General features: G+C 39.6%; 59 protein-coding genes. 37 read left to right on the top strand and 22 right to left on the bottom strand.

Annotation, left to right across the window (positions count from 1 at the left end; genetic code table 11):
- The first annotated feature begins 271 nt into the window (after positions 1-271).
- From hxlB to B2O97_RS02680, 8 genes are all read left to right on the top strand, one after another.
- The gene (gene hxlB, locus B2O97_RS02715) at positions 272-835 is read left to right on the top strand and encodes a 6-phospho-3-hexuloisomerase (protein ID WP_070564632.1); all 564 of its coding nucleotides are present in this window, start codon (positions 272-274) and stop codon (positions 833-835) included.
- 30 nt (positions 836-865) lie between these two features.
- Positions 866-1,495 (top strand): 3-hexulose-6-phosphate synthase, encoded by a 630-nt coding sequence (hxlA, locus tag B2O97_RS02710; protein ID WP_027374807.1) that lies wholly within the window; start codon positions 866-868, stop codon positions 1,493-1,495.
- Between the two features lie 131 nt (positions 1,496-1,626).
- The gene (gene gndA / locus B2O97_RS02705; protein ID WP_286766913.1) at positions 1,627-3,024 is read left to right on the top strand and encodes an NADP-dependent phosphogluconate dehydrogenase; all 1,398 of its coding nucleotides are present in this window, start codon (positions 1,627-1,629) and stop codon (positions 3,022-3,024) included.
- Between the two features lie 11 nt (positions 3,025-3,035).
- Entirely contained in the window at positions 3,036-4,556 is a 1,521-nt protein-coding gene (gene zwf, locus B2O97_RS02700) for a glucose-6-phosphate dehydrogenase (RefSeq protein WP_286766912.1), read from the top strand.
- Positions 4,549-5,277 carry a 6-phosphogluconolactonase gene (pgl, locus tag B2O97_RS02695; protein WP_070564622.1) on the top strand — a complete coding sequence of 243 codons (729 nt, stop codon included), beginning with the start codon at positions 4,549-4,551 and terminating at the stop codon, positions 5,275-5,277. The genes zwf and pgl overlap by 8 nt, the downstream gene beginning before the upstream one ends.
- 14 nt (positions 5,278-5,291) lie before the next feature.
- Positions 5,292-6,167 carry an AraC family transcriptional regulator gene (locus B2O97_RS02690; RefSeq protein WP_286766911.1) on the top strand — a complete coding sequence of 292 codons (876 nt, stop codon included), beginning with the start codon at positions 5,292-5,294 and terminating at the stop codon, positions 6,165-6,167.
- 63 nt (positions 6,168-6,230) lie between these two features.
- The gene (pgi, locus tag B2O97_RS02685; RefSeq protein ID WP_286766910.1) at positions 6,231-7,877 is read left to right on the top strand and encodes a glucose-6-phosphate isomerase; all 1,647 of its coding nucleotides are present in this window, start codon (positions 6,231-6,233) and stop codon (positions 7,875-7,877) included.
- A 290-nt stretch (positions 7,878-8,167) separates the two neighbouring features.
- Positions 8,168-9,319 carry an iron-containing alcohol dehydrogenase gene (locus tag B2O97_RS02680; protein ID WP_286766909.1) on the top strand — a complete coding sequence of 384 codons (1,152 nt, stop codon included), beginning with the start codon at positions 8,168-8,170 and terminating at the stop codon, positions 9,317-9,319.
- 201 nt (positions 9,320-9,520) lie between these two features.
- Here the strand turns inward: B2O97_RS02680 and B2O97_RS02675 are convergent, their stop codons facing one another.
- A complete protein-coding gene (locus B2O97_RS02675; RefSeq protein WP_286766908.1) occupies positions 9,521-10,198 on the bottom strand; it encodes an IS4 family transposase in 678 nt (225 codons plus the stop codon).
- Complete coding sequence (locus B2O97_RS02670; RefSeq protein WP_286766907.1) at positions 10,120-10,695, bottom strand: DUF4372 domain-containing protein; 576 nt, start codon at positions 10,693-10,695, stop codon at positions 10,120-10,122. The genes B2O97_RS02675 and B2O97_RS02670 overlap by 79 nt, the downstream gene beginning before the upstream one ends.
- Before the next feature lie 129 nt (positions 10,696-10,824).
- On the opposite strand from B2O97_RS02670, the gene B2O97_RS02665 reads away from it, so the two are divergent.
- From B2O97_RS02665 to B2O97_RS25210, 5 genes are read left to right on the top strand one after another with little or no spacing between them, the layout of a single operon-like run.
- The gene (locus B2O97_RS02665) at positions 10,825-11,718 is read left to right on the top strand and encodes a bestrophin family protein (protein WP_286766906.1); all 894 of its coding nucleotides are present in this window, start codon (positions 10,825-10,827) and stop codon (positions 11,716-11,718) included.
- A gap of 17 nt (positions 11,719-11,735) precedes the next feature.
- Positions 11,736-14,300 (top strand): excinuclease ABC subunit UvrA, encoded by a 2,565-nt coding sequence (uvrA, locus tag B2O97_RS02660; protein WP_286766905.1) that lies wholly within the window; start codon positions 11,736-11,738, stop codon positions 14,298-14,300.
- Between the two features lie 53 nt (positions 14,301-14,353).
- Positions 14,354-14,683 carry a SemiSWEET transporter gene (locus B2O97_RS02655; RefSeq protein ID WP_115049907.1) on the top strand — a complete coding sequence of 110 codons (330 nt, stop codon included), beginning with the start codon at positions 14,354-14,356 and terminating at the stop codon, positions 14,681-14,683.
- A 39-nt stretch (positions 14,684-14,722) separates the two neighbouring features.
- Positions 14,723-15,565, top strand: coding sequence for an AraC family transcriptional regulator N-terminal domain-containing protein (locus B2O97_RS02650; protein ID WP_286766904.1), 843 nt, complete (start codon positions 14,723-14,725; stop codon positions 15,563-15,565).
- Entirely contained in the window at positions 15,562-15,627 is a 66-nt protein-coding gene (locus B2O97_RS25210; protein WP_369012024.1) for a hypothetical protein, read from the top strand. Before B2O97_RS02650 ends, B2O97_RS25210 begins: the two co-directional genes overlap by 4 nt.
- A 115-nt stretch (positions 15,628-15,742) precedes the next feature.
- Here the strand turns inward: B2O97_RS25210 and B2O97_RS02645 are convergent, their stop codons facing one another.
- The 5 genes from B2O97_RS02645 to B2O97_RS02625 all read right to left on the bottom strand — a co-directional run bounded on the left by B2O97_RS02645 (position 15,743) and on the right by B2O97_RS02625 (position 18,832).
- The gene (locus B2O97_RS02645; protein ID WP_286766903.1) at positions 15,743-16,396 is read right to left on the bottom strand and encodes a zinc-binding dehydrogenase; all 654 of its coding nucleotides are present in this window, start codon (positions 16,394-16,396) and stop codon (positions 15,743-15,745) included.
- Positions 16,397-16,542: 146 nt separating this feature from the next.
- The gene (locus B2O97_RS02640; RefSeq protein ID WP_047096321.1) at positions 16,543-16,836 is read right to left on the bottom strand and encodes a putative quinol monooxygenase; all 294 of its coding nucleotides are present in this window, start codon (positions 16,834-16,836) and stop codon (positions 16,543-16,545) included.
- Between the two features lie 100 nt (positions 16,837-16,936).
- Positions 16,937-17,797: a helix-turn-helix domain-containing protein gene (locus tag B2O97_RS02635; RefSeq protein WP_201639602.1), complete on the bottom strand. Its 861-nt coding sequence runs from the start codon at positions 17,795-17,797 to the stop codon at positions 16,937-16,939.
- 21 nt (positions 17,798-17,818) lie between these two features.
- The gene (locus B2O97_RS02630) at positions 17,819-18,385 is read right to left on the bottom strand and encodes a hypothetical protein (RefSeq protein ID WP_286766902.1); all 567 of its coding nucleotides are present in this window, start codon (positions 18,383-18,385) and stop codon (positions 17,819-17,821) included.
- Between the two features lie 174 nt (positions 18,386-18,559).
- Positions 18,560-18,832: a hypothetical protein gene (locus B2O97_RS02625; RefSeq protein WP_201639600.1), complete on the bottom strand. Its 273-nt coding sequence runs from the start codon at positions 18,830-18,832 to the stop codon at positions 18,560-18,562.
- Positions 18,833-18,847: 15 nt separating this feature from the next.
- Between B2O97_RS02625 and B2O97_RS02620 the strand changes: the two genes are divergently transcribed.
- Positions 18,848-19,294, top strand: a complete 447-nt coding sequence (locus B2O97_RS02620) for a nuclear transport factor 2 family protein (RefSeq protein ID WP_115049917.1) — start codon at positions 18,848-18,850, stop codon at positions 19,292-19,294.
- A 108-nt stretch (positions 19,295-19,402) separates the two neighbouring features.
- Here the strand turns inward: B2O97_RS02620 and B2O97_RS02615 are convergent, their stop codons facing one another.
- Together B2O97_RS02615 and B2O97_RS02610 are read right to left on the bottom strand one after the other, a co-directional pair.
- Positions 19,403-20,638: a hypothetical protein gene (locus B2O97_RS02615; protein WP_201639599.1), complete on the bottom strand. Its 1,236-nt coding sequence runs from the start codon at positions 20,636-20,638 to the stop codon at positions 19,403-19,405.
- A gap of 44 nt (positions 20,639-20,682) precedes the next feature.
- Positions 20,683-21,294 carry a Crp/Fnr family transcriptional regulator gene (locus B2O97_RS02610; protein WP_286766901.1) on the bottom strand — a complete coding sequence of 204 codons (612 nt, stop codon included), beginning with the start codon at positions 21,292-21,294 and terminating at the stop codon, positions 20,683-20,685.
- 262 nt (positions 21,295-21,556) lie between these two features.
- On the opposite strand from B2O97_RS02610, the gene B2O97_RS02605 reads away from it, so the two are divergent.
- From B2O97_RS02605 to B2O97_RS02540, 14 genes are all read left to right on the top strand, one after another.
- Positions 21,557-22,033, top strand: coding sequence for a c-type cytochrome (locus B2O97_RS02605; RefSeq protein ID WP_070565751.1), 477 nt, complete (start codon positions 21,557-21,559; stop codon positions 22,031-22,033).
- 59 nt (positions 22,034-22,092) lie between these two features.
- On the top strand, positions 22,093-24,081 hold the full coding sequence (gene nosZ, locus B2O97_RS02600; RefSeq protein WP_286766900.1) for a Sec-dependent nitrous-oxide reductase: 1,989 nt from the start codon (positions 22,093-22,095) through the stop codon (positions 24,079-24,081).
- An 11-nt stretch (positions 24,082-24,092) separates the two neighbouring features.
- A complete protein-coding gene (locus tag B2O97_RS02595; protein ID WP_198386050.1) occupies positions 24,093-24,707 on the top strand; it encodes a hypothetical protein in 615 nt (204 codons plus the stop codon).
- Positions 24,694-25,143: a nitrous oxide reductase accessory protein NosL gene (locus tag B2O97_RS02590; RefSeq protein ID WP_083295915.1), complete on the top strand. Its 450-nt coding sequence runs from the start codon at positions 24,694-24,696 to the stop codon at positions 25,141-25,143. The genes B2O97_RS02595 and B2O97_RS02590 overlap by 14 nt, the downstream gene beginning before the upstream one ends.
- A 10-nt stretch (positions 25,144-25,153) precedes the next feature.
- Positions 25,154-26,404 (top strand): nitrous oxide reductase family maturation protein NosD, encoded by a 1,251-nt coding sequence (locus B2O97_RS02585; protein WP_201303484.1) that lies wholly within the window; start codon positions 25,154-25,156, stop codon positions 26,402-26,404.
- Positions 26,401-27,114 carry an ABC transporter ATP-binding protein gene (locus B2O97_RS02580; RefSeq protein ID WP_115049926.1) on the top strand — a complete coding sequence of 238 codons (714 nt, stop codon included), beginning with the start codon at positions 26,401-26,403 and terminating at the stop codon, positions 27,112-27,114. The genes B2O97_RS02585 and B2O97_RS02580 overlap by 4 nt, the downstream gene beginning before the upstream one ends.
- Positions 27,115-27,121: 7 nt before the next feature.
- Positions 27,122-27,889, top strand: coding sequence for an ABC transporter permease subunit (locus B2O97_RS02575; protein ID WP_070565740.1), 768 nt, complete (start codon positions 27,122-27,124; stop codon positions 27,887-27,889).
- 29 nt (positions 27,890-27,918) lie between these two features.
- Complete coding sequence (gene ric / locus B2O97_RS02570; RefSeq protein WP_070565738.1) at positions 27,919-28,845, top strand: iron-sulfur cluster repair di-iron protein; 927 nt, start codon at positions 27,919-27,921, stop codon at positions 28,843-28,845.
- 14 nt (positions 28,846-28,859) lie between these two features.
- Entirely contained in the window at positions 28,860-29,687 is an 828-nt protein-coding gene (locus B2O97_RS02565; protein WP_286766899.1) for a DUF2249 domain-containing protein, read from the top strand.
- Position 29,688: 1 nt separating this feature from the next.
- The gene (locus B2O97_RS02560; RefSeq protein WP_153846625.1) at positions 29,689-30,951 is read left to right on the top strand and encodes a hypothetical protein; all 1,263 of its coding nucleotides are present in this window, start codon (positions 29,689-29,691) and stop codon (positions 30,949-30,951) included.
- Positions 30,952-30,988: 37 nt separating this feature from the next.
- On the top strand, positions 30,989-31,318 hold the full coding sequence (locus B2O97_RS02555; RefSeq protein WP_070565732.1) for a metal-sulfur cluster assembly factor: 330 nt from the start codon (positions 30,989-30,991) through the stop codon (positions 31,316-31,318).
- A gap of 151 nt (positions 31,319-31,469) precedes the next feature.
- Positions 31,470-31,916 carry a nuclear transport factor 2 family protein gene (locus tag B2O97_RS02550; RefSeq protein ID WP_286766898.1) on the top strand — a complete coding sequence of 149 codons (447 nt, stop codon included), beginning with the start codon at positions 31,470-31,472 and terminating at the stop codon, positions 31,914-31,916.
- A gap of 414 nt (positions 31,917-32,330) precedes the next feature.
- A complete protein-coding gene (locus tag B2O97_RS02545) occupies positions 32,331-32,591 on the top strand; it encodes a hypothetical protein (protein WP_286766897.1) in 261 nt (86 codons plus the stop codon).
- A gap of 256 nt (positions 32,592-32,847) precedes the next feature.
- On the top strand, positions 32,848-33,294 hold the full coding sequence (locus B2O97_RS02540) for a nuclear transport factor 2 family protein (protein ID WP_286766896.1): 447 nt from the start codon (positions 32,848-32,850) through the stop codon (positions 33,292-33,294).
- Positions 33,295-33,436: 142 nt separating this feature from the next.
- On the opposite strand, the gene B2O97_RS02535 is transcribed toward B2O97_RS02540, so the two are convergent.
- Together B2O97_RS02535 and B2O97_RS02530 are read right to left on the bottom strand one after the other, a co-directional pair.
- On the bottom strand, positions 33,437-34,387 hold the full coding sequence (locus B2O97_RS02535; RefSeq protein WP_286766895.1) for a hypothetical protein: 951 nt from the start codon (positions 34,385-34,387) through the stop codon (positions 33,437-33,439).
- Positions 34,388-34,490: 103 nt separating this feature from the next.
- Entirely contained in the window at positions 34,491-35,351 is an 861-nt protein-coding gene (locus B2O97_RS02530; RefSeq protein WP_286766894.1) for a hypothetical protein, read from the bottom strand.
- 360 nt (positions 35,352-35,711) lie between these two features.
- Between B2O97_RS02530 and B2O97_RS02525 the strand changes: the two genes are divergently transcribed.
- The 5 genes from B2O97_RS02525 to B2O97_RS02505 all read left to right on the top strand — a co-directional run bounded on the left by B2O97_RS02525 (position 35,712) and on the right by B2O97_RS02505 (position 38,389).
- On the top strand, positions 35,712-36,158 hold the full coding sequence (locus B2O97_RS02525) for a nuclear transport factor 2 family protein (RefSeq protein WP_286766893.1): 447 nt from the start codon (positions 35,712-35,714) through the stop codon (positions 36,156-36,158).
- An 881-nt stretch (positions 36,159-37,039) separates the two neighbouring features.
- Complete coding sequence (locus B2O97_RS02520) at positions 37,040-37,486, top strand: nuclear transport factor 2 family protein (protein ID WP_286766892.1); 447 nt, start codon at positions 37,040-37,042, stop codon at positions 37,484-37,486.
- Between the two features lie 385 nt (positions 37,487-37,871).
- Positions 37,872-38,024 (top strand): hypothetical protein, encoded by a 153-nt coding sequence (locus tag B2O97_RS02515; RefSeq protein WP_286766891.1) that lies wholly within the window; start codon positions 37,872-37,874, stop codon positions 38,022-38,024.
- A gap of 38 nt (positions 38,025-38,062) precedes the next feature.
- On the top strand, positions 38,063-38,218 hold the full coding sequence (locus B2O97_RS02510) for a hypothetical protein (protein ID WP_286766890.1): 156 nt from the start codon (positions 38,063-38,065) through the stop codon (positions 38,216-38,218).
- A gap of 21 nt (positions 38,219-38,239) precedes the next feature.
- On the top strand, positions 38,240-38,389 hold the full coding sequence (locus B2O97_RS02505; RefSeq protein WP_286766889.1) for a hypothetical protein: 150 nt from the start codon (positions 38,240-38,242) through the stop codon (positions 38,387-38,389).
- Positions 38,390-38,442: 53 nt separating this feature from the next.
- Here the strand turns inward: B2O97_RS02505 and B2O97_RS02500 are convergent, their stop codons facing one another.
- Positions 38,443-39,426 carry a nucleotidyl transferase AbiEii/AbiGii toxin family protein gene (locus tag B2O97_RS02500; RefSeq protein ID WP_286766888.1) on the bottom strand — a complete coding sequence of 328 codons (984 nt, stop codon included), beginning with the start codon at positions 39,424-39,426 and terminating at the stop codon, positions 38,443-38,445.
- A gap of 207 nt (positions 39,427-39,633) precedes the next feature.
- Between B2O97_RS02500 and B2O97_RS02495 the strand changes: the two genes are divergently transcribed.
- From B2O97_RS02495 to B2O97_RS02480, 4 genes are all read left to right on the top strand, one after another.
- Entirely contained in the window at positions 39,634-40,080 is a 447-nt protein-coding gene (locus tag B2O97_RS02495; RefSeq protein WP_286766887.1) for a nuclear transport factor 2 family protein, read from the top strand.
- Positions 40,081-40,577: 497 nt separating this feature from the next.
- Entirely contained in the window at positions 40,578-41,426 is an 849-nt protein-coding gene (locus B2O97_RS02490; RefSeq protein WP_286766886.1) for a DUF5655 domain-containing protein, read from the top strand.
- Between the two features lie 33 nt (positions 41,427-41,459).
- Complete coding sequence (locus tag B2O97_RS02485) at positions 41,460-43,418, top strand: AAA family ATPase (protein ID WP_200845618.1); 1,959 nt, start codon at positions 41,460-41,462, stop codon at positions 43,416-43,418.
- A 5-nt stretch (positions 43,419-43,423) separates the two neighbouring features.
- Positions 43,424-44,863 (top strand): 5-methylcytosine restriction system specificity protein McrC, encoded by a 1,440-nt coding sequence (locus B2O97_RS02480; protein ID WP_286766885.1) that lies wholly within the window; start codon positions 43,424-43,426, stop codon positions 44,861-44,863.
- Between the two features lie 23 nt (positions 44,864-44,886).
- Here the strand turns inward: B2O97_RS02480 and B2O97_RS02475 are convergent, their stop codons facing one another.
- The 10 genes from B2O97_RS02475 to B2O97_RS25195 form a co-directional block, all read right to left on the bottom strand.
- Complete coding sequence (locus tag B2O97_RS02475; protein ID WP_159729505.1) at positions 44,887-45,540, bottom strand: DUF4391 domain-containing protein; 654 nt, start codon at positions 45,538-45,540, stop codon at positions 44,887-44,889.
- Complete coding sequence (locus B2O97_RS02470) at positions 45,540-48,773, bottom strand: helicase-related protein (protein ID WP_159729503.1); 3,234 nt, start codon at positions 48,771-48,773, stop codon at positions 45,540-45,542. The genes B2O97_RS02475 and B2O97_RS02470 overlap by 1 nt, the downstream gene beginning before the upstream one ends.
- A 3-nt stretch (positions 48,774-48,776) precedes the next feature.
- Entirely contained in the window at positions 48,777-51,911 is a 3,135-nt protein-coding gene (locus B2O97_RS02465) for a type III restriction-modification system endonuclease (RefSeq protein WP_286766884.1), read from the bottom strand.
- Positions 51,912-51,919: 8 nt separating this feature from the next.
- The gene (locus B2O97_RS02460; RefSeq protein ID WP_286766883.1) at positions 51,920-53,833 is read right to left on the bottom strand and encodes an ATP-binding protein; all 1,914 of its coding nucleotides are present in this window, start codon (positions 53,831-53,833) and stop codon (positions 51,920-51,922) included.
- The gene (locus B2O97_RS02455; RefSeq protein WP_286766882.1) at positions 53,833-55,689 is read right to left on the bottom strand and encodes a site-specific DNA-methyltransferase; all 1,857 of its coding nucleotides are present in this window, start codon (positions 55,687-55,689) and stop codon (positions 53,833-53,835) included. The genes B2O97_RS02460 and B2O97_RS02455 overlap by 1 nt, the downstream gene beginning before the upstream one ends.
- Before the next feature lie 18 nt (positions 55,690-55,707).
- Entirely contained in the window at positions 55,708-55,983 is a 276-nt protein-coding gene (locus tag B2O97_RS02450) for a helix-turn-helix domain-containing protein (RefSeq protein WP_286766881.1), read from the bottom strand.
- 131 nt (positions 55,984-56,114) lie between these two features.
- Positions 56,115-56,837 carry a hypothetical protein gene (locus B2O97_RS02445; RefSeq protein WP_286766880.1) on the bottom strand — a complete coding sequence of 241 codons (723 nt, stop codon included), beginning with the start codon at positions 56,835-56,837 and terminating at the stop codon, positions 56,115-56,117.
- Between the two features lie 107 nt (positions 56,838-56,944).
- Positions 56,945-57,088 (bottom strand): integrase core domain-containing protein, encoded by a 144-nt coding sequence (locus B2O97_RS25205; RefSeq protein ID WP_369012022.1) that lies wholly within the window; start codon positions 57,086-57,088, stop codon positions 56,945-56,947.
- A gap of 1 nt (position 57,089) precedes the next feature.
- Positions 57,090-57,188 (bottom strand): integrase core domain-containing protein, encoded by a 99-nt coding sequence (locus B2O97_RS25200; protein ID WP_369012023.1) that lies wholly within the window; start codon positions 57,186-57,188, stop codon positions 57,090-57,092.
- Positions 57,189-57,216: 28 nt separating this feature from the next.
- On the bottom strand, positions 57,217-57,504 hold the full coding sequence (locus B2O97_RS25195) for a DDE-type integrase/transposase/recombinase (protein WP_369012021.1): 288 nt from the start codon (positions 57,502-57,504) through the stop codon (positions 57,217-57,219).
- Positions 57,505-57,671 lie beyond the last annotated feature (167 nt).

Genomic DNA, 57,671 nt, shown 5'->3' with positions numbered 1-57,671 from the left:
TTTGACTACTAGACATAAAATAGTTTGGTAAGACCATAATGTGCGTCGGACTGTTATTGATCAGGCACAGTTATCTTTTTTCTGAGTTCAGCGACACCACTCCCTATACAATACAGTATTATTAAAATATAACCCGCTCTTTTACAGTGGTCAAGAAGGTCGCAAATGTATATTATATAATGTTATATGTATAATATCATGCGTCTCAGGCAACATACCTTTGTATTATCAAATCAGAAGATCTGATGATAAAATATCCTTACTACAGAAAATGGAAGAGAATAGTTCAATAAATAATTTAAATATAATCCTGGATGAAATTAAAGCGATTTCATCAGTGCTGAATCCGGTATCGCTACAGACACTGGAGGACAATTTAAAGAAAGCGGACCGTATATTTTTTGCAGGTGCCGGACGTACAGGCTTAGCACTGAAGATGGCTGCCATGAGATTTATGCATCTAGGCTTAAATGTATATGTTGTGGGTGAAACAACTACGCCCGCAATCTTAGAGAACGATCTTCTGCTGGTAGGCTCCGGTTCTGGAAGCACGCCGACACTTGTAATCGCCGCTGAAAAGGCAAAAAAACAACATGCAACTGTAATAGGCATTACAGCGGATTCGAATAGCAAAATTGCTAGCCTTTCAGACCATGTGGTGCTTGTTAATGCGGCGGTGAAGACGGACTTTGGAGAATCAGCGTCCCGTCAGTATGCTGGAAGTCTCTTTGAACAGTCTGTCCTTTGGGTCCTTGATGCTGTATTTATGACACTGTGGAGAGATTCAGGCCTGACAAAAGAGGAGCTCTGGCCGAAACATGCCAATCTTGAATAACGAGAAATACAAATATTAAAATTTTATATTATGACTAAGTTACAAGTAGCGATTGACTTATTGACTACAGAAGCAGCCCTTGATTTGGCTGCAAAAGTATCACCTTATGTGGATATCATCGAGCTGGGAACACCTTTAATCAAAGCTGAAGGTCTAAAAGTGATCACCGCAATGAAATCCGCGCATCCTGATAAATTGGTCTTTGCGGATCTGAAAACAGCTGATACAGGTGCATTAGAAGCAGAAATGGCATTCAATGCAGGTGCGGATCTGGTAACCGTAATGGGTGCTGTTGATGATTCCACGATCAAAGGTGCAGTAGAAGCTGCAAAAAAAGCCGGTAAACAAGTAGTAGTTGATACGATCGGCGTAAAAGACCGTGTACAACGTGCCAAAGAAGTTACAGCCTTTGGTGTGGCATTTGTTGAGTTGCATGCCGGCCTTGATGAACAGGCTCAGCCGGGTTATAATGTGCAAAAACTTATCGGTGAGGGCCGTGAGGCACAGGTTCCTTTTTCGATTGCCGGTGGTGTAAATCTTGACACGATTAAAGATGTCGTGGCTGCTGGTGCAGCAGTAGCTGTTGCCGGAGGAGCCATCTATGGTGCCCAGGATCCAGCTGCAGCAGCTAAAGCCCTGAAAGAAGCCATCACAGCATAAATCAGAAAGTCGGACTATCCTTCGAAGTCTTCTCTGTACTAACAGGGAAGACTTTATACTGCAAATCTAATCTGCTCAATTTTTAACTGTAGTGAAGAATGATATAAATAGAATATTTAAAGATTTAGAAAATGAAGACATATAATTTTGGTATAGTAGGCCTGGGTGTGATGGGCCGAAATTTATTGCTCAATATGGCGGATCATGGATTTGCTGTGGCCGGGCTGGATATGGATCAGGAGAAGGCCGGTTCATTGCAGAATGAAGCACAGAAAGACCATCAGATTTTTGCAACCGTTGATCCGGAATCCTTTGTTAAATCTCTGGAAAGCCCGAGAGCAATAATGCTCCTTGTTCCTGCGGGTTCTTCTGTTGACGGGGCAATAGGAACTTTACTTCCCTTGCTGGATGAGGGCGATATAATAATCGATGGGGGCAATACCTATTTTTCTGATACCGACAGGAGGTATCAGGAGCTTTCGTCAAAGGGAATCCACTTTTTTGGTATGGGAATCTCAGGTGGTGAGAGCGGGGCCAGAAGGGGGCCGAGTATGATGCCCGGAGGTGATAAGGTAGCTTATGAGCGATTACGCCCCATTTTTGAAGCAATTGCTGCAAAAGTTGATGATGCACCATGCGTTGAATTTTTGGGTAACGGCTCAGCGGGCAACTATGTGAAGATGGTTCATAACGGTATAGAATATGGAATTATGCAGCTTATTGCAGAGACCTATGATATAATGAAGAATGTCTATCATCTGGAGCATGAAGTGATACAGGAATCATTTGAACAGTGGAATAGGGAAGAACTGAATTCCTTTCTCATTGAAATTACCGGAGCTATTCTAAAGCGAAAAGAAGAGAATACTTTCCTGGTGGATCTGATTTCAGACTGGGCTAAATCCAAAGGGACAGGTAAATGGACATCTCAAAATGCAATGGATCTTCAGGTACCCGTGCCTGTGATCGACGCTGCTGTCAATATGCGGGACATGTCTAAATATAAATTGGAAAGGATTAAGGCATCGAAACTGCTGACCTGGCAAAATGCGTCAAAAGTTGATCCTGTTGATCTAGAACATCTGAAGGCCGGTCTTTATTTCGCCATTATTAGCACATACGCACAGGGGCTTGCCCAGCTTAGGATGGCATCTGATACCTATGGTTATGGACTGAATCTGGAGACCGTGTGTAAAATCTGGCGCGGGGGCTGTATCATCCGTGCGACACTTCTGGAAGACTTCCGAAAGGCGTTCGCTTTACAGCCGGATCTTGCAAATATTCTGCTTGACAGGGAGATTGCTGCCAAGTTAAATGCATCACAGGCAGGTATCCGGTCCATCATTCGGGATGCCATTCAGAATGGTACACCTGTTTCGGCATGGATGAATGCACTGTCATATTTCGATGCTTACCGTGCAGAAAATTTGCCTACGAACCTTATTCAGGCACAACGGGATTTTTTTGGAGCGCATACTTATGAAAGAACTGATAAGGAAGGCGTATACCATACCCATTGGGAATCTTAAAATTAAATAAAATGAAAAATAATGATAAAAAGCCAACCTCTATCGTAGTTTTTGGGGCAACAGGAGATTTGGCGAAAAGAAAATTATTTCCTGCATTTTTCAATCTGTTCCTGGAGGGTTGGTTTCCCGAGGAATTTGAAGTTCTTTCACTGGGAAGAACGGAACAGACACAGGAAGAATTCAGGAATTATATCCTTGAAAATATCAGGACATTTTCAAGAATCCAAAAATTCTCCCAGGAACAATGGAATAATTTCAGTGAGAAAATTAAATTTATCAGATTTGATATAACACAGGAGGAATCTTTTATCCGGTTGAAAAATGAACTTGATACCATTGATGTAAACTTGGGGATCAGATCCAACCGTCTGTTTTACCTTTCGGTAGCACCCAGTTTTATTGAAACGGTATCGAATAGCTTAAAAAATGCAGGTCTGACCGAGAATGTTGATCAGGACAGGATGATCATTGAAAAACCTTTTGGCTATGATAAGGCTTCGGCCGTAGCACTCAATAAGCTCCTTTCGCAGACTTTTAAGGAAGTGCAGATCTACCGAATCGATCATTACCTTGGAAAGGAGAATGTACAGAATATCCTGGCTTTCCGTTTTGGAAATACCATTTTTGAACCATTGTGGAATAATAATTATATCGATTCTGTACAGATTACCGTTGCGGAGACTGTCGGCGTTGAAGACCGGGGCGGATACTATGATGGGTCGGGTGCTCTCCGTGATATGATCCAGAACCATTTGATGCAGATTCTCTGCATGATTGCCATGGAAGCTCCCGCTGCATTTGAATCGTCAGAGATCAGGGACCGTAAAGTAGATGTGCTCAAAAGTGTCAGAAGGATGAATCTTGAGGATATCGGACATTATACGGTAAGAGCACAGTATATCGAGGGAGAGATTGACGGTAAAAAGAAACCTGGCTATTTGGAAGAACCCGGAGTGAATCCAAACTCAAATACCGAAACATATGTTGCGATGAAGTTTTACATTGACAATGAACGCTGGCGCGGGGTACCGTTCTATATGCGGACGGGCAAGCGCATGCAGGAAAAAAAATCTTCCATCGTGATCAGTTTCAAAGACGTCCCGTGCACGACATTTCGAGATGATCTGAATATTCTGTTCCCCAATAAACTGGTGATCAATATCCAGCCAGAAATGGACGTCAGGCTGTCGTTCATGACCAAAAAACCAGGTCTGGACATGAAGCTGAAACCGGCTGAAATGGTATTCGACTATTTTGAATGTTCATCGGAAACTCCTGAAGCTTATGAAACCTTACTCTTGGATGCTCTTGACGGGGATTCTACTCTTTTTATGCGTTCGGATCAGGTGGAGGAGGCCTGGGATGTTATCTCTAATATTCAGGCCGCCTGGGAAAGCGGAAATTCGTCAAAGATGGACACGTATGCTGCTGGAAGTGCGGGGCCTGCAGCTGCGGATGATTTATTGAAGAGACAGGGGCATCACTGGTTATCTACTTCTGCCGAAAAATTTAAAAAGGAACAAGATGCTTAACATATTTGCGACCACAGAAGAAATTTTCAAAGAAGCTGCAGCGGTTTTTATCAGTTCTGCAAATGAAGCGATTAGGCAGAAAGGATATTTTGCTGTTGCACTGACGGGCGGATCTTCACCGGAAGGCCTGTATAGGTTATTATCGGAAGATCAGTATAAAAACCAGATCGACTGGACCAAAGTACTGATCTTCTGGGGAGATGAAAGGTGGGTGCCACTTGACAATGACCTGAGCAATGCCAGGATGTCCTATGAGCAGCTCTTGGACAGAGTGCCTGTTCGGCCGGTCAATGTCTTTCCCATGTACCGGGACGGTATAACAGCAGAGGATTTTGCTGCTGTATATAATGTATTATTAAAAGAAATGCTGGGAAGTGATGGCAGAATGGATCTCATCCTTCTTGGAATGGGACAAGATGGGCATACTGCCTCGTTGTTTCCGGGAACCGAGGCGCTAGATGAAACAGAAAATTGGGTCACTGCGTATTATCTGGAACAGCAGCAGATGTACAGGATTACACTGACGGCCCCTTTTCTTAACAGGGCACGAAAACTACTCGTGATCTCTTTTGGAGAAACGAAGGCGGAAGCTCTCAAAGAGGTTATCGAGGGACCTTATAACCCCAGAATATACCCGGCACAATTGCTTGCGCCATCTCAGGGAGAATTATTATTTTTGGTAGACAAAAAAGCAGCAAAATATTTGCACGGCAATATTTAATATAAAAAATAAATATGATCACACATCATCTGAAAGATATTCAGCATAATTCTGAAAGGGCAATCACGCCCTTTCATATTTTTGAATTGGACAGGAATGCACTGGAGGAATATAGGGAACCGCATACAAAAGACCATTTTTGTCTATTATTTGTTAAAAAAGGCAAAATGAAAATGCAGGTAGAGGACCGTCGGTACGATGTGACGAAAAATAACATCTGTGTTATATTTCCTGGACAGCTATCATCAAAAGAACAGATCAGCAGCAACTTTGAGGGCAAGATGATCCTGTTTGATGAAGTGCTGTTCTGTTCGGATATCCTTAAAAATGAGCTGAGTATTTACAATCACAACATTTCTGTCAAACTCAATCATATTGAACTGCCCGTAGCGGAGACCAAGGAAGTAGAGTTGCTGTTGGATCAGATAGAAAAACTATACCATGACCTAACATCGGTAAAGAAAGAACAGGCACGGTTTTACATCAAGATAACGTTACTTAAGCTGGTCGAGTTTGTCCACACGAAGTGGGACAAGAATAAACTGACCAATGAAAATACAAAACTCTATGGGAAATTTTTAGAATTACTGGAGCGGTATTACAAGACAGAACGTACAGTAAGCTGGTATGCGGAAAAATTGCTGATTTCACCCAAAAAATTAAATGAGATCACCAAGAAAACCGCGGGGCTGACCTCGATCGAAACCATCCACGCAAGGATCATGAATGAGATCAAGCAGCTGTTGCTGCTCTCCAGCTATTCCCATAAAGAAATTGCTTTCGAACTTGGCTTCAACTCACCCGCTGCACTTAATAAGTTTGTTAAGGCTAAGCTTGATGAAACACCCACGGACCTGCAGCAGCAATTGGCGCAAATGTATAAGACATAGGTATAAGTTGGTTGCGTGACCGCCGGAGAATTGAACTAGGTTTGTAACATAAATCTTAAACATATGTTACCAACGGTTAATTTAAAAGATACAGCGGCTTTTCAGAAGCTTACGGCACATTTCCAGATGATAAAAGATGTGCAGATCCGCAATTTGTTTATAGAAGATCCCCATCGCTTCTCCACGTTTTCAGTGCAATGGGGCGATGTACTGTTTGATTATTCAAAAAACAGAATTACTGGAGAGACGCTGAACCTTTTGCTGGAGCTGGCAAAAGAGGTGAAACTAGACCAGGCGATTGATAAAATGTTCGCTGGAGACAAGATCAATGCAACGGAGGGCAGGCCTGTTCTGCATACAGCACTGCGCCAGCCAAAAAATGCGGTAATTACTGTTGATGGAGTGAATATCATACCCCAGGTTCATGAAGTACTGGACCAGATGAAAAATTTCACACAGGATGTACTTTCGGGAAGCTGGACCGGATATACGGGAAAGGCGATAACTGATGTTGTCAATATCGGGATCGGTGGGTCAGATCTCGGCCCCGTCATGGTAACGGAGGCTTTAAAAGCATATAAAACGCCTCTGAATCTGCATTTTGTATCGAATGTCGATGGTACGCACATTTCTGAGGTCTTTAAGCATGTTAAGGCTGAAACTACACTTTTTCTTATTGCTTCCAAAACATTTACCACCCAGGAAACCATGGCCAATGCCCATAGTGCGCGTTCTTGGCTGCTTGAGGCGGGGGCTGAAATAAAAGATATCGAAAAACATTTTGTTGCGCTGAGTACGAATGAAGCTGAGGTGGAAAAGTTCGGAATCAATACGCGTAATATGTTTGTGTTCTGGGACTGGGTAGGGGGCAGATATTCATTATGGTCCTCAATAGGACTATCCATCAGTCTTGGAATAGGATATGATAATTTCCAGGCGTTATTGGAGGGTGCCCATGAGGCCGACGAGCATTTTCAGCATGTTCCCTTTGAAAAGAACATTCCGGTAATCATGGCTCTTTTGGGGATCTGGTATATCAATTTTTATGGTGCTGAGACCTTGGGTATTTTTGCGTATGATCAATACCTGCACCGTTTTGCGGCCTATTTTCAACAGGGGGATATGGAGAGCAATGGTAAATATATCGACCGTAACGGTCATGTAGTTGATTATCAGACAGGACCTATAGTCTGGGGCGAACCTGGTACCAATGGACAACATGCGTTTTATCAGTTACTTTATCAGGGGACTAAGCTGATACCTTCGGATTTCATCGCGCCTGCTCAGAGTTTAAATCCGCTGGGAGAACATCATAAAATACTATTGTCCAATTTTTTTGCGCAGACCGAAGCACTGATGAACGGAAAGTCAGCGGAGGAAGTGATAACCGAATTGCAGGGATCAGGAAAATCGGCTGATGAAATCGAGCAGCAGCGTAAATACAAGGTATTTCAGGGAAACCGTCCGACAAATTCATTTTTGCTGAAAAAGATAACGCCAAAATCATTGGGTAAACTGATCGCTCTTTATGAACATAAAATTTTTGTGCAAGGGGTCATCTGGAACATTTTCAGCTTTGATCAATGGGGTGTTGAACTTGGTAAACAATTAGCTAATGCTATCTTACCTGAACTTCAGGAGGATCACCAGGTTCAGGGCCACGACTCATCTACCAATGGGTTGATCAATCAATATAAGTCCTGGCGCTGATTCAGGATAGGTTTTACTCCGAGTATAAAAAGCAGAAGTAATAAACTTCTGCTTTTTATACTTAATACAGTACGCTATATGCTGTATGTCAGTGATTAAATGTATAAAAATGAATGTTGTGCTCAGTGTAAAGTATTTGATTTTGAATAGAATAATGGTTGTTTTCTGCCTTTTTGTTTTAATTTCAGTTGTTTATTCATAAGGGAGCAAATGTATATCATATAATATTCAATGTATAACATCAGCGTCTGTCATTGCAGTACTTTTGTATAAGAAATTTAAAATAAAATATGAGCAAGTTATTTGTTGCCAGCGAAGTATTTCACGGAGCTGGAAGTTTATCAGAATTAAAGAACCTTTCAGGAAAGAAAGCGATCATTGTAACTGGTGGACAATCAATGAAAAGAAGTGGGACCTTAGATAGAGCACTTTCCTATTTAAACGAAGCAGGACTTGAAACTGCTGTTTTTGACGGTGTTGAAGAAGATCCGTCTTCGGAAACAAGTCTTAAGGGAGCTGCAGTGATGCGTGATTTTGAACCGGACTGGATTGTTGGTCTTGGGGGCTGTTCTGCAATCGATGCGGCAAAAATGATGTGGGTCTTCTATGAATATCCCGATGCCGATTTTGAGGCAATGACAAAACCTTTCACTGTTCCGACATTACGCCAGAAGGCTAAATTTGTAGCGATCCCTTCTACAAGTGGTACCGGAACAGAAACAACAGGTCTGGCGGTTATCACTGATAGAAAAAAAGGGGTGAAGTATCCGATCGTTTCTTACGAGCTAACTCCGGATATTGCAATTGTAGATGGAGAAATATGTGCTTCAATGCCGGCTCACATCACATCAAATACGGGGCTGGATGCTTTGACACATTGTGTGGAAGCCTATGTGTCGAATATTGAAGACAACTATGCAGATGTACTGGCAAAAGGAGGTCTGGAAATTGTTTTTCAGAATCTGGAAGAAGCGGTGAATAATCCGGGCAATATCAAGGCTCGTCAAAACATGCACGATGCTTCATTTATGGGAGGTTTAGCTTTTAATAATGCATGGTTGGGTATTGTACACTCATTATCGCATCAAGTTGGTGCCCTTTATGGTATTCCCCATGGTGCAGCCAACGCGATATTCCTTCCAAATGTGATCCGTTACAATCAGACAGCAACAAACAGATACCCTGATCTGGCCAAAATTGTTGGCAAGACATCAGCAGAGGAGCTGGCTCAGGAAATTGAGAAACTTAGAGCGTCCGTCAACAACATAGGTTCACTTAAAGCATTCGGTATTTCCCGTGAAGACTGGGAGAAAAATCTGGATTTCATCAGCAAAAATGCTTTAGAAGATCCATGTACAGGTTTCAATCCGCGTAAACCTACTTTACAGGACCTAAAAGATCTTTACAATGCTTCTTTTGAAGGCAATATCTATCAGAATTAGACCAGTTTGATGAAGAAAGTGGTTTACCCTTTAATGTAGGGTGGATCACTTTCTTCCGTTTGGTATTTTGGAACTATATTTATTAAAATGGAATCGGAAATTCTTATTTTGAATTCACATGTGTCCTAAATAAATTTTAGGATTGGATTTCTGTGGTACAAGCATAGCTTTTTTCATCATTTCGATATTGACCCCTATTTTTCAATCTGCGAAGATCTTTAGCTGTCCCTTTTTTCCTTTTATAGGCGGCCTGAGAAAGGGATCATCTATCCATTGCCAGATGTTTATTTTCACGAAGATATTCATTCTGATGAATGCGACCAGATTGGACAGGTTCCAGTCATATTTGGCCTTTTTTTGTAAGTATTTTAACAGTAATATGCCAATGAGTGAAGTCCAGATCTGGATCATCACTGCATTTTCAGAAGTTCCTATGAATGTCGATACTTTTAAGCGCTGCTTTAGATGCTTGAAGAAGACTTCGATATGCCAGCGTTGTTTGTAGATGTTTGCAAGCAAAGAAGCCTTCCACTTCGTATTATTGGTCAAAAAGTGGTACTCATTACCAGTGGTGCTGTACCAAAAGTGGACCAGGCGTAGCGGTTTAGAATTGTATTTATTGCAGGCAGCACCGGAAAGCTCAATGATCTCATCTTTAATGATTCCCCTTTCAAGGAGTGCTTCACTCTGATAGGACTTGATAACCTTGTAATTCATGTTGGTTTTACTCCTGGTAACGAAATAACAGCCCCTGCTGTCCAAATCCCCAAGCCAGCTGTAATCCACGTAGCCACGGTCCACTACCACCACGCTTCCCTTAGAAAAACTGTAACTACCGGCTCGCTGGCTCTCATGTACTTTTCCATCGGTAATCTGCATAAAACAGGCAGGCAGCCATCATAATCCAGAACCGTGTGCAGTTTTACCGCACCTTTGGTGCTCCTGAATTTAGCCCAGTCAAATACAGATAGACATAAGGGGATGATGCTTGCATCCATCAGATATACTTTACGCTTTAGCTGACCAAGATCTTTGCGAAAATGGGTGTCCTTTTGCCAAAGCCTATCCAAAACAGAATAGTAAAGATCTTTGAAAAGTTCATGGGTACGGTGTGTGTTGATATAGGATATATTAGACTTACTTGGAGCTCTTACTACACCTAAGTGGTTCAGATTACCAGTGGTACTGCGTAGACCGTTACTAATATCACGAACCGAATCTGCCGAGGAAAAATGACAGAAAAGCATACTGACTAGATGCGTCCAGCTGTTGATCCCTTTCTGATGTTTGTCACTTTTGTGCTTTGAAACCAAATCTTTGAATAATTCGCGGTCGATAAGAGATAAAATCTGACTAAAAACATTTAAATTTATCATGGCGGTGTGTTATAATTTTGCGATTTAAATATAGCAACTTTGCTATATCCAAACACCGCCACTTTTTAAACGTTTAGGACGCAAGTGTTTTGAATTGTATAGTAATAATAATGTTAAATAGAAAGTCCCATGATAATAAACCGCAGAGTTCCATTTAAATTTCTATTAAATGAAATTAAGGTACAATTGTTTACAGTTGCCCTTTTGGGGGTTACTTTTGGTCTATTACCATATTATTTACCAGATTATGCGCCGGATATTTCCATTCACATAGCGACAACATTGGGTATTGCGATCTCGATTCTGTTATCGTATAAAATCAACCAGTCCTATAACCGGTGGTGGGAAGCCCATACCATCTGGGGAGCAATCGTAAATGACAGCCGTTCTCTGATCCTGCAGCTCCAGCTTTATGTGAAAACTGAAAACGTAGATGTGGCTAAAATTTCCCATTATCAGATTGGCTGGTGTAGAGCTTTAGAAAGAGCATTGAGGCGGCAGGATATTTGGCCTGTTCTAGAAGATTTGCTCAGCGGAGAGGAAATGAAAAAGCTCCGAGAACATTCAAATGTCCCCTTTGCGATCAGTCAATTACAGAATGGATGCTTGAAAAAACTTTATGATGAAAACCTGCTGAATGAATTTGCTCTGCTTCAGATTGAAAAAACATTAAATGATCTTGTAGCATCGATGGGAAGAGCAGAGCGGATTAAAAATACCGTTTTTTCACCGACATTTGGTCAGATATTGCATGCCGCCATCTATTTGTTTGCGGTTTTTCTAAGTCTGTCATCCTCGTTCCACTTAAACATTGTGCTGCAGGTTGTCATTCTTATTTCGGTTTCGATGATGTTTTTTTTCTTGGAAATGCTAGCGCATAGGCTTCAGGATCCTTTCAGCAACAGCCCTACGGATACGCTTATGACCGCACTTTCACGAACGATAGAGATCAATATCCGTCAACTATTCAATGAGAAGGAAATCCCAGATCCAATTGAGCCGCAGGGATTTTATCTTATGTAACCTTAAAGCATTGTTTTATGAAAATTTTTGGTAAAAATACAGAAGGCTCTAAAAAGAGAGACCTTTCAGATCAAAGTCCAAGCGAACAGAATTCCGAAGGTTTTGTACGTGTCAGGGGAGCCAAGGAACACAATCTCAAAGATGTTGATGTCGATATTCCCAGAAATAAGCTTGTCGTATTTACGGGGATATCGGGTTCGGGTAAATCTTCTCTTGCATTTGGTACGATCTATGCGGAAGCACAGCGAAGATACCTGGAGTCAGTGTCACCCTATGCAAGACGTTTATTTAATCAAATGAATGTTCCTGAGGTCAGTGCCATTCATGGACTGCCCCCGGCTGTTGCCCTGCAACAGAGCAGGGGAGGTACTACCGTCCGCTCTACAGTGGGAAGTGTAACGACTATTTCCAATTTATTGAGGATGTTATATTCCCGGGCAGGGGATTATCCGCCCAAACAGTCTATCATCTATGCAGAAGGATTTTCTCCCAATACGCCCGAAGGAGCATGTCCTGTATGCCATGGTATCGGACGCATTTACGATGTCACAGAAAAATCGATGGTACCGGATGATTCCCTGACAATACGTGAACGGGCAGTAGCTGCCTGGCCATCGGCTTGGCAAGGGCAAAATCTCCGGGAAATTTTGATGACTTTAGGATTTGATGTCGATAAGCCGTGGAAGGATCTGCCGAAAAAAGACCGGGACTGGATCCTGTTTACCGATGAAACACCTACAGTACCCGTATATTCGGGGCTGTCTGCAGCGGAGGTACAGCGGGCGGTGAAAATGAAATTGCCGCCAAGTTATATGGGAACTTTTACCGGTGCCAAACGTTATGTTCTGCAAACATTTGCAAATACCAACAGTCCGATGATGAAGAGGCGGGTATCACAGTATATGCTGAATACGGAATGTTCGGAATGTCACGGAAAGAGATTAAAAAAAGAATCTTTGGCTGTAAAATTTGAGGGATTCGACATCGCTGATCTTTCCAATCAGTCGTTATCTCAGCTGATGGCCATTTTTACCCCATATGCAGAGGGTAGATTTTTATCTAATGATAAAGATAAACATCCAGAGAAAGCTATCGTTGCCCAAAATATTGCGATCGATCTCCTTGCACGGCTAAAAATCATGATTGATCTCGGTCTGGGGTATCTTTCGCTGGAGCGGAGCACGCCAAGTATTTCTCCCGGCGAATTACAACGGTTAAGGCTGGCGACACAGGTACACTCTAATCTATTTGGGGTAATTTACGTTCTGGATGAACCGTCAGCGGGTCTTCATCCTGCAGATACAGAAGCCTTGTTGGCTGTTTTGATAAAATTGAAAGATGCGGGTAATTCAATGTTTATCGTAGAGCATGAGGTTGATATTATCCGACATTGTGACTGGGTTGTGGATGTTGGGCCACAGGCGGGAGCCAATGGCGGGGAAATATTATATAGCGGTCACCTGGAAGGACTACAATCTGTAGAACGGTCGGTAACCCGTCATTATATTGATCCGGTTCCTGTTACCAAAGAGGTTGTCAGGACAGCTGAGCACTGGCTGCGAGCCAGTAATATCACCAGAAATAATATCCAAAACCTGGATGTGTCAATTCCCTTGGGCGTTCTCACCAGTATTACAGGTACTTCAGGGTCAGGTAAAAGCAGTCTGGTAAGTCAGGCGCTGGTAGACTTGATATCGGATTATTTGGGACAGGATATGGAGGAAAGCAGCGATGAACAGCCTGAACTATCACAGGAAACCAATATTCAGACTTCAGGTGTTATCACAAACGGCATGGAACACATCAAGCGGCTGGTAAGAGTTGACCAAAAGCCAATCGGCAGAACACCACGTTCAAATCTGGCAACCTATACGGGGCTGTTTGACAGGGTAAGGCAATTATTTGCTGAAACTGAGCTAGCTAAAAAAAGGAAATATGATGTGGGACGTTTTTCTTTTAATGTAGCCAAGGGACGATGTGCACACTGCAAAGGAGAAGGGTTTGTTATGGTAGAACTGTTATTCCTTCCCAGTGTTTATACACCATGTCCGACCTGTAAGGGAACCCGATATAATGACAAAACATTGGAAGTAAAGTATGACGATAAAAATATTGCCGAAGTTTTGGACATGACTGTGGATCAGGCCTGGGATTTTTTCAGCAGCGACAGGTCTTTAAGGCAAAGTCTTGAAGTCCTCAGACAGGTCGGTTTGGGTTATATACGTCTTGGACAGCCGGCCACAGAATTATCTGGGGGAGAAGCACAGCGTATCAAATTGGCATCGGAACTGCAGCGTACGCAAAAAGGGAAAACTTTATACGTTTTGGACGAACCGACGACAGGACTGCATCCGTCTGATGTGGAAAAGTTGATAGGTCAGCTGAATTTTTTGGTTGATGCCGGAAATACCGTGATTACGGTTGAACATGATATGCATGTTGTGGCCTCCAGTGACTGGGTGATAGATCTGGGACCCGGTGCGGGTAAAGATGGCGGAAAGATAATTGCTGAAGGAGCTCCCGCGGAAGTAGCTAAGAATAAGCAAAGCAAAACAGCTAAATATTTGGCTGCCTATGTTTAAAAAATGAAAATTAAAGGACGCGATGTCCGCTATTAACAAAATAAATATGTCGTATGAATACAGACTTAATTGGACTCATTGCAGGTGTCTTAACTTCATTTGCAATGATGCCCCAATTGATAAAGGTAATAAGAACCAGAAATGCGGATGACATTTCAATCTTAATACTTATTGTTTTACTTTCAGGTCTTTCCCTCTGGGTCTGGTATGGAATCATGAAAGAGGATTGGCAGATCATCCTATCGAATTCCTTTGCCGTTCTGGTCAATTTATCCCTCCTGGCTTACTGTATTATTTCCAGAAAGGGATTTAACAGGTGCAGATCCGAAATGTATGGCATCCTGCTATCAAATCTGGCGGCTGCGAAAATTGGGATTAAGTAAATTTTATTTGGTCAATAGTAAATATATAAAGACTTAAGTATGAAATCTTATCGGATAAATCACGTAAATTTAAGTGACAGTTCTAAATTGGATTCCAGACTGGAGCACCGGAGGACTTTTAATCTTCCGAACTGTGAGCTCAACATATTTGAAACATTTCATAAAAGTGACAATGTAATACTTTCATATAGTGGTGCATTGGTAGTTTCAAGTATGATGAGAGGAGAAAAAGTGATGTCCGAGGATGGTCAGGAGGCATTTGACTTTCTGCCCGGTCAAAGTGTGATCCTTCCTGACGGACTAACCATGAATGTAGGTTTTCCAGACGCAGATGAAAATCGTCCCGTTCAATGTATCACTCTTACACTGGACTGGGATACTGTTCACAAAAATCTTGACTATCTAAATGAGAGATATTCAAATCGTCAGGCACCTTTTGAATGGAAACTTGATTTTTCGCATCAGCATTTCGAGAATAGCATGGAGTTTGTAACAAGTCTCAATAAACTTGTTAACCTTAGTATGGAGGAAGGTTTTGCAAAAGAGGCAATTGCGGACCTCTCTCTTAAAGTACTTCTATTAAGGCTTCTTCAGACCCAGAACCGTTTGTCAGTGAACAGCAATCAACCAATGTATGACAATAGAATTCAACCGGCGATCAATTACGTGCATAAGCACCTTACGGAAAAAATAACTGTTGAAAAATTGGCAAGAGAATGCTGTTTGAGCCAATCATCTTTTTATCAATATTTTAAAAATATACTGGACATAACTCCTTTGGAATTTGTTCTGCGTACGCGCATAGACCATGCAAAAAAAATAATGGCTGACAGTTCCGTTACTGTGACTGAAGCCTGTAACGCATCAGGTTTAATAATGTGAATCATTTCATTAAAATTTTTAAAAGGCTTGAGGGGCTTTCTCCGGGCCAATATAGACACTGATTAACGCAAAGTGCGCGTTAAATAGGTATGTAATTGGTTAAGCTGAGAAATTTAAAAAAGGTGGGACATTTATTCGATGTCCCACCTTTACTTTTTATTTTCGCTCTACGTGAGTTTACGAACGGTTTTTTATCATGCCATGTGGATCGATAATAAACTTTTTGCTTGAACCATCCGAAAAGTCTTTATAGGCTTGTGGTGCTTCGTCAAGGCTGATAACCTGCGGGTTCATGATCGTTTTCATGGAGATACGGCCCCTTAGAATGGCCTGCATAATTTGATAATTGTAACGTCCAATTGGAGCCATTCCCGTTTGAATATGAAATGACTTAAGCCAACCTTTTCCCCAGTCGACAGTCGGTTTACCGTGCTTAGCATTCTCATCACGTCCTCCTGGATCAGAAGGAGTGTAGATACCTGGAATCCCTATACCTCCGCTTACGCGAACAACATCGAAAAGATCATTGATAACTGCGTTGGGATTTTCTTTTTTGTAGTCTTCATCACCATGTCCATGTGCCTCATAACCTACGGCATCCACACCGGCATCCACTTCTGGTACTCCGAGAATCTGTTCGATCTGTTCTGCTACACTGGCATCAAGGGTAAGATCAACAGTTTCCATTCCCGCCTGTTTGACAAGTTCCAACCGCTCCTTGTTTATATCTCCTACAATAACGCAGGAAGCTCCAAGAAGCTTTGCTGATTCTGCGGCGCAGCGTCCCACAGGTCCAGCACCAGCAATATAAACGGTTGATCCTGTTGTCACACCAGCAGCGTGACGTAAGCTTTTTTGGGTTGATTTTTTAGATATCTAAAAAATTGAGGGAGAGAAGATTTTTTCTGAACAATTAAGGGAGGATTTTGCTGATTTTTTGCAAAATCCTCCCTTAAATATAATGGTATTATCTTAGGCTATTTGGCAGCTAAAATGTCCAATTTTTCAATAGACGGAGGTGTTGCCAATAGGTCTGGTGCATTTTCCATTAATGCTTTTGCGATCTTACCGCCAAGGTGTGCCTCTCTACCTTCTTCGTTTGAAAAAGTATCGTAAATACCGAAGGTAGAAGCATCAATACGGAATGCATACCACGTAACGGTACCGGCTTCTTCAAGAGCAAGCGGTAATGCTCCTGTAATAAAATCTTCAACGTTTTTTTCTTGGCCGGCCTTTGCTTCCAACCGAACTAACAATCCTAATTTTTTCATTTTTTTTATTCTTTAGTTAAACAATTCTTTCATCAGACCAAATTAGAAAAACCAGCGCTGCTTCGTTTATTGGTTTGGTTCAATAAGTTATGAAAAGAGGTCAATTTGAGTGGATGTGGTTGGGGCTATACCCAAATTCATTTTTAAAGGCTGCACTAAAATTTGACAAGCTGCCATAGCCAAAGTCGATAAAAATTTCGGAAGGTGTGACTTGATTATTATGTAACAATTCTTTGGCCTTGTTAAGCCGTTTTTGCCGAAACCATTTCCCTGGAGATTCCTGGTATATACTTATAAATTTTCTCTTAAAAGTAGAGGCACTCATATTGCACAGAAAGGCTATTTCGTCAATATTCAAGTTCGTATAAAGGTTCTTTTCAATTACCATTTTAAATGATAATTCTCTTTCATTGATTAGTAAATAATGTAAGTAATCTAAAAATACCGTCCCATATTTATCCGCCAGATAAAGCATTATTTCTTCAAATTTCAGTTCCAAAATCTTTTGAGAGATAGATTGTTGCAAACCAAAAATTTGTTGGAGCGAATGAATATAATGGATGATAAAATTGTCTTTCTCTAAAAGGAAATAAGGTATATCCGTTATCTTTTTATCTGAGGCATTCTGACTGAAAGAATGGGAATGTTTCAATAAAAAATCGGTGATGTTTTTGTGAGAAAAGAAGAAGAGTAAACAACGGTATGAACTTACACCTACCAGTTCGGTAACCAAAACATTATTAGATGTGATAAGTAGCGATTGTGTTTCATTGATTGAAATGATATCATTAGAAAAGTGAATGTTTTTTTGACCATCCAATAAGAAACTGAATACATTTTTATCCAGGCCAATCTTGTTTCTAGAACCGTTCTTATACACTTCGTAATTGAAAATTTGCAAATCCGAAGTATGAGTTTCGTTATGTTCCCATAGATCTTCGGGAAGGTTTGTAATGTCCATCGTCAAAATTAAATTGATTTTTTACGGAGTGTTCTTTGGTTGTGTCATTAAGAAATTCGTTCCAAAAGCGATTTTAGCCATTTGAGTTTTTCTTGCTGTAAGGAGGGTACTTGATAACGCCTTACTACCTGACGAATAGATAAGCTCAAAAAGCTGTTGCTTTTTTTCATCCATCTTTTTCGGGAATATTTCCAAAAGTTTTTCCGAAACCTTTTCTGCAAAGCTATCTAAGCTTGTAAGGTCTTCTTTAGAAATATCCCAAAGATCTGCGGGAAGCCGAATCTCATCTGTTCCAAAATCTGTCCCGTTGTATCCGAGCCGGTATTCGGCACCGAGCAGGATAAGACATACCATAAAAAGCTTTGTTTGCGTTTTGAAAATATACCGGCTTGCTTTTTTATCCAGATTAAATAATTCGGCTACCAATGGTTCCTGATCTGTACAACTAAACATAATGTCCACTCTTCCATCGGGAAAAATAATGACTCCTTTATCTTCATCGGTATGATTGGCACATAGCAGGAAACTCTCCACAAAACCGGAGAGCCGTTCGTCAGGAACAATTTTTATGTACTCAAAATCTTGCATCGTTTTTATGTGCATCTGACCTGGGAAGAAATATTGGATATTCTTAATCAATCTGTCAGATGAATTATATATGCAAAACTAACAAAAAAAAACAGTCTAAAATACACCACCACACCCGGCAAATGCTGAGTGTGGTGGTGTAAGATTTTACCATTAATGAGGTCGTATGGGCTGTTACAACTTATAGATTTCTTTTAATGCTTCTTTCAATGCCAAAGGTTTTCTTCCCAAAAGGTTTTCCAGATCGTTTGTTACCTCTTCAAACTGGTGGTTTTTCTGATCTTCGGCAAAACCGGCGGTTAGTAAAATGGCAAATTCGGGAACGCCAAACTGCTTTAGTTTTTCGGTAAACTCTGTTGGGTCGGCATTGGTGTAAGAAACCGATTTGCCTGATAATTCCGAAAGAGCCTGAGCTACATCGGTGTAAGAATACAACAGAACTAACACTATAAAAAAGACATTATGAAAACGCTAGTAAAAACATTCGCAGCAGCAGCCCTAATCGCAGTATCTACATTCGCTATGGCAGCTGAAGGGCCAGGAGCAAAAGCAACAAAAACAAACGTTAACCTTTCTACAGCAGATTTCGCTTTAGAGCACTATGTCGCGGTAACTACCGAAGGAGAATCTGCAGGTGTAGAACAATTGTTCTCCGAGGATTTCAACCAAAAAATCCAAGCTTCCAATGCACAGAATCACAGCCGTAACGCTATTGTTAAATCCTTGAAAAAACAAAAAGGCGAGAAGCTGAACTGTGCGGTAAGCACCGAAATCCTTGAGGAGTCGGCGGATTATATGGTAGCCAAAGTGACGTTGACGTTTGAAAACTTTACCAAAACAGACCTAGTGACTCTTGTACGTGAAGGTAATGACTGGAAAGTATCTAAATCGATCAATTCGTATAAATAAGAGCCATCTCAAATAAATATATAAATGTTGTAGAGCCATGTCGAGAGATGTGGCTTATTTTCTAGCTATTTCATAATCGATCATCTCTCATGGCTTATGCTAATAGCATCATTTGCGTAATTGGGTTTGCGTTATCCTGTAGAGGCTGACAACAATAATAGCTGCAGCGACCGTCAGCACATGATGTGTTCCCCTGATAGAATAATGTATAAATCCACCGAGCCCCTGCAACATTAACACAAATTCATTCAAAAAGATTCCAACAAGTAAGCCATAAACGCCATAGTGAATGCCTTTTTCGATTTTTAACATACAAATCTGAAAAGCATACCCAATTAAAAAGAGTGATATTACCACCAAAAGGACGAGGTGAAGATAAGCAATAACAATTGGTCGAAATCCATAAGCTTGTTGGCTCAGAGCAGGTATGACCGATATGCCTTGCAATATCAGTTTGAGAAAAATGGCAAACAGGACACATAACCAAATTTTAGATGTATCGGGGCTTAAGCGGAGTGAAATATTGCTTCGGACCAGTCGGACGACTCGTTGTGCTAATGTTCCCCACAGGACAAATTGCAATCCGACTGTAATGACTATAATAATATATAGCCACAGGGGTAAACCCTTCCACCATAGAACAGATAAGAAATAGGTTGGTATAACAGTCATGACATACACGAGCGAAAAACGCGGACTTATTGGTATTTTACCAGTACGTTTATACAGCCAACTGGCAAACAGAGCAATACAGCCAAAGAAAAACCAGCCATTATACTGAAAATGAAGATAAAAATAGACTGATGCAAGCTGTTTTAATGGATCCAGTTGGTGGCTCACTTTGAGATATGCCAGAAAATAGGTCCCTAGTGAACTAAATATATTGAAAAATAGTGCCGACTTAATTAAGATCGAAATGGCCGGAGGAAGCGTCGATGATTTAAGATCCCGCACTAATTGAAAGCAGAACCAATAAGAGACAAGTATCGATAAAAAGGATAATATAATCGAACATAGGCTATAGCCAGCAACTGAAAAGGAAATAAGCATGCCTATCGAAACCGTCCAATTAGCCCATAGGATATGCTGATATTTCCTGCACAAAATCTGATTGGTTTTTATTCCCAGAACGGTCATTATGAGAAAAATCATAAGAGCTTGGGATACCCAGGCGGAAAAAGCAAAATGCGAATGCGCATGCATGAGGTTTTTCTGGTCGATCCAAGGAATGGGAAATAAAAATTTTAAGCGCATAATCAACCCGAAAATACCTACAATAAGTAAATTGAATAGGGTGATGACGATCCATTTCCTGATACTTAAATAGCTACTGATTTTATTCATACGTTGATTTCTTTCCGATAGCTGAAACATCGTTGTTCCAAGCTTCAATCAATACCATCGGCCGGAACAAAAACTTTTCCGCGGATAATGTTCAATTTATCTTCCTTGTCCATTTGCTTCATTGTCCGGATGATTGTTTCTACTCTTAACCCGGTCATATTAGCCAATTGTTGGCGCGTAAGCATAAGTCGGTTGCATTCCTGACAAACGAGTCTCTTGCTTTCATTTAACTTTTGGATCAGATTGGAGAGGATCTCCTCCGGTGAACGATTGTAAATTAATTTGATCATAAAGAGTTTAAAGTGTAGTTCGCGCGCCATCTTTTGTGATACCAAACGATGTAGGTTGCCATATTCATGTATGATTTCGATGAATTTTTTCGAACTGATCTTCATTAATGTACATGAACTGTCGGTAATTGCCGTCACTGTATAAACGCCATTGTCCAATATCGCTACTTCTCCAAAGCCCTCATTGGCACAGATAACATTGTGGAGGACCTCCCTACCGTCTGATAAGAAATTAGAAAGACGAACTCGCCCGCTTAACAACTGATAATAAAATGTGGCCATGCTATCCTCATGAAAAAGTATTTCACCAATATCGGCATGTAGGCTGCTCGCTCCCTTTTCGAGAAGTATTGCGGTTGGAATCATCGTTCGATATAAGTTAGTTTTTACTACACAGCGTAAAGATATAGTAGTGTCACAAAATAGATCTTGATGTTGATCACGGGAATGAGTGATGAAAATCAATATGGTGTTAATGTGCTTATATATAGTGTTTTATTGTTTTTGATTGATGGTTTGTTCTCACCGGAATCATTTTATGATTTGCCTCATAAAATGGCTACACGCTTCGATAATACCTTTGGATTAAGTAAAACACAATCAAGTTTGAACACAAAACCAAAATAAGATGAGAAAGCTAATTGTATGTTGTTTGATGGGATTATTTATCTATTCCTGTTCCTCAAACAATGGCGAGAAAAAGACCGTTGCCAACAGTGTTAATGAATCTGGGGCTTCGGCAAATGACGCCAGTGGATATGATCCTCACCGCGGTGAGGGAAAATTTGACAAAGTGGAAATCGCTGACCATTTGGATGCACCAATGGCCGCAGCCGGAAAATTGATTGTTGACCTGAAATGTGCTTCCTGCCACAAGCTAACCGACGAGAAACTAGTCGGGCCAGGATGGAAAGGTGTGACACAACGGAGAAAACCACAGTGGATCATGAATTTTATCACTAATCCTGATCCGATGATCGATAAGGATCCGGAATTACAGGCGCAACTTGAACTATGCATGGTCCGGATGCCTAACCAAAATCTAACGGACGAGGAAGCCCGAAAGGTATTGGAGTTTATGCGACAAAATGATGGTGTAAAATAATAAAAGCTGAATAAGAATCAACAAAGCTGCATAGGTATTAACCTTAAAATAAGAATAGAATGACTTTAACAAAATACATATTGACGAGCCTAATGGCGAGCGCGGTGTTAGCGACTTTCCATGCCTGTAAACCCAAAGGAGCGGGAGCCGCCGTGAGTGGTGATGCCGCTGAGAAGGTATATGTTGCCCCAGGGAAATACGATGAATTCTACAATTTCGTATCCGGGGGATTTAGTGGGCAGCTCTCCGTTTATGGACTTCCATCCGGCAGATTATTGCGTGTAATACCCGTTTTTTCACTAGATCCCGAAAAGGGCTGGGGTTTTAGTGAAGAAACTAAACCGATGCTCGAAACGTCCCATGGCAATGTACCTTGGGATGATTTACACCACGTGCAGCTTTCGAAAACCGATGGAAACTACGACGGCCGCTGGGTATTTGTCAATGCCAACAATACCCCCCGTATTGCCCGGGTGGATCTGACAACTTTTCGTACGGCTGAAGTACTCGAACTCCCCAACAGCGGTGGAAACCACTCTTCGCCGTACATTACTGAAAATACCGAATATGTTGTTGCAGGAACGCGATTTTCGGTTCCGCTGGACGGTGAGTCGGGCGATGTACCTATCAATACCTTTAAAAAGAATTTTCGCGGAACATTGAGCTTTGTCAGCGTCAATAAGGATAATGGCAACATGGAATTGGCTTTTCAGATTGAGACACCCGGTGTAAACTATGACCTGAGCCGAGCCGGTAAAGGGACTTCTCATGGTTGGTTCTTCTTCTCCACCTACAATACCGAACAGGCAAATACATTGCTGGAGGTCAATGCATCCAAAAATGACAAAGACTTTATATTGGCCGTCAACTGGAAAAAAGCCGAAGAGTATTTGAAAGCCGGAAAAGGGAAAAAGGTTACCGGGTTGAAGTATGCCCATAACACTTACGACGAGAAATCACATACCGCAAAAACATCTTTTAATACAGAAACGATCGTATTGAAGGCAGAGGAGCTGGAGGGGCTATGCTACTATATCCCTTGCCCAAAATCTCCGCACGGTGTCGACGTTGATCCTACAGGCGAATATATTGTAGGGTCGGGTAAACTGGCTGCGGTCATACCTGTATTCTCGTTCGCTAAGATGCAGAAAGCAATCCAGGAAAAACAATTCGAAGGAAAATTCGGTGGTATCCCAATTATCAAATACGAATCTGCGCTGTACGGCGAAGTCCAAAAACCTGGCTTGGGCCCACTGCATACAGAATTTGATGGCAGAGGAAATGCAATCACGTCATTCTTTGTGTCTTCCGAATTGGTGAAATGGAATATTAAGGATTTAAAGGTGCTCGACCGTACACCAACATTTTACTCAACAGGCCATTTAATGATACCTGGTGGAGATACCAAAAATCCAGAAGGCAAATATGTCATCGCCTATAATAAGATTACGAAAGACCGCTTTCTCCCTACAGGACCGGAGTTGGCTCAGAGTGCCCAATTGTTTGATATCTCGGGAGACAAAATGCAATTGTTGTTAGACTTTCCGACCATTGGTGAACCACATTATGCGCAAGCTATCAAAGCGGAGAAAGTGAAAGACAAAAGTGTGAAGATTTTTAAAATTGAAGAAAATACCAGCCCATTTGTTGCCAAAGGAGACAAAGATGCACGCGTTGAACGTAAAGGTAACCAGGTACATGTATACCTGACATCCATCCGTTCACACTTCACTCCGGACAATATCGAGGGTGTACAACTAGGCGATGAAGTCTATTTCCATGTGACCAATATTGAGCAGGACTGGGATATGCCGCATGGCTTTGCTGTCAAAGGCGCAAAGAATGGAGAATTGCTCATTATGCCGGGAGAGACACAGACATTGAAATGGGTTCCAGATAGAGTAGGTGTATTCCCGTTCTACTGTACGGATTTTTGTAGCGCGTTACACCAAGAGATGCAGGGGTATATCCGTATCTCAAAAAAAGGAAACAATGTTCCGTTGATTTATAGTCTGGGAACCAATCAACCGCAAGAGAAGACCAATTAATATAACCTACAATGATGAAAACTACAAGTCACCTGTCAGCAGTACATCGGATTCTTTTGATCCTGAGTGGCCTGGCCCTGGTAGCGGTCATCTTCCTACCCATCTGGCGTATTGAGCTCGACGCAGCACAATACCCAGAAGGGCTAGAACTACAGATCTATAGCAACAAGTTGGCCGGACAAGTTGATATTATCAATGGACTGAACCACTATATCGGGATGAAAACGCTACATGCGGAAGATTTCATAGAATTTAAGGTCTTGCCCTATATCATCTTATTTTTTGCGCTTGCTTTTTTGCTTACCGGTTTCGTGCAGAATAGAAAACTGCTCTATGGCTTATTCTTTTGTTTTCTGCTTTTTGGAGTCGCAGCCCTGGTTGACTTTTATATCTGGGAATACAACTATGGGCATCAGCTCGATCCATCTGCACCGATAAAAGTTCCCGGAATGTCTTATCAGCCACCACTGATCGGATACAAACAGCTTTTAAATTTTGGCGCCTATTCTATACCTGATATCGGGGGATGGATCTTTATACTCTGTGGAATTATCTTGGCCTTTTGTACAGTGCGGGAGTGGCAAAATAATAAAACCCTAAAACTAAAATCATATGAGAAACTATAAATTATTTGCGTTGATCTGTAGTAGTATATTGCTGGTTCTATGTAGTTTGCAGGCCTGTCAGGGCAACAATAAACCCAAGCCTATTAAATACGGTAGCGAGCAATGTGCCCACTGTAAGATGACAATAACGGACGCGCGTTTTGGTACGCAGCTGCAGACAAAAAAGGGACGGGTCTTTAATTTTGATGACGTACAATGTATGATCGCCTTTGTCAAAGGGAACTCGGTCAAAAAAGAAGAGATTGCCGTTTATTACCTGCCGGATTATGTTAGCCATAAGCTCGTACCGGCTGAAGGTGCATATTATCTCAAAAGTGAAGCCTTGAAAAGCCCAATGCGAGGCAATGTTGCTGTATTTGAAAAACGGGTGGAACTGGATAAGGTCAAAGCAGAGATCGGTGGCACGGTGATGACCTGGAATGATCTGTGGAAATAAATGAATAACAATGAAGAATCTAGCTTTAGCGTTGTACTGTGCAATGGCTTGTCTTTGGCTCGTAAACGTGCCTGTATCGGCGACAACCATCCAGGTAGGAAAGGGGCAGTCGGTCAGAACAATAAAGGCTGGCTTAGCACAAGCGAAATCAGGTGATACCGTTTTAGTAGCGGCGGGTGTGTATAAGGAGGGGAATATTGTTATTGATAAGGCAATTTTCCTGAAAGGCCTGGGAAAACCTGTGCTGGACGGCGAGAAAAAATATGAACCGCTCTCGATCAAATCACCGCAGGTTACTGTTCAAGGCTTTTTAATACAGCATTCGGGACATTCTTCCATGAATGATATTGCCGGTATTAAAATTTACAATACAGCGCATATCAAAATTTTTGACAATGAGCTCGTGGACAATTTTTTCGGGATTTATGCGCAGAATGCTACAAACGTTGAAATACGGGGCAATATCCTCAGAGCTTTTGGTACAGCGGAGCAGCTGATTGGTAATGGTATTCATGCTTGGAAATCAGATAGTTTAAGTGTTGAAAATAATGAAGTGTCTGGACATAGGGACGGTATTTATCTTGAGTTTGTGACCCATACTCGAGTACAGGGCAATCTTTCTGAAAAAAATCTGCGCTATGGTCTCCATTTTATGTTTTCCCATGAGAACAGTTACATCTCAAACACCTTTCGCAGCAATGGTGCAGGTGTAGCTGTTATGTATACCAAGCATGTCCATATGGAAAACAATAATTTCGAAGAGAATTGGGGCGATGCCGCCTATGGATTGTTGCTCAAAGATATTTCCGATAGTCAGATCATCAACAATCAGTTTAGCCGCAATACCACGGGTATTTTTATGGAAGGATCGAATCGTATCCATATTGAACATAACAATTTTAAGAGCAACGGATGGGGGCTCAAGATTCAGTCGAGCTGTATGGACAATGTGCTTAAAGACAATAATTTTCTTCAGAATACCTTTGATGTTGCCACCAATGGTACCCTTACACTCAACAGCTTTGTGCATAACTATTGGGACAAATACGAGGGATACGATCTGGACAAAGACGGATTTGGGGATATCCCTTTTCGTCCCGTTAGCCTATTCTCGATGATGGTTGAGCGCTATCCTTCGGCGATGTTACTTTTTCGAAGTTTTATGGCCATGTTGTTCGACCGGACTGAAAAGCTATTACCAAGTCTGACACCCGAGGGGCTTAAAGACGATAAGCCTCGCATGAAATCAATAAAAGTATGATTAGTATCCAGCAGTTAACGAAAAGCTTTGGAAAATTCAATGCATTAAAGGGCATTGATCTGACCTTGAATGGCGGCGAATGCGTTGCCTTAATTGGCCCCAATGGCAGTGGTAAGACTACTTTGATCAAGTCTGTCCTAGGTATGGTCATGCCGAGTGCCGGACGGATCACTTTTGAAGGACAGGACATTGGACAGCAATGGGCTTATCGGAACCATATCGGCTATATGCCGCAGATCGGTCAATATCCTGAGAATATGTCCATCAAACAGGTCCTGGATATGATCAAAGATATCCGTAAACAGCCCCAGGCGGATTCGGATCTTTATCAGGCTTTTGGCGTGGACAAGCTGTTGGAAAAACGGATGGAAACGCTTTCCGGTGGCACAAGACAAAAAGTAAGTGCCTGTATCGCATTTATGTTTGACCCCAAAGTACTCATCCTGGATGAACCTACAGCAGGACTGGATCCTCTGTCTACCGAAATTCTCAAGGATAAAATCAAAAAAGAAATCGGACGCGGTAAACTGATCATCATCAGTTCCCATGTGCTTAGTGATCTCGATGAATTTGTATCGCAGATTGTCTTTCTTCAGGAAGGAGAGCTGAAGTTTCATAAGAGTTTGCAGCAATTAAAAGAAGATACAGGTACTGAAAAGCTATCTAAAGCAATCGCTTATTTGATGCAGAACCGCGACCTGTCTAATTAGAGAAAAGATGAATAAAATTATACGCTACGTTTTTGTGGATCTCTTGCGCAACAAGACCATTTTATGCTACACCATATTACTCTTTGTACTTTCCATGACGGTCTATAGCATGGAGGACAACTATGAAAAGGGATTACTCAGTCTACTGAATATTGTGTTGTTTGTAGTTCCGCTGATGAGTATCATTTTTTCAGGCATCTATATCTACCAGAGTTCCGAGTTTATCAATTGCCTTGTCAGTCAGCCTTTGCAACGGCAAAGCATTTGGGGCAGCCTGTATGTGGGTCTGGCAGGTGCACTTAGTTTAGCTTTTTTTATTGGCGTTGGCATACCAACTTTTATCTATGCATTTAGCTCTTCGGGAATTACTTTGGTCGGTTGCGGACTGTTACTTTCTTTGATTTTCGTTTCGATCGCGATGTGGACATCTGTATTGATCAGAGATAAGTCGAAGGGGATAGGATTGGCAATTTTGCTTTGGCTTTATTTCACGCTGCTTTTTGACGCACTGGTGCTTTTCATCCTATTTCAGTTTGCGGATTATCCCATCGAACATGGAATGGTTGCACTGTCCATGCTCAATCCCATCGATATCTGTCGCATCCTTATTTTATTACAGGTCGATCTATCCGCGATGATGGGCTATACAGGGGCGATATTTCGGGATTTCTTCGGTAATACATTCGGCATTGCGATCACCCTGTTGGTCATGTTGCTCTGGTGCCTCATTCCTCTAGGGCTATCTATTCGCTATTTTAAGAAAAAGGATTTATAATAATTTATTGACCATTTAATACTATTATCATGATTAAATCACCGTTATTGGAGGTTTTCAATATAGAACCTCGACTTAAACACCCGACCATATTTGATCACTTCGATGCCCTGGATTCGGGCGAGTCATTTATTATCAAAAACGATCATGATCCTAAACCGCTCTATTATCAGTTGCTGGGTGAACGTGGAAAGGATCTCATTTGGAATTATCTTGAATCGGGGCCCGAATACTGGCAGGTTCGCCTTGGCAAACCGCTCGAAAGCGAAACACTGGAAACCGTTGGCCATATTGCTGCCAAGGATATCCGCAAGGCCGAAGTTTTAAAACAGCTTGGGGTAGATTTTTGTTGCGGTGGTAAGCAGACGCTTAAGGAGGCCGCTCATAGTGTTGGTCTCGATGAAATTGAATTGCGCAGACGGTTAAACCAATCCGAAGAGCTTCCTATAGCCGGCCCACCGCTAAATTTTAAAGATTGGGATATCGATTTTTTAAGTGATTATATTAAGAATGTTCATCATCGGTATGTCCGGGAAAAAGGACCGATTATTCAGGAACTTGCACATAAAGTGGCCGATGTGCATGCACAGCAGCATCCCGAGCTGGTCAACTTGTCCCAAGAACTCGATGCCTTTCTTGATGACCTTTACCATCATTTGGATAAAGAGGAGAAGCAGCTCTTTCCGGCAACCAAGAATGAACAAGAATTGACCAGCAAACAGGTAGATCAGCTCATTCAATTTTTGATTTCCGAACACGAAGATTCAGGAAAGGAACTTCAGCAGTTGCGCAAAATTACCCAAAATTACACATTGCCAGCCAATGCCTGCAATTCCTACACGTCATTATTTTCACAGATCGAATCTTTCGAATCCGATCTTTTGCAGCATATCCACCTGGAGAATAATATTTTATTTCCAAAGTTGCTCGCGAGCTACGGTGTTCAAATGAATTAAAAACTAGAAAAGCCATGCGGATAAACCAGCATACCAAGATTTCAGAACTGATCAGCTATAATGACTTAAGCATTGAAGCCATTGCAGCTATTGCCAAACCCTTGCGTAAGATCCGGATCCCGGTGTTGCGTCGGATACTGGCCCCTCGGGTCTCCATAGTCGAAGCAGCAAAAATTGGCGGATGTTCGGTTACAGATTTTCGTGCTGCGCTGGTACCGCTCGGCTTTATTTGGATGTCAGATGGAGCTGAGAAAGTCAATGATCCATTCGATGCAGCAGAGCGGCCAAGTTGGATGGATGATGCAGCAGTGACGGTTGTATTCGATGTGAGACCCCTATTGGAAATGGGGCAAGATCCATTAAAAGATATTTTTCAGTTGTATCGCTCACTCGTCGCAGGAGGGATTCTTTGCATCAGCAATTCATTTGTCCCCATTCCATTGATTAGGCGTATGGAGGAGCGTGGAGTGCCAAGCTATAGCCACGAATGGGCGGAGGGCGAATTCAGAAGTTACTTTTATAAAAAAGATACAGTGCTGTCCGTTCAGCCTGCTGAGGGCGATCATATTTCATTTGTGCCGAAACGACTTTTTGAGCAGAAATTAGCGCGACTTTCCGCGCTTCAACTTGTTACATTGGATGTCAGGACATTGCCTATGCCGCAGCCCATGGAATCAATTCTTGAGGCCCTTGCTCAACTGAAAGCCGATGAGGTTGTCTATGTAAAACATCGGAAGGTTCCGCTCCATTTACTAGAAGAACTGGATCATTTTTCTTATCGGATTTTCATCCATGAACAACATCCTGGAGATGTCCATCTGTTAATTTACCCCGTTAAATAAAATGGCACATATTGCTATTCATAAGAGCCCAGAAGCGTATGCTGTATTGCCGTTTTTTATCACTGCGGGCATTTTTTTTCTACTGTTCAGCTTCCTCTTGGTTTTTAGCGGGGGGCAGCTCTTTGGGCACCATTTTCAACCAAAAGTGCTGGCAATCGTCCATAGCCTAGCACTAGGTTGGGGCACGATGGTGATTTATGGAGCGGCGTATCAGCTGGTGCCGGTTATTTTTGAGCGTTCACTTCGCTCTTCCAAATTGGCATTTTTCAGTTATATCCTATTGACATCGGGAACCTGTGTGTTGATTTATAGTTTCTGGTATTTCAAGATCGGTTTACTCATGTGCGTTGGAGGGCTATTGATTACGCTCAGCTCCTACCTGTACTTCTACTTGCTGTGGATGACGACTAAAGATGTGGAGCATCTATTTGAACTACGCCTTTATTTTACGTTCTCGGCCTTCTGGCTTTGTTTTACAACCACCTTAGGCCTTTTGCTTGCCATTAATTTAGCCCATGGTTTTCTAACAAAAAGTCACCTCGATATCCTAAAGCTACACGCCCACGTCGGTATTGTTGGTTGGTTTTTGCAGTTGATCCTGGGAGCGGGAGCGAAGATGCTGCCGATGTTTCTCTTGGGACAATCCACCAAAACAAAGTGGCTTTATGTTTCGGTCATTTTGATAAACCTTGGATTGGTACTTTTTTTATTGGACGGATACAGCCATCCTGTGGGATTAAGATCTCTTACCTTTGGAGCAATAGTGCTATTGGGAGTAGTTTGCTGGGCCGTTTTTGTCGTGGATTGTTTTGTGCACCGGGCTCGTAAGGTACTGGATATTCCGATGAAACATAGTTTCATTTCCTTTTTGAGTTTATTGTTCGCGTTTCTCACCTTACCTATGGTTGTCCGGCAGGAGTCTGGTAATTGGGTGAATTTATATGCCGTATGGGTGTTTTTTGGATGGATAACGGGTATTATTTTAGGGATGACCTATAAGACCCTGCCTTTTATGATCTGGAATTGGCGCTATAAAGATCTCAATGGCATCAAAAAAATACCTTTGCCCAAGGAACTTTATAGTCAGCGATTACTTTCTATACAATATTATCTTTACCTAGTGGCGCTTGTCGTCATGGCGGTTGCTGTAGCCGGTCAATTCAGGTGGGCATTATACTGTGCAGCCTGGCTTTGGGCAGCACTTGCTGCTGTTTATGTTGTCAATGTCGGAAAAGTAGTTTTTCATCAAAGAAAAAGTAAATAAACTACGCACCTCGCCTATATATTTAATGAAAGATACCATGAAAATTGATCTAACAAAACCGGAGGCTTCCGATCAGTTAAAAGCTGTTCAGGTATTGATGCTTGTGATGGATCCCGAATTGGGGATCAACATCGTAGATATGGGCTTAATTTATGATATTAATTTAACCGATCCCAGTCGTATTGTTGTTACCATGACGTTATCTTCATCCTATTGCCCGATGGGCGACTCTATCGTTCATGGCGTTGAAAAAACATTGCAACAGCAATTTCCACAGCGGGCAATAATTATCGAGCTCGTTTGGGATCCTATTTGGACTCCCGATCGGATCAGCGAAGAGGGAAAGAGCCTATTGGAACGAGAATGATTTCTTGAAGAATAAATTCACCTCCCTATTTCCGCTATTCGCCGAGTTTTCCCGATCGTTAGTCTAAAGCCTTTAGGCTAAGGGCCTATTGTGTTGTAGTTTTGAGTCAACAAATAAGAACAAAAGTACTAACACAATAAAAAAAAACATTATGAAAGTATTAGTAAAAACATTCGCAGCAGCAGCTTTAATCGCCGTATCTACATTTGCTATGGCAGCTGAAGGACCTGGAGCAAAAGCAACAAAAGAAAACGTTAACCTTTCCACAGCTGACTTCGCTTTAGAGCACTATGTTGCGGTCACTACGGAGGGAGAATCAGCAGGCGTGGAGCAGTTATTTGCAGCTGATTTTAATCAAAAGATTCAAGCTTCCAATGCGCAGTCTAACAGCTGCAGCGAAGTGGTTAAATCCTTGAAAAAACAAAAGGGCGAAAAGCTGAACTGTACAGTAAGCACAGATATCATCGAGGAATCGACAGACTATATGGTCGCTAAAGTGACTTTGAAATTTGAGAATTTCACCAAAACAGATTTAGTTACCTTGGAGCGTGTAGGCAATGACTGGAAAGTATCGAAATCGATCAATTCGTATAAGTAGTATCCAATAACTGGTGGTTTGCCAGCAATTAAAGACAAACCACTAGTGAATCATATGTTTATTAAGGCCACGTCGGGAGATGTGGCTTTTTTACGTCAAAAGGGCCTGATTCTCATCAGACCCTTTCTCTTAGCGTTTATTTGTACAGTAATTTTTATGTTTCCTATCGTTTCCTCTTTTTTGTTTCGTCATCCAATGATTTTAAAGACAATTGGATTTCACCGTACGACGCCAATTTTTATGTTGAACCTTTCTTTCGAAAGGTAGCTTGTAGCCGTTTTGTATAATAAGAACAACGGATATTTGAAAATAGTTTTATTGGAGTAATTTTTTTTGATAACTTGATATGACGGCAGCTGTCTCAATAAAGTATTTTAAAAGAACATAGCATTTCAACCGTAGGATTACTGTTATATGAAAAATCGTTATATCGTTACGCCAAAAGACAAAAGGGCAGAAGAGTTATTGGATTTTAATGAAGCTGGAGATCATCATTTGATCCAGTTAGTTCTCTCAGAGTCGCAATTTTATCAATTAGATGCTTTTGGTGTATTTTCAGATTTGAATAATATGCTAGGCTGTTTAATAGATGATTTTGAAGACGATGCTATTACGAATAAGCAACAGTTGGAGGAAGGGTTAAAATATTTAAAAAATGTAAGGTTAAAAAGATGATCGTATTCAGGAGCTTATGGAAGAAATTATTTGCCTGTTTGAAGAAGCTGTGAAAAGGCAAACTGGCGTTTATTTTTTCTTTTAATAGGAACTTGGTTATTTTTAAATTGCTAAAATAAAATTCACCTCCCTATACCCGCCATTCACCGAGTTTTCCCGATCGTTAGTCTAAAGCCCATGGGCTAGAAGCCTATTATGTGGTAGTTTTGAGTCAACAAATAAGAACAACAGAACTAACACAATAAAAAAAGACATTATGAAAACTCTAGTAAAAACATTCGTAGCAGCAGCTTTAATCGCTGTATCAACTTTCACTATGGCAGCTGAAGGACCTGGAGCAAAAGCAACAAAAGCAAACGTTAACCTTTCCACCGCAGATTTCGCTTTAGCGCACTATGTTGCGGTCACTACGGATGGGGAATCAGCAGGTGTAGAGCAGTTATTTGCAGCTGATTTTAATCAAAAGATCCAAGTTACCAATGCACAAAGTAACAGCCGTAGCGAAGTGGTTAAATCCTTGAAAAAGCAAAAAGGGGAAAAGCTGAACTGCACAGTAAGCACAGACATCATTGAGGAATCGGCAGACTATACGGTGGCTAAAGTGACTTTGAAATTTGAGGATTTCACCAAGACAGATCTAGTTACTTTGGAGCGTGTGGGCAATGATTGGAAAGTATCCAAATCAATCAATTCTTATAAATAGAATTTTACAACTGGTGGTTTGCTGCAAATAAATGACAAACCACTAGTGAATCAAATGTTTAAATTTAGTTTAGAAGCTAGGTCGTGAGATCTGGCTTTTTTGTTTTGTCATGCAATGTGCGTTACTCGTTGATTGCCGATCATCAAACTTTAAATTCTGGCGCAATCATCACTTTTTCCTCTTTTACGTTATTGAGGAAATCGCTGTATTTTATAGGTAATTTTTTACGATGAAAATAAAAATAGAAGTCAAATGAACCGCCCACGATCCCATTTCCTGGTACGTATATAAATCTGTCAATACCTCTATCTACTTCCAGCTCATGGTCATGCGTATGCCAGTCTGTATAAGTCCAAAATTGATAACCCATCGCACCATTTTTATACTTGATGACTTTGGATAAATATTCTCTTCGGTCTCTTAGATAATCGAAAGTAGGATAGTCGTAAGGGGTATTGCCGATAGTGTAAGCGGGAAATTCTTCATGAGGATATCTCTTTTTAAAAATAGCTTCCATTTCAGTAATTTTAATAGGCTCTTGCTCAATATTTATTGTTCCAAACATGTTCTGAAAAATGGATGGCCTATTTCTTATCGCAAAAAATTGTATTAGACAATGTTTGGACGAATAGTATTTGTTGCCAATTTTCCGGATAATTTGATATTCGTTGAAATATTTAGTTTTTGCACCGTATGTTTTATCAAAATCAGCATATGTATTGGCTCCTAATAGCCTTTTAAGGTATTGGTGGGGTATCGTATCATTTTTGATACTATCCAGATGAATTTCAGTCCAATCACGGTTCCCTTCCAAATCTGGAAGAACGGCAATAAGAATTAGATTAAGGTCTTTGTGATGGCCCAATTTACTTCGATCTATATCTATACCATCGATGAACGTCAGTGAAAATAGCTCAACGTTCTTCTTGATACCATACAAGTTATCTGTAGATAATTTGTAATTATCTAAGATACAGCCCTGTGGCTGATCAGGTAATAAGATATATTTGACGTTGGCAGATAAACTGAGCGAAACAATTAATAGTGGCATCAAAAGCCATAATCTGAACCGTTTAATTATATGTTGTTTCATCTTTTCTTTCGCTATGGTTAATAACTCTATTTTTCTCCGCTTCGCTAAAATCATTTAATGAACCGACTTTGGTGAATAGCATTTTTAATGTGATGAGCGATCATTAAACTTTAAATTCTGGCGCAATCATCACTTTTTCCTCTTTTACGTTATTCAGAAAGTCGCTATACTTTACGGGTAATTTCTTTCGATAAAAATAAAAGTAGAAATCAAATGAACCGCCCACGATCCCTTTTCCAGGAACGTATACAAATCTGTCAATACCTCTATCTACCTCTAGCTCATGATCATGCGCATGCCAGTTTGTATAGGTCCAAAACTGGTAACCAATTTCGCTATTTTGAAACTTGATGGTTTTTGACAAGTATTCTTTCCGATCTCTTAAATAATCAATAGCGCTACTGTAGGAATAAGGTGTGTCGCCGATAGTATATGGTGGAAAGTTAGTGCCGGGGTATCTCTTTTTAAAAATAGTTTCCATTTCTGTAATCTTAAGCGGTTCTTGCTCAATATTTATTGTCCCAAACACATTCTGAAAAATGGAAGGCCTATTTCTGACGGCAAAAAATTGAATTAAACAATGTTTAGAGGCAAAGTATTTGTTGCCAATTTTCCGGATAATTTGATATTCGTCAAAATATTTAGTTTTTGGACCGTATGGGTCATCTAAACCTGAAAGCGTATTTATTCGGAATAATCTATTTAATACCGAAGTTGTAATAATGTCGTCTTTAATAGTATCGAGATTAATTTCTTTCCAATCTGCGCTCCCTAACAAATCGGGGAGGAGAGCAATAAGTATTAGATTAAGCTGAGTGTTGGCATTAATTTTATCTTTACTTATTGGGTCTGGTCCGTTATGGAATGTGAGTGTAAATAACTCTACATTCTTTTCTATACCGTATAGTTTCTCTGTTGATAATTTGTACTGATCAATTGAATAGTTCTCCGGCTTATCTGGCATAACAAAATATTTTGGTCGGCTAAATAAACTAATATTGACAAATATAAATGACAATAAAAGTAATAATCTGAATAGTTTAATTAGATGTTGTTCCATCTTTTTCCTTCTCTATAGTTAATAACTTTTTTTTCTCCGCTTCGCTAAAATCATTGGCAACATCGGCCTTGGCGATTCACGTTTTTTAATTGTTGTTAAAAGATAGTAAAAATAATTTCACTTTCCTCGCCGTTCCATTCCTGCCATTCACCGAGTTTTCCCAACCGTTGGTCTAAAGCCCATAGGCAAGGGGCCTATTGTGTCGTAGTTTTGAATCAACAAATAAGAACAGATAAAAAACTAACACAATAAAATAAAGACATTATGAAAACGCTAGTAAAAACATTCGCCGCCGCTGCCCTAATCGCCGTATCAACTTTCGCTATGGCAGCTGAAGGACCGGGAACAAAATCGGCAAAAACAAACGTTAACCTTTCCACAGCAGACTTGGCACTGGATCACTATGTTGCGGTAACGACTGAAGGCGAATCAGCAGGAGTAGAGCAGTTATTCGCCGAAGATTTTAATCAAAAGATCCAAGCTACTAATGCGCAGTCTAACAGCCGTAGTGCCGTAGTTAAACTATTGAAAAAGCAAAAAGGAGAAAAGCTGAACTGTACAGTAAGCACTGATATTTTAGAAGAATCAGCTGATTATATGGTAGCGAAAGTGACTCTAAAGTTTGAAAACTTCACCAAAACGGACTTAGTTACCTTGGAGCGTGTGGCTAATGACTGGAAAGTATCCAAATCGATCAATTCTTATAAATAAGAGCCATCTCAAATAAATATATATGTTGTAGAGCCACATCGAGAGATGTGGCTTTTTCATGATCTATTTGAAATAGCGACTTGTTTCGGGGATAACGTAGTGAGTGGAGCTCAATTAGAATAATTAAGTAGAAAGAATAGATGAATTTAGGTAAAGAATTAGGAGAAGCGCTTAATGAATAGACTTTTAATAACGCTCGTACAATAGGCTGTGAGCTATTTCAGAAGGAAAAATGTAAATATTCTAGGGAAAGAACTAGGAAAAGATTAGGAGAAGAAGTAGAAAGAAAGTAGAAGAATTAGTAGAAAGATAGTAGTATCGCCTTGTTTATAGATCTTGAATCACTTGAGTTGATCATGTAGTTTAATCACAACTTTCACTACAACAGCTCATACAAGCGTTGATAAACTGGATAGCCTTAATTTTCCTCTTACCATAACCTGCATGGTGATGACGAAAGACATGGTATCTCGGTGATCGCTACAACACAAACTCACGGATTTCGTCGCTGCTCTAGTCATTATTGCTAAAAACTGCTAATTAGAGATGAGTTTAAATAACTTTTATAGGCATTGTGTTCGTACCTGCTTCGTATAGCTTTCGGATCAGGACATGTAGGGTTCGATTGTTGACCAGTATCTGAACAGTTTTTCCCTGTACAGAGACTGGACAAGGTCTGTTGGGTGTCTGTACAATATCTATTGATGATCCGAACGTGGTACGAATCTGATACGAAGCAGACTTACCTATCTATTCCCGCCACTCACCGAGTTTTCCTGAACGTTAGTCTAAAGCCCGTAGGCTAGGAGCGTATTGTGTTGTAGTTTTGAGTCAACAAATAAGAACAGATAAAAAAACTAACACAATAAAATAAAGAAATTATGAGAACTCTAGTAAAAACATTCACAGCAGCAGCTTTAATCGCCGTATCAACATTTGCTATGGCAGCTGAAGGACCTGGCGCAAAAGCAGCAAAAGCAAACGTTAATCTTTCCACAGCAGACTTGGCACTCGATCACTATGTGGCGGTAATGACAGAGGGAGAATCAGCAGGTGTAGAGCAATTGTTCGCCGAAGATTTTAACCAAAAGATCCAAGCTAACAATGCGCAGTCTAACAGCCGTAGCGAAGTGGTTAAATCGTTGAAAAAACAAAAAGGCGAAAAGCTAAACTGTATAGTAAGCACAGATATCATTGAGGAGTCAGCAGATTACATGGTTGCTAAAGTAACCTTGAAATTTGAAAACTTCACCAAGACAGATTTAGTTACCTTGGAACGTGTTGGCAATGACTGGAAAGTATCCAAATCAATCAATTCGTATAAATAGAATTTAAATAATTAGTGGTTTGCCAGTAATAAAAGGCAAACCACTAGTGAATCATATGTTTATTAAGGCCACGTCGGGAGATGTGGCTTTTTTGCGTTTTATGCTTGCTCATCGCCTAGACTTTTCGGTAGATGTATTCTACCGATTACATTATATGCTTTTTACTCAATTAGCCTTGGAATGAAGCGTAAGTTTGTGTAAGAATTAAAAACAACAGTATTATGGAAAATCAAATACTTTCAAGAAAAGCACGATCCGATCTTACAAGTCGGTTAAAATAGAATTACTTCTAATCGGATAATTAAATATTGCATTAATTGTCTATATTCGAAAACGGCCCATATTCATATGGCAGTAACTTGATTAACAATCTAAATTTTATTTTATGTGGAGTTTAATTTTATACCTTTTGTTTGGTATTGGCCAACCTGCCAATACAAGTCCATCTGCAAACAGTTCAATAGTCAATGTAACTACGGATGATAATCCTGATGACGGTGATGGTGGCGATAAAGGTAATCCTCCTCCTAAAGGATAATCATAATTAATAATTAATATCAAAAATCAATCAGAACTATGTGGAGTTTAATTTTATACTTTTTATTTGGTATTGGCCAACCTGCCAATATAAATTCGTCAGGAAACAGTTCTACTATTAATGTAACAGCGGAAGATAATCCTAACGATGGCGACGGTGGAGACAAAGGAAGTACGAGGCCGCCAATTCCTTAAATAATGAAAAACTAATTCAATATGTGGAGTTTAATTTTATACATTTTATTCGGTATTGGTCAGCCTGCCAAGGCTCAGACACCGACTGTACAGGCAGCGGTTTCATCCGAAGCGGATCAACCAAGTGATAATGGTGGTGATACGGGGACGGTTCGTCCTCCAAGAAAGTAAAGTGATTACTAAGGCTATATTTGCAAAAAATAGCCTTAGTAATTATATCAATATCATAGGATGGCGATGTCCCAAGGTAAACTGTTCAATCTGTTTTTGATTAAGTTTAATGTTTCTAAAATCAGGTAATCAGGAGGAAGCTGGCCAGATTCAAAGATGCTAAATTTCGTATTATAAACTTGACTAAAATGGGTATCCCAGTTTTCATTCAATTTATGGAAAAATAAACTGTCAACAGGATGGTATTTAAGCCAATGATTATTATTTCTAAAGCTTTTTGCATCTCTATTGGCTACATTTAGCAGCATTTTAAAAAAGTCCTCGGACTGAAGGAAATGCTGAAATTTCTCATATTGCAATAAGTGATATAAGTCGTAAACATGTTTGACCTTTTTGCTCAGATTAATAATCGGATCATCTGAGTATGAAAATCGGACAAGGCTCATGATTTTTTCACAGAATGTTCTGAATGGATCCAGTACATTCATCTCAAACGGGAAAAGCTGATATTGATTAATAGTAGCCTTTTGATCGGTTTCTTCTAATGCATTACCGATAAGGGAATTGAATGAATATTTACTATGAGGGTCGGATTCCCCCAGCCAGCTATAGTCGATAGTAACAAGATTGCTTTCAGGGCAGAAGTTCTCATCATGAAGTTTCCAATAGGAATGAGCAGTTTTACGGTTCATCCCCATTTTTTTCGTTAGACCTTCTATTTGAATTTCAGGTAACTCCTTACATAGGATACTACCTATTCTTTTTAATTTAGATTTTAATCTGCTGTCTGTTTCTCCTTTTTTTCTCGCAACTACAAAATCGATATCTTCTGGAGTTCTTTTTATGAGTTTGAAACATTTTGATAGAGCAATCCCACCTTTCAAGATGATATCTTCACTCAATGAATCCTGTTGAATTAAGTATAGTATAAATGTTTGCCAGTAATCTTTTTCAACGTAGCTGGGTTGTATATTAAGTAGATTAGAGATGTAATGAATATTTTTTTTAAAATGATAGGGATGTTTGTGTAATTCCATTGGGATACAGATTGGTGTTATATGTAAGTTAATACAACGGTTAAAGTTTTTAATTATTGGAGACTGATTAACTTCACCTCCCTATTCCCGCCATTTACCGAGTTTTCCCGATTGTTGGTCTAAAGTCAATAGGCTAGGGGCCTATTGTGTTGTAGTTTTGAGTCAACAAATAAGAACTAAAAAACTAACACTATAAAAAAAGACATTATGAAAACGCTAGTACAAATATTCGCAGTAGCAGCCTTAATCGCAGTATCTACTTTCGCTATGGCAGCTGAAGGACCTGGAGCAAAATCAGCAAAAACAGACGTTAACCTTTCCACAGCAGACTTCGCTTTAGAGCACTACGTTGCGGTAACGACAGAGGGAGAATCAGCAGGAGTTGAGCAATTATTTGCAGCTGATTTCAACCAAAAGATCCAAGCTTCCAATGCACAGTCTAACAGCCGTAGCGAAGTGATTAAATCCTTGAAAAAACAAAAAGGCGAAAAGCTAAACTGTACGGTAAGCACCGATATCATCGAGGAATCGGCAGACTATATGGTCGCTAAAGTGACTTTGAAATTTGAAAACTTCACCAAAACAGATTTAGTTACTTTGGAGCGTGTGAGCAATGATTGGAAAGTATCCAAATCGATCAATTCTTATAAATAAGAGCCATCTCAAATAAATATATATGTTGTAGAGCCATGTCATGAGATGTGGCTTTTTTGCGTTTTATGGTTGCCCATCGACGATACTTTTCACTCAAATAACCTTTGAATGAAGCCTAAGTTTGTGTAAGAATTAAAAACAACAGCATTATAGAAAATCAAATACTTTTAAGAAACGCACGTTTTTCCTCTTTAACTTAATGTTCTGCATATCAGCTTAGCTTTTAGAATGTATGCTGTAAAGATTTATGATACTCTTCTTTCATCTTTCTGTTAGACTTTTATGGTCGATGACTTTGACTACAGCATATTAAATAGCTCACTTACTTTTTCGTACAAAGCAATAATAACAAGAGTAAATATTGATCATTAAAAAGTTTTCTAACGAAAATTTATATAGCCTCAATTGATTATTATAATAATTGACTATATTGGTGGATGCAGCTATATATTCAAACCAAAAAACACTTATCCTCCCTTGATGAAATACCTTTCCGATTGGAAAAAGATATTCAAAATATTTTTGAAGATAACCTAGAATCTATTACAGGGTTGAGACTTATTAAGTCAGAATTTATAATTAAAGCACAGCGTTTTGATACTTTGGCATTTGACCTTGAATCTAAAGCTTTTGTAATTATCGAATATAAACGGGAGAGGAATTATTCTGTGGTTGACCAAGGTGTGTCTTACCTTAACCTTATGCTGGAGAATAAAGCTGAGTTTATAATAGAGTATAATGAATCTCAACAAGGAAACTTAAAACGGACCGATGTAGATTGGTCTCAATCTAGAGTAATATTTGTATCTCCTTCTTTCACTGATTTTCAGAAGCAAGCATCCAACTTCAAAGATCTGCCCATTGAGCTATGGGAAATCAAGCAATATGAAGGGGGAATTGTAGTTGTTAACCCAGTGAAAAAATCAAAAGCTGCTCCAAGTATTAAACAAGTGCAGCAAAAGGAAGATACACCTATTGCAAAAGTTGTCAGTGAGATAAAAGTATATACAGAAGAGGATCATCTAAAAAACAAGTCAGAACTTGTGAAAGAGCTTTATGAAGTTTTTAAGTCAGGGATAATTAATCTTACTGCAGATATTAACGTAACTCCCAAAAAACTATATATAAGTTTTGAAAAAGGTACTAGAATAATCGCTGATATTGTAGTGCAGTCACAGGAATTAAAACTTTATATCAATACACAGAATTGTAGTTTCTCAGATCTACGAAAATTAGGAGCTCCTATGACCGATAAGACAAAATGGGGGCGGGGCTACTATCAGATTTCTATAAAGGATACCGAAAATCTTGAATATATCATGAGTTTAGTGAAACAGGCTATTTAACCTATTTGAAAAATTATTGTGAATTATTGGCATATGCAATTGCATCCTGCAGATCATAAGGAGTGGACTGTATCGGATATAAAGGAAATTTTGAAAAGAAATATAATAGGTTGCAGTGGCGATCCGGTGCAGCAATTTTGTAAGATCAAAAAAGAAGATTTGGTACTTGTCAGACATGGAGGTACCGTTATAGGTTTGGTGAGGGTGAAAGAAAACCCTAAAGGGATCGATCCGGATCTGAAAGATGATTATATATGGTTTGACTATTTCGCAGCAGTAGATGTTTTGGATATTTATGATGATAAAACAATATACGGTGAAGGATGGTACCTTCCTAAAACATTGATGCCAGTCGAAAATGAAATTGCCTATTCCTATATTGATAACCTCTATAAAGATTATGTAACAACGATGAAAGAAGGAAATATGAATGAGCTTATGGGGCTTTTAGAGTATAAAAGACAAATTATACTCCAAGGGCCTCCGGGGACTGGTAAAACTCGACTAGCGAAAGAAATTGCGACGAGAATCTCTAATGGAACCATAAAAAAAACACCTATGGATTTGTTTAAGGATTACATAGCTTCATATGTGCGGGAGGATCATTGGGTTTCAGAATTAAAACATTACGCGGAAATGCGGGATAATTTTTATAGAGCATTTCCGAAAGAATCTTTAAGTAGCATTACTAAGGAAGAATATTCTATCGGAACAGGAGATAACAATAGTTTTTGCTGGTGGATTGAGCGCGGTTTACAAAAGCTTGGAAAGTACTTCCCTGGTAATTCCAGTAATTACCATATGTATTTCAGTAAAGAAAAGCAGGATTATATATCGAGTCGAAAGTTAGATAACTTCGGCGGTTTTCAAGCTATTCCAATTGCTTTGAGTGAATTAGTAAATGATAGAAAAACTGAAAGGGCATCATTGCTTTTTGGTTCAGGATTTATTTTAAAAATATTAAATAGTTATTATCCAGATGAGTACTTTCCAGTTAACGGAGAGGAGGCTATCAATAATATTATTAAGGTTTTTAATATCCCAAGCAGTGATACTAATCCAATTGAAAAGAACAAAATGATTAATGAATTCTTTAAGAATATCATAGATAACGCCGATGTTGATATAACCACTTATGAGATTATGCATTATCTTTTTGGTCGATTGGGAGTCGGTGGAGATGTGTTACTAATAGAAGAGCAGGAGATTAAGTTTAAAAATGAAACAACTATTATCCAGTTTCATCCTTCATATACTTATGAAGATTTTGTAAGAGGTATTTCAGCCAAATCTTCGGAAGGAAATATAGAGTATATTGTAGAAAATAAAACCTTGGGATTACTTATTGAAAAAGCACTATTAAATCCTCTTTCCAAATTTGTCTTAATCATTGATGAGATAAATAGAGCTAATTTGTCGTCAGTCCTGGGCGAACTAATTTACGCATTAGAATATAGGTATAGACCCGAAGATTCAGAAGAAAACAAAAGGATACAAATAGTTCAGAGCATTTATGGGTTAGTTGATGGAAGCAAAGAGGTGAACTATGATTTGTGTTTACCTCAAAACCTTTATATTATTGGCACTATGAATACCGCAGATCGATCGGTTGGGCATATTGATTATGCAATTAGAAGACGATTTGCCTTTGTCGATATCTTGCCAAAGAATTTAAAACGAGATGGTGAAATTAGATTTGATGAAGGATTATTTGAGCAGGTGTCAAAATTGTTTATCAAAGATTACCAGAAAGATAAAGATTATTCGTTATTAACTCATAAAATTGAACCCTCTAAGTACATTTCTAATGATTTCCGTCCGGAAGACGTGTGGTTAGGACACTCCTATTTTATGGATAAGAGTAAAGAAAAAGGTTCTATGGATATTCGTTTAAAGTATGAAATCAAACCTATTTTATTAGAATATATAAAAGATGGTATATTGAAAGAAGATGCGTTAACCGAGATAGAAAAACTTACTGCCTCTGTTTAATTGCGATGGGAATACTAATAAGCGAGCATAAGAAGACTTCTTTAACTCTTTGTGAAGAAGGGGGAGGTGAGTTCTATGATGATAGATTAAAAGTCAATAAGACGGTCTTTGAACAATTATGTGCTAGCAATATCAGAATATTTAAGAAGCATCGAGGGAAGAAAATCTATCCCTATAAAAAGCTTATTGGCGAAAAAAAAGTTGATTTTGAGGCTGATTATTATATTGGCGTTGACTGGGTAATTGCCAGTCAACGTTATATTTATGTTGAACCTAAAATTAATGTTGCCATTTTTGATTACTTTGGTAAGCAGGCAGAATTAGATCCGGTTAAAGAAGAGGAGATAGATAAGTTAGATAATCAAGCTCAAAAGGTTCTAAGCACATGGGATAAGATCGGTCCTGAGGTAAATTATTTAGCTATGCTTATGGATGTTATGACCGATGAGCAAGCTAGCAAAGAATGTGGAGATTTGGTATTGATTGATTGGGAGGCGCCAAACATCACAATCAATCAACAGGATGATAGACTTACTCCCTTTTTAGTCGTGCAGTTTTTACAGATACTAAGTCAGATTGTTCGAAAGGGATTGAAGAAATCCTATTATAAAGTTCAAGAAAATTTAAGTAACAAAGTAAAAGGAAAAATACTTGTCAGCCAGCATATTAAGCAAAATCTTTTAAAGAACCGTCATACAAAGACCAACTGTGAATATCAGGTTTTTGGAGTAGATAATCCTGAAAATCAGTTTCTCAAAAAAGTAATGCAATTTGCATCTAAATATGTAGAGAATAATCCAACTTTTTTTCAGCAAAATGATAATACGATCCGGGAACTTATCGACTACTGCCGTCCAACTTTTGATCAGATCACAGATCTGAACGATGAAAATCAAGTTCGGCACATCAAGTATAATCCATTTTTTAAAGAATATAAGGAAGCAGTCAGGATCGGGCACTTTATACTAAAGCGCTTTTCATATAATATTTCAAAGGCTACCAACAAGTTAATAGAAACACCACCATTTTGGATAGATATGCCTCGATTATTTGAGCTATATGTCTACTCACAGCTTATTAAAGCTAATCCAAAAGAGCGGAATAAAATACTTTACCAGTTTTCCACCTATGGAAATGCGCTGGATATTCTTATAACGCATCTTGGTTTCCACTGTATTATTGATGCTAAGTATAAATTGCATTATAATCATGGGTTGGTCCATGCCGATATTAGACAGGTTGCTGGATATGCTCGGCTGAAACAGGTAAGAGCAAAACTGGAGCTTTCAGATAATGATGATAGTAATATTGATTGTCTAATAATCTATCCAGATATTGATGGGGTAGAAAATTTGACACTAGAAAATATTAAATCAAAAAGGCAACCAATCTCAGCTTATCATAAAGTTTGGAAATTGAATGTTAGGATCCCCTGTATAGGATGAAAATAATAATTAACCGCTTAAGATTAAAATACCATCGCAGTCATCTCATCTTCCAACCTCTTAAGCTGTAAATTCAACTCGACTTTTTTATTAAACTGCTCGCAGGAAGATATAGCCGATCGTAGTATGTTAATTTTTTTCCGAATTTTAAAGAGTTTTGAACTCTTTTCGACAAGCTCAGCCATAGAATTCACTTCTTTCGATACAAAAGGAGATAGCTGCTTACAAAAATCAAAGAAAATAGCATCTAGGCTTTCTTTCAAATTCAACTGGAAGGTGCTGTCTTTTGCCACGAACCATTCTGAAAAGAATTCCCAATCCAAGACATAAGAATCAATACGAGTAGGGTGTGGATGTTTGGCTGAGGCAGATAAATAAAATCGGTCGCCATATTGCACGACAAATATGACGCCGTAAGGAACACTTTTGTTGATAACAGCGAGTAATTCTGATATTCGCTTCTCCTGTTTTAGTTCAATATGTATGATCTGGATTTCCGTGAAATACTTACCGGACAGATTTATTGTTGAAGGCGCCAATTTATGTGTCCAGGAAATTTTACTGATCAAATTTGTAAACCACTGTTTTTGCTTATTCGATGTAAAGCGGTCAAAAGAATTCTTTGGGATAATTTTCCCGTAGGCTGTACTGATCGGTAAATTAAAAAGATCGACCATTAGCGGACAATTAAAAAAGTGATTAATTGAAAATCTTCCAATCCCTTTATTTTATCCATCAATGTAGTGGTGCCGCCTGATCGGAATAGACTATGTATTTCTTTTTCTTCTTCTGCTTGGATAATGGAGCTGATACTATCTTTTAATAAGCGTGAATAGTTATCCATTCGATGGTATTCATCTGTCTCTTCATTCAATGCTTTACAAAGATCGGTTATCGGTTCCGTTTTACCTTTGCATAGCTTGCGCATGGCATCGAGTATCTTTTTAGATTCTACGTGCTTCAGATGAAGTAGTCCATCCGAACAGATATATACCAGGTAGTATGGATGTAAACGATTAGCTTTATTGATGTTGACCGACGAATTTATATTCTTCAGGACAAATATGGTACCTGCCGGCAACATGTCATCAGAAGGAACAATAGCATGTAGTCCTTCGGGAATATGATCTAATGTTCCATACAGTTTAAAATAATTGGAAAGATCCACCCGAAAATCGTTTAATCCAAGATCTGTGATATCTACGCCCTCTCGAAGATCTTCGAGATCAATTACTTCATCTTTCAGCTTTTGAAGCTGTATCTTTCTGTACTCTAGATCTTGCTCTCTAGCGTTCAAGATGTTGTCATCTCCCGTACTTGACATATTCGAAATCAGCATACGGCTCTCTACTTTTTGCTTTAGATTGATATAGGCGTCCAGCGTCACATCTGGCCAAAAATTGACAAGTGTTATCGTATCATTTTTAGATCCAATACGATCGATCCGGCCAAATCGTTGAATGATACGCACTGGATTCCAATGAATGTCATAGTTGACTAGATAATCACAGTCCTGTAGGTTTTGTCCCTCCGAAATGCAGTCTGTTGCAATCAGAATGTCAATCTCTTCATTTATCTGTGGATATAACTGAGATTTTCCTTTTGATATCGGAGAAAAGCAAGTGAGTAATGGATTCAAATCCGAAGGTATAGTTTTTGCTGAACTGATTTTTCTCGATCCAGTAATGAGCGTTGTATTGATGCCATATTTATTTTTAAAATGAGTTTCAATATGCTCGTACAGATAATTTGCTGTATCTGCAAAAGCGGTAAAGACAATCGCTTTTTTATTCTGACCATTAAAAGGATGGTTTATTTTTCCTTCTAATAATTCAAGAAGCTGACGAAGTTTGTAATCGTTATTTCCACGGACAAGCTCAATGCTATTCCAGATACTTCGTAGTAGCTTTAGATCATCCTGCAAATCTTCTTGCCAACGATAAACATCTATGTCGGCAACATGGACTTTGATTTTTTTACCAATAAAGTATTCCTCATCACCCCAATCGGAGTCCCAGTCAAAATTTTCGTCTTCAATTCTTGCCTGTATACCCTCATCATCTAATTTTACACCATTTTTGATAGTCTTTTGTGTTTTCTCAATTAAACCGATAATACCTTGAAGCGTGATACGGAATGAATCAACAGAGCTCTCTAACCGCTTTAAAAGGTTAATACGCATCAGAATACGTAAGCTATTGTCCCGATCTTTTTGTGATAATTTGCTCGCTCCCGCACGAACTTCCTTATCGTACAGCGATCGATAATAATCCAACTTGCTGTCGAGAATGTAATTCAATGGCGTGTAGACCGAAAGATTTAATAGTGTCAGACTTTCTGCTATTTGCACGTAGGTGATATGTCCATCCTCCGTTAAAGGGCTTTGAATTGCGAGTGGCTCATTTCGCTTCGGAAACTTACCGATAGCACTGATGTCGTAATAGGTAGTAATGTGCTTTCTCGATCGTGCGATGGTTAATGAATCCAATATCTCGAAGAAATCAAAGTCAAGCATCTCCAATAGATGTTCAGTTGTACGATATGCCGTATCGTATTTACTCCAGGTATTGAAAGCTTGTTGTGCTTTTCTGAAAACCTGCTCTATGGAGCTTTTGGTATCCAATTTTTGATCTATAATGGCGGCTTCCCCCTCGTACGCCAATGCTAATTGATTCCGTAAATCCGCAAAACGGTTGTTGACAGGTGTTGCGGACAACATAAGGACCTTTGTCTCGATTCCTTCCTTAATCACTTTACGCAATAACTTCTGATATCGATTTTCCCGGTCTGAATATGGATTGTTATTTCTGAAATTATGAGATTCGTCAATGACCACCAAACCATAATTCCCCCAATTGACATTTTCCAAACTTCTACCGTTGCTCATACCTTGGTCGCGACTGAGATCTGTATGAAATAATACATCATACCGGAAGCGGTCCGCTGCCAAAAAATTGTTCTTGTCATTATGACGGTAGACATTCCAGTTCGCTTCTAATTTTTTTGGACACAATACCAGAACATCCTTATTCCGCATTTCGTAGTATTTGATCACCCCTAAAGCAGAGAAGGTTTTGCCCAAGCCTACACTATCCGCTAAAATGCAGCCGCTATATTTTTCAAGCTTGTTAATGGCACCTATTACAGCATCACGTTGAAAATTGTAGAGCTTGCTCCATATTAACGTATCTTTAAAACCAATTTGATCATTAGGCAATGTATTCAAGGAAAGGTCTTCAAGAAAATCATTAAAAATATTGTATAGCGTAATGAAATAGATAAACTCGGGACTGTTCTCTTTATAAGCTGTCTCAAAATAGCTTTGCACTTGCTCGGTTACTTCTTTTAGATCTTCTTCGTTTTTCCACACCTGATCAAACCATTCCAGATAAGCTTCACTATCTGGATAGTTTGTTTTTTGAATCAGGGTAGGGAAGCCTTTTTTATGTGTAAATCCTAAATCAGCCGTCGTAAAGCCTCCAATATGCGCATAATTGACTGAATCCTCTGCACTGTTCTTCACATGTATCATTCCATGTAAGGGTTGATGAAAATGCCGATTCGATTTAAACCGAACCTTGTCTTTTACCCATTTTGAACATTCCCGTGCAATAGCACGTTGATTAAGCTGATTCTTGAGCCGAAGTTCAAATTCTCCACCACAAAGGTTAGCCTCCTTGTGTAGATGGGGGATGAAAAACTTGGGGACTTCTTTCTTTAAGTTTTCTTCTACGAATGTAGGCGAACTGAATATAAAGCGGAGCTCATCGATTTCGCCTAGTTCCTTCCGAAGGGCTTCAAAAGCATAGATCGAAAAGGAAGACGCGGCTATACTCAATCTACTTCCTCGTTGAATCTGTTGCCGTAGGTCGTCACCAAGGCGTTTGTTGATATTATCGATGAGTTGCATAGGCTATATAACCTGAACTATGTCCAACAATTTACCGTAATTACTTATTGTATCGAATTTCACAACACCGCCACTGATCTCTTTAAAGTGTTCCTGGGCGCAATGAATCTTAAGCTTTTCGATTTCGCGCAAATCCAAATCCGAATCAGAACCTTTGGTTTCAGCAACAAAGTAAATATGACGTACCTTGTCTTTATCAAATACGATTGCCCAGTCCGGACTGTAATTTGATACCGGCGTAGAGATATAAAAACTCTTAGGCAATTTAGCATACACAACTACTTCTAAGCTGTTCTCCAAAGCTTCTGCAAAATCGGCTTCTATTTTAGAGTCCGAAGTCAGGTAATCATAAATATGTTTTTTCAGAAGATCTGAATTTCGCAAAGCAGACTTATCATTTGTAAATACTGTTTTCGCATCATGCCTATCTTCCAGTTTATGATACACAATATTATTGATGATCAGCTTGGCCTTTGCCTCATTGATCAATTTACTGCATTTCGCAATGAATTCCTCCGGGTTTCGACGGAGCATTAGGAATTTTTCCTCGTGTATAGATTTAAGGATATCCACTATGGTACGCCGGGTAAGATTTGTTTTTTGCTCGATCTCGCCAACAATATCATACAGTGCGTTTGTATACAAGTTATTATCTAACTTCATATATTGCCGTTTTGATTCTCGGATTAATAATCCTTGCGCCATCTGTTCTTTTGTACCATCTTCCAGTTCTCCGGTTTTCACTTCATACATTCGCGTGCTAATGTGCAATTTGGCGTTGATCAGTGTTTTACTTTCGTAAACTAATCTCTCTGTATCAAAGCGAACTTCATAGACTGTTTTGAGATTAATTTTATCCCAAAGCGCCTGAAAATCTTTCTTTTTGAAATTCGGGTTGGTCTGCAAAACGATCGTCTGCCGTTCGTCTTCAGGTTTGAAGGACTCTCCTGTATAAATTGATTGGAGCAATTGGATAATCGATTTTCGATAGGACTCCAGTTGCTCTGGCAATGGTATTTTGCCTTGTTCAATCAGTTCTTGTCCTTCAGCGGTAATCTTATCATCTTCATCAATCACATCGTGCTTATAAAGTAGTTTGTTGAGCTTTTTTCCGTCATCTTCAGTCAATCGCCGCGATTCACCATGTTCATTGACGACCACCTTACCAACGAAATACTCTATTTCAGCTTTTTGTGGCCGATCAGCCAGTGTAGCTGCTATCTCTGTTTGTAGGCCTTTAGCAAAGGCTTCATAGCTTTCCGAAGCAATAACGGTTAGTTTGTTGACCTCATGAACTTGCTCACCAATGAGTTCAAAGTCCTGGCGCACTCCACGTTTATCCACACACAAACGCATACCCCGCCCAACTTCTTGTCTACGCCTGGTTTGGCTTCCGGTTTCTGCACTCTTTAGAGCGCATATCTGGAAGACATTGGGATTATCCCAACCTTCTTTCAATGCGGAGTGGGAAAAAATAAAACGCGTAGGTTCCTCAAAACTGAGTAAACGCTCTTTGTCCTTCATGATCAGATCGTAAGCCGATATATCGTCAGAATCTTCTTTGCCACGTTTTAGCGATGGGTCTATAGATTTTCCTTTCTTATCTATGGAGAAGTAGCCCTCATGTATCTTGCCTGCATCATCACGCTGTAGATAATCAAAATAGTTGGGTGGCATATAGCCTTTGTGTGCCTGACTTGGATCGGTATCTTTTAGGTAGTCATTATAATCTTGCTGGAATAGGTCCAAAAAGTCATTACGTACCTTATTATATTCCTCCTCAAATATTTGGGCATATTCACCAAGTTCTTTTTCACCATTACCATCGTATATACGATATTTCTCCACCGAATCGATGAAGAATAAGCTCAATACTTTAATTCCCTTATCAAAAAGTTGTTTTTCTTTTTGAAGATGCGATAAGATCGTTTCCCTAATCTGTACCCTGCGGAATGCCAATTCATCTTTGTCGTTCACGATATCTCCGGGATAAATATCCTCACCATTGACGACTATTTTATTGAGATACCCGTTTATCTCTGTAATTGTATGATTTTTATAGACGGGAAGGTTACCAGATAGTTCGTAAAGATTAGCACCTTCGGCTAATTTTCTGCGAACTTTTTTCACTCCATCTCCTGACCGTTCTTCAAACTCTACTACCGCAAATGGCGGCTTCGTTGTACTCAGGCTAATTTGTTCGAGATAGAGGTAGCCCGTTGTGCCCGTCGAACCTTTTAGGTTAATTCCTTTCACCTGGATTTTTTTGACCAACTTTTGGTGGTAAGCATCGAGAGCATCTAGCCGAAATACCTTATTATATTCTACCTTGTGCGTAGCCGAATAGCGTAAGGTAAATAGCGGATTGAAATCTTGCATGCTTTTCAGTGTTTTCTCTCCATCTACGGATTGAGGCTCGTCGATGATCAAGATTGGATTGGTCTGTGCAAGGATATCGATAGGCTTACGCGTTCCGAACTGATCAAGCTCCATATAGATACGACGTGCATCCGCACCACTAGCGTTAAAGGCCTGCGTGTTGATAATCATAACTGATATGCGGTTGTCGGAAGCAAAACTCTCTATATCTTGTGGTCTACCGGAATTATAGATAAATGGATTGATCTTATGTCCGTATAGCTCTTGGAAATGATCCTGCGTCACCTGAAATGATTTATACACACCTTCACGGATAGCAATGCTTGGTACTATTACAATAAACTTACTCCATCCATAATGTCTGTTTAGCTCATACATTGTACGAATATAGGTATACGTCTTACCTGTACCCGTTTCCATTTCTATGGTCAGGTTATAGCCAAGCTTCACACCTTTAGGGCGTTCAATGCTTTGGCTTTTGCTCAGTCCCTGTCCCCGCTGTACCTCCTGTATATTTTCGAGAATCTGATTATCTACTATCTGAATTAAGCTATTTCGATAACCAATATCTTCAAGAATTTCATGGTCAAAGGCCGAGGTCTGTATAGCACCGCTTGCAGCGTGTTTTGCTTTTCGGATAAGCTCGCGGCTCCGTTCAAGGGTAAATCGATTCGTTTTCAGCGGTTGTCCTTGAAAACAATCGACCACGGTTTTGGCCGCCTGAATCTGAAAGTCCTGTTCTTTAAATTGTAATTTCATGTTTCAGCTTATTTTTTGACGGCACGGTAAGCCTGTTTGAAATGATTTGGCATGTCTGGGATTGTGTATTCCAGTATTCCTTTCTCACGAAGAGGTTTTATAAAATTAGACAAGAGGTATTTTTCTGTTTTGTTGAGTATAGTAGAAAGCTCATGTAGCTGAAAACTATCTGCTTCACAAAGTCGGCAAATAAAATCTGCTAACAAGGTTTTGTCTTGTATACGCTTTGTATAAACTGGTATTTCATTTATCAGTTCTTGAGGCAGACGCTTTAATATATTCTCAGATATTGTACCTTGTGTATTAGGAGGTAGTTCATTATCAGTTAGAGGTAGTTCACTGTCAGCTAGAGGTGGTTCACTATCTCCTAGAATTGGTATTTCAAGATCATCAACTGGTACACTAACGCTTACAGGTGGTTTACTATCTTCTGCTCCATCTCCGGCGACAAAGTTTTTCCCGACAACATAATAGGTAGCTCTACCTTTGCCTTTTTGAGTTAGTAATTCTTTAATACGCATATCCCTAAGATCACTACTGGCTTTGAGAATATCTACACCGTTAAGCTGTCTATACGAAGAATTATCTATAGCACCGACTTCCCGAGTAAAAATTAACGCACGTTTCTGATCTTCATTTAGTGAATAATTTTCAAATGTCGAGAGCCATTGTACATCATCAACTCCCAAAAAGTGATGAAGAAGTAAACGGACGGCAAATTGGTTACGACCATGATCACTTTCAAATGTCGGTGGTAAAAGGTTTGCTTTTTCCATCAAAGCCCTCATCGTACGTATTCCCGAACCTTTGGTCTCCGCCAAGTTAGTTTCATGGAATACAGCTGCAATAAATGGGTTTCGGCTCTTCGAGCCCGGTTCTCCCAAATTATCCTCCGGTTTTAAGGAAAAGCCAGGGTTCTTAATCTCGATGCGGTTACCATAGCGGATAATCTGTATAGGTTGGTTCTCCCGATAAGTTCTATGGATCAATGCGTTGACAATAGCCTCACGAAGGACACGAGTAGGCAGTCCATTACTTTCGGCTTGTAGTTCGCCTTCAGGAAGAATAAAGCCTTTTGGAAGGTCATCCGTAATCTGACTAAAAACACGTTGCACCATCTCTAAAAGCGAACCACGCATGTCAATAGTGGTAAACCTATTTTCGGGATCTTCCATCCATTCATTACCCGGAACCCGTATATAATCCACACGGACCATAGGCAACAGCCGGCGATGTGCTACTCGTTTTCCAAAAAGCAGTAAGCCTGCGTATGTCAATTGGATTTCTCCTTTTTCTTTTCGGATGCACCCTAATGAATAGAGTAAATCTTCGTCATTGTACTGCAGTTCTTCCGCAAAAGAATTTACCTTACTACGAAGCTGTCTATATAATGCAAGAGCTTCTTCACTAATATCATCGAGAGAAGAACCGCCTACCAAAGTACTATCTAAACTATCTTCTTTATTAAAGAATACAAACAGATCATCGTCTGTACAGCGTTGGTCTGAAGATCCTATACGGCGATAAGCTCCGTGAGGTAACTTCTCACTTTTAAAATAGATTGGTTTCTGTCCATTCGGAAGCTCTGGCACATAAGCTACGATAACATTTTTTCCGTCGACAGATTCGACATGTATAATAGGGCGAATGGATTGGTTAAACATCGACGCACACTGCGAGCTCAGGTCAAGCTGTATTTTATCTGACTGTTCTACCCCAGAGGCATAGTAAGTTGGGAATAAAGATAACTCTTCCTTTTCTACACCAAGCAAAATGTAACCACCTCCCAGACCTGGTTCGTTGGAGAAGGCACACACGCTTTCCAATATGGATCGATCAATAGCACTTCCGCGCTTAGCTTCTATCCAATTACACTCATCGGTGTGATTGAGCTGTTGAATTAATTCTGCTGCATTTTTCATTAGATCACCTTCATTTCAGTTTCTGGACTCAATTGCTTCAGCAATTGCTTGACATTGACCTTCGCTGTGTCATCCTTAAATCCGTTATCCCTAAAGACCACACGTAAAGGTTTATCTTTTGCTATTTCTTTGGCAAATGTCTCATCAAGTCCTTTATCGAAACATGCATATAATGAATCTTCAGCAACGCGGAAAACTTCCTTTCCTACAATTTCCAATCGTTCAATCTTCAAACTCAATGGAAGTCCCCAGTCGAGCATGACTTGTGCCAGAAGGTCACCTGCTGTTCGGTCAGATTTTACATTATCTGCAAACAGATCCAGATTCGCTTGTGTATATTCTTGAGGTTTATAATATACTTCCTGCATATTACTATCATCCAACCGGTACACCCGAAATCCGTAATCTATTTCAGCACCAGTTTCTTCTTTGATTTTATTAGCTGCTCGACGGATACGTTCTTTGCCTAAATCCGTCATGGTATGCAATCCCAATTCTTGCGATACTTTACCCGGCGGAGTATTTACATCAATAATTTCGCTTATTTGGACGTTGATATAGTTCAAGTGTATTTTATGTTTGGCACAATAGGACATAGTTGCTTGGGCTAAGGTTGAACTACCAGCGTAAAAATCCAATACTATATCTCCATTTTCTAATGCAGAAATTTCCATTATTCTGGTGAGTAGACCTGTAGGCTTTGGGGTATCAAATGGAGTTTTGCCATCGAACAATGTTTTCAATTCCGATGTAGCATCTCTTGTAGTTCCAACGTCCTTTCCAAACCAAATCGTCTCTGGTGTTCTACCATCTAACTCAGACAGGTAAATTTTCCGTGTGATTTTTGTTTCATCTTCATTGAAGATAATTTCTTTACTGGCAATCTTTTGTACAATAGTTTCCTTGCTCCATCTCCAGCCATTTTCAGGAGGTAAAATGATTTTTCCGGAAGGCGTAACCAAATCATAAATTAGATTTGGCCTGTATAAGGCATTTCTAACATCACCTGCTCTCCATTTCCCTTTCGGGTCATTATCAGGGTTTTTGTAATTGACATTGTGCTCTTCTGTTCTTTGCAGTGAGCCGAGTTGGAACAAATCACTCTTTGAGTAGATCAGAGTATAGTTATGATGTACTGAGAATTTCCCAGTATATCCTTTGGGTTGAAGGCTATGTTGCCATATTGGGCTTCCAATAAAATTAATTTCTCCAAATATACCATCACAAATCTTCCTCAAATTATGTACCTCATTATCATCGATAGAAATAAAAATTACACCGTCCTCTTTCAGAAGATTTCGAGCCAATTTCAACCTTGGATACATCATACTTAACCAATCAGAATGGTACCGACCTGCAGTTTCAGGGTTGACAACCAAGCGCTGGTTGTGCTCATCTTTTTGTCCACCTTCAAAAAGCTCTTCCTGAGTATCTTTTGCAAAATTGTCTTTATACACAAAATCCTTCCCTGTATTGTAAGGGGGATCGATATAGATCATCTTGATCTTTCCTAGATAACTTTCCTGCAATAGTTTAAGCACTTCCAGATTGTCGCCCTCAATATAGATGTTTTCGGTATTGTCAAAATCGACAGAATCCTCGCGAATAGGGCGTAGCGTCTTCGTTGTAGGTAAGTTCGCTGTGACAATAGCTTCCTTCTTACCTGGCCATTCCAGTCGGTAACGTTCTTTATTACCTTCCACAACGGCATGACTTAATTCTTGTCGTAATAAATCAAAGTCTATAGCCTTTCCTGTACCACTTTCAGTCACGCAGTTAGGAAACAACTCCGCTAATTTTTCTATATTCTGATTCACTAAATTTGCTGATTGCATATCCAATTTGTCTACACTCATTTCGCTATTCTATTAAGGTTATTTAATTGTCTTCAATGCCAGTTCCAATGCTTCCTTTTGATGCGATTCCGTTTCCACTGTTTTAAGAACACGATCCGCCAGCCACAAGATCAACAGTTCCTGCTCGGAAATTTGGAAAATATTTGCAATTTTAGTAAGATCCTCTTTCCTGAAAAAGCGGTCACCACGTTCCATCTTGCTTAATAAAGCTGTATCTATATCCAGCTGAGCAGCAAGCTGCCTGATGAGAATATTGTTCGCTTCACGCAGTTTCCTGATCTTTTCTCCAATCATGATTTTATTGTTTGAAATTTGACTTGACAATTATTGGCTAATATAGGGGTTTTTGGCTATCTTTAAAACAGATTTGAACGTGTATATAGATAATAATCTAAATATATACTGTAAAGTATGAAAATTTAACGCTACTTGCCGATATTTTTTGTTTCTTTAGATAACGATATTATTTCATTTCCATTTTGTTTTTGGAGATAGATATGTTCATCGATTCTTTGATTTCTTAATTCTTCTTGAATAATTTTGCGAATATCTCCAGCATTCAATTCATTTTTATTATTTGCTGCTTCGTACGAATAAAATGAACTTAAAACAGCAAATAATACAGCAATTGATATTATTATAAATAGTTTGGTTGAGGTCTGATTTGTAATTGTCGTTATTCCTCTATTCGTTGCTCCAAGTTCTTGTGAAGAAGAATTTATCCATTTTTCATCTATTATACTATTGATCCTGTAATTTGGATCTTGTAGTCTTAACGTATGGGATATATCCCCTTCTATATCACTTAAAAAATAGTCTATAGCGCTCCTCAAAGAACCATAATTATTAATTAAACCTATAACTATGATACTGAAAGAAATTATTAATGAACCCTCTTGCTCAATGTAATTTACGATATAAGCTCGATATTGACCTGAATAAGACATCTTTCTTGCTAATGACCAATTTAAAAAGTTGTATGTATTATTAAACTGCGGGTAATCACTATATTGATTGTTAGATAAATTGGTAATGTTTTTATCAAGCTCCTGACGCATCTCCCTAAATGATTTATGAGGATGATAGATGTGTATTTTTATATTAAAAATTGGGTTCTTAACTAAATTCTTATACTCTTTGTTGTGCATATTTTTCTATTTTAATGATTAAGGCCTAAAAATGGTAGATTCACTGAATTGCTTTATTGTATTGTAAGTATCCATTTTTCCGACAGCTGGAATTGGACTTTTCTAATTTACGTTACTAATTGATTTATTTGTTGTTTGTGCCTAATATTTTTTGATAATTCCGTTGGTGTAAGATTCCCAAGACCTTCATGGGGTCTGTTATTATTGTATTCATCCATCCATGCCTGGGTATGTTCTCTTACTTCTGACAAGTTAAAAAATTAATAAGCATCCAAAATTTCTTCGATAACTTCGATGTAACCGTTCGATGTAACCGTTCTGCATAGGTTTACCGGGCTGGATAAATTGAATAGCGATGCCTTGGTCTTTACACCAGAGCTCAAAATGATGACTGGTGAATTCGGGACCATTTATCTGCGCGTAGACAGAGCGGCTTGCCTCGCCAGTCTATGATTTGTTTAAGTGTCCGAGTTACCCGCAAAAAAGAAATTGAAGTAGCTATTTCGATACACAATATCTCACGGGAACAGTCATCCATCACATTAAAGGTTCTAAACCTGTTTCCGCTGGCCAAGCTATCGCTCATAAAGTCCATGCTCCATTTTTGATTAAGCTGAGCTTTGTTCCAAAGGTTGTTTCTCCGGAGTAGGTAGCCGACGTTTGCCACGTCGCTTCTTGTTCATATTAAGCAGCTTATATACTCTGCATACTTTTTTATTGTTCCATGGCTTACCTTATATACGCAGGTAGGCATATAGTTTCGAAATCCATATACAGGATGTTTGGAAGACAGCTGATCTAATGCTGCTATAACGTATCCGGCCTATGAACTAC

It is taken from the genome of Sphingobacterium sp. UBA865 (assembly GCF_002295765.1).
GTDB lineage: Bacteria > Bacteroidota > Bacteroidia > Sphingobacteriales > Sphingobacteriaceae > Sphingobacterium > Sphingobacterium multivorum.
The sequence above is the reverse complement of the archived record's forward strand: the minus strand, read 5'-3'. Positions and strand labels throughout refer to the sequence as shown.

Coding starts and splice junctions, on each gene's coding strand:
- B2O97_RS02445 (WP_286766880.1), bottom strand. CDS start 56,837: ATGCACAACAAAGAGTATAAGAATTTAGTTAAGAACCCAATTTTTAAT.
- B2O97_RS02500 (WP_286766888.1), bottom strand. CDS start 39,426: ATGGAATTACACAAACATCCCTATCATTTTAAAAAAAATATTCATTAC.
- B2O97_RS02665 (WP_286766906.1), top strand. CDS start 10,825: ATGATAATAAACCGCAGAGTTCCATTTAAATTTCTATTAAATGAAATT.
- B2O97_RS02510 (WP_286766890.1), top strand. CDS start 38,063: ATGTGGAGTTTAATTTTATACTTTTTATTTGGTATTGGCCAACCTGCC.
- B2O97_RS02650 (WP_286766904.1), top strand. CDS start 14,723: ATGAAATCTTATCGGATAAATCACGTAAATTTAAGTGACAGTTCTAAA.
- hxlB (WP_070564632.1), top strand. CDS start 272: ATGGAAGAGAATAGTTCAATAAATAATTTAAATATAATCCTGGATGAA.
- B2O97_RS02610 (WP_286766901.1), bottom strand. CDS start 21,294: ATGATTCCAACCGCAATACTTCTCGAAAAGGGAGCGAGCAGCCTACAT.
- B2O97_RS02640 (WP_047096321.1), bottom strand. CDS start 16,836: ATGAAAAAATTAGGATTGTTAGTTCGGTTGGAAGCAAAGGCCGGCCAA.
- B2O97_RS02495 (WP_286766887.1), top strand. CDS start 39,634: ATGAAAACGCTAGTACAAATATTCGCAGTAGCAGCCTTAATCGCAGTA.
- B2O97_RS02615 (WP_201639599.1), bottom strand. CDS start 20,638: ATGAATAAAATCAGTAGCTATTTAAGTATCAGGAAATGGATCGTCATC.
- hxlA (WP_027374807.1), top strand. CDS start 866: ATGACTAAGTTACAAGTAGCGATTGACTTATTGACTACAGAAGCAGCC.
- B2O97_RS02465 (WP_286766884.1), bottom strand. CDS start 51,911: ATGAAATTACAATTTAAAGAACAGGACTTTCAGATTCAGGCGGCCAAA.
- B2O97_RS02525 (WP_286766893.1), top strand. CDS start 35,712: ATGAAAACGCTAGTAAAAACATTCGCCGCCGCTGCCCTAATCGCCGTA.
- B2O97_RS02560 (WP_153846625.1), top strand. CDS start 29,689: ATGGCACATATTGCTATTCATAAGAGCCCAGAAGCGTATGCTGTATTG.
- B2O97_RS02670 (WP_286766907.1), bottom strand. CDS start 10,695: ATGATAAATTTAAATGTTTTTAGTCAGATTTTATCTCTTATCGACCGC.
- B2O97_RS02540 (WP_286766896.1), top strand. CDS start 32,848: ATGAAAACTCTAGTAAAAACATTCGTAGCAGCAGCTTTAATCGCTGTA.
- gndA (WP_286766913.1), top strand. CDS start 1,627: ATGAAGACATATAATTTTGGTATAGTAGGCCTGGGTGTGATGGGCCGA.
- B2O97_RS02590 (WP_083295915.1), top strand. CDS start 24,694: ATGAGAAACTATAAATTATTTGCGTTGATCTGTAGTAGTATATTGCTG.
- pgi (WP_286766910.1), top strand. CDS start 6,231: ATGTTACCAACGGTTAATTTAAAAGATACAGCGGCTTTTCAGAAGCTT.
- B2O97_RS02480 (WP_286766885.1), top strand. CDS start 43,424: ATGGGAATACTAATAAGCGAGCATAAGAAGACTTCTTTAACTCTTTGT.
- B2O97_RS02460 (WP_286766883.1), bottom strand. CDS start 53,833: ATGAAAAATGCAGCAGAATTAATTCAACAGCTCAATCACACCGATGAG.
- B2O97_RS02630 (WP_286766902.1), bottom strand. CDS start 18,385: ATGCAAGATTTTGAGTACATAAAAATTGTTCCTGACGAACGGCTCTCC.
- B2O97_RS02455 (WP_286766882.1), bottom strand. CDS start 55,689: ATGAGTGTAGACAAATTGGATATGCAATCAGCAAATTTAGTGAATCAG.
- B2O97_RS02655 (WP_115049907.1), top strand. CDS start 14,354: ATGAATACAGACTTAATTGGACTCATTGCAGGTGTCTTAACTTCATTT.
- B2O97_RS02575 (WP_070565740.1), top strand. CDS start 27,122: ATGAATAAAATTATACGCTACGTTTTTGTGGATCTCTTGCGCAACAAG.
- B2O97_RS02470 (WP_159729503.1), bottom strand. CDS start 48,773: ATGCAACTCATCGATAATATCAACAAACGCCTTGGTGACGACCTACGG.
- B2O97_RS02585 (WP_201303484.1), top strand. CDS start 25,154: ATGAAGAATCTAGCTTTAGCGTTGTACTGTGCAATGGCTTGTCTTTGG.
- ric (WP_070565738.1), top strand. CDS start 27,919: ATGATTAAATCACCGTTATTGGAGGTTTTCAATATAGAACCTCGACTT.
- B2O97_RS02475 (WP_159729505.1), bottom strand. CDS start 45,540: ATGGTCGATCTTTTTAATTTACCGATCAGTACAGCCTACGGGAAAATT.
- B2O97_RS02450 (WP_286766881.1), bottom strand. CDS start 55,983: ATGATTGGAGAAAAGATCAGGAAACTGCGTGAAGCGAACAATATTCTC.
- B2O97_RS02675 (WP_286766908.1), bottom strand. CDS start 10,198: ATGCAGATTACCGATGGAAAAGTACATGAGAGCCAGCGAGCCGGTAGT.
- B2O97_RS02550 (WP_286766898.1), top strand. CDS start 31,470: ATGAAAGTATTAGTAAAAACATTCGCAGCAGCAGCTTTAATCGCCGTA.
- pgl (WP_070564622.1), top strand. CDS start 4,549: ATGCTTAACATATTTGCGACCACAGAAGAAATTTTCAAAGAAGCTGCA.
- B2O97_RS02535 (WP_286766895.1), bottom strand. CDS start 34,387: ATGAAACAACATATAATTAAACGGTTCAGATTATGGCTTTTGATGCCA.
- B2O97_RS02680 (WP_286766909.1), top strand. CDS start 8,168: ATGAGCAAGTTATTTGTTGCCAGCGAAGTATTTCACGGAGCTGGAAGT.
- B2O97_RS02530 (WP_286766894.1), bottom strand. CDS start 35,351: ATGCCAGATAAGCCGGAGAACTATTCAATTGATCAGTACAAATTATCA.
- B2O97_RS02515 (WP_286766891.1), top strand. CDS start 37,872: ATGTGGAGTTTAATTTTATACCTTTTGTTTGGTATTGGCCAACCTGCC.
- B2O97_RS02620 (WP_115049917.1), top strand. CDS start 18,848: ATGAAAACGCTAGTAAAAACATTCGCAGCAGCAGCCCTAATCGCAGTA.
- nosZ (WP_286766900.1), top strand. CDS start 22,093: ATGACTTTAACAAAATACATATTGACGAGCCTAATGGCGAGCGCGGTG.
- B2O97_RS02690 (WP_286766911.1), top strand. CDS start 5,292: ATGATCACACATCATCTGAAAGATATTCAGCATAATTCTGAAAGGGCA.
- B2O97_RS02605 (WP_070565751.1), top strand. CDS start 21,557: ATGAGAAAGCTAATTGTATGTTGTTTGATGGGATTATTTATCTATTCC.
- B2O97_RS02545 (WP_286766897.1), top strand. CDS start 32,331: ATGAAAAATCGTTATATCGTTACGCCAAAAGACAAAAGGGCAGAAGAG.
- B2O97_RS02635 (WP_201639602.1), bottom strand. CDS start 17,797: ATGGACATTACAAACCTTCCCGAAGATCTATGGGAACATAACGAAACT.
- B2O97_RS02520 (WP_286766892.1), top strand. CDS start 37,040: ATGAGAACTCTAGTAAAAACATTCACAGCAGCAGCTTTAATCGCCGTA.
- B2O97_RS02485 (WP_200845618.1), top strand. CDS start 41,460: ATGCAATTGCATCCTGCAGATCATAAGGAGTGGACTGTATCGGATATA.
- B2O97_RS02505 (WP_286766889.1), top strand. CDS start 38,240: ATGTGGAGTTTAATTTTATACATTTTATTCGGTATTGGTCAGCCTGCC.
- B2O97_RS02595 (WP_198386050.1), top strand. CDS start 24,093: ATGATGAAAACTACAAGTCACCTGTCAGCAGTACATCGGATTCTTTTG.
- B2O97_RS02555 (WP_070565732.1), top strand. CDS start 30,989: ATGAAAATTGATCTAACAAAACCGGAGGCTTCCGATCAGTTAAAAGCT.
- zwf (WP_286766912.1), top strand. CDS start 3,036: ATGAAAAATAATGATAAAAAGCCAACCTCTATCGTAGTTTTTGGGGCA.
- B2O97_RS02580 (WP_115049926.1), top strand. CDS start 26,401: ATGATTAGTATCCAGCAGTTAACGAAAAGCTTTGGAAAATTCAATGCA.
- uvrA (WP_286766905.1), top strand. CDS start 11,736: ATGAAAATTTTTGGTAAAAATACAGAAGGCTCTAAAAAGAGAGACCTT.
- B2O97_RS02565 (WP_286766899.1), top strand. CDS start 28,860: ATGCGGATAAACCAGCATACCAAGATTTCAGAACTGATCAGCTATAAT.